This is a genomic window from Rhizobium sp. UGM030330-04, from assembly GCF_003208455.1.
Lineage (GTDB): Bacteria > Pseudomonadota > Alphaproteobacteria > Rhizobiales > Rhizobiaceae > Agrobacterium > Agrobacterium rhizogenes_A.
The window spans coordinates 288,358-346,028 of sequence record NZ_QKML01000003.1 but is presented as its reverse complement, the minus strand read 5'-3'; the positions used below and the strand labels follow the sequence as shown (position 1 = coordinate 346,028).

At 59.0% G+C, this 57,671-nt stretch carries 48 protein-coding genes (2 of these 48 only partly in view); 25 read left to right on the top strand and 23 right to left on the bottom strand.

The annotated features are described in order from the left end of the window. The 4 genes from N434_RS06765 to N434_RS06750 all read left to right on the top strand — a co-directional run. On the top strand, nt 1–1,127 hold the 3' portion of the coding sequence (locus N434_RS06765; RefSeq protein WP_065114217.1) for an ABC transporter ATP-binding protein. 1,591 nt of this gene lie to the left of the window's left edge; only the last 1,127 of its 2,718 coding nucleotides appear in the window; the start codon falls outside the window, past its left edge; the stop codon is at nt 1,125–1,127. A 43-nt stretch (nt 1,128–1,170) separates the two neighbouring features. Then, entirely contained in the window at nt 1,171–1,626 is a 456-nt protein-coding gene (locus N434_RS06760; protein WP_065114218.1) for a cyclic nucleotide-binding domain-containing protein, read from the top strand. 190 nt (nt 1,627–1,816) lie between these two features. Then, nucleotides 1,817–2,677 carry an MBL fold metallo-hydrolase gene (locus N434_RS06755; RefSeq protein WP_081284466.1) on the top strand — a complete coding sequence of 287 codons (861 nt, stop codon included), beginning with the start codon at nt 1,817–1,819 and terminating at the stop codon, nt 2,675–2,677. A gap of 202 nt (nt 2,678–2,879) precedes the next feature. Continuing rightward, nucleotides 2,880–4,574, top strand: a complete 1,695-nt coding sequence (locus N434_RS06750; protein ID WP_110756791.1) for an adenylate/guanylate cyclase domain-containing protein — start codon at nt 2,880–2,882, stop codon at nt 4,572–4,574. A gap of 37 nt (nt 4,575–4,611) precedes the next feature. Here N434_RS06750 and N434_RS06745 read toward each other — a convergent pair whose 3' ends face one another. After that, a complete protein-coding gene (locus tag N434_RS06745; protein WP_110756789.1) occupies nt 4,612–5,094 on the bottom strand; it encodes a class I SAM-dependent methyltransferase in 483 nt (160 codons plus the stop codon). 12 nt (nt 5,095–5,106) lie between these two features. Further along, nucleotides 5,107–6,447, bottom strand: coding sequence for a nucleotide sugar dehydrogenase (locus N434_RS06740; protein WP_161991769.1), 1,341 nt, complete (start codon nt 6,445–6,447; stop codon nt 5,107–5,109). A gap of 127 nt (nt 6,448–6,574) precedes the next feature. Between N434_RS06740 and N434_RS06735 the strand changes: the two genes are divergently transcribed. Both N434_RS06735 and N434_RS06730 read left to right on the top strand, forming a co-directional pair. Beyond that, nucleotides 6,575–7,672: a glycosyltransferase family 4 protein gene (locus N434_RS06735; RefSeq protein WP_110756787.1), complete on the top strand. Its 1,098-nt coding sequence runs from the start codon at nt 6,575–6,577 to the stop codon at nt 7,670–7,672. Then, nucleotides 7,669–8,412, top strand: coding sequence for a polysaccharide deacetylase family protein (locus N434_RS06730; protein WP_110756786.1), 744 nt, complete (start codon nt 7,669–7,671; stop codon nt 8,410–8,412). Before N434_RS06735 ends, N434_RS06730 begins: the two co-directional genes overlap by 4 nt. Here the strand turns inward: N434_RS06730 and N434_RS06725 are convergent. Next, complete coding sequence (locus tag N434_RS06725; RefSeq protein ID WP_181423899.1) at nt 8,404–9,366, bottom strand: glycosyltransferase family 32 protein; 963 nt, start codon at nt 9,364–9,366, stop codon at nt 8,404–8,406. The two genes, N434_RS06730 and N434_RS06725, sit on opposite strands and share 9 nt — an antisense overlap. Before the next feature lie 210 nt (nt 9,367–9,576). On the opposite strand from N434_RS06725, the gene N434_RS06720 reads away from it, so the two are divergent. The 7 genes from N434_RS06720 (at nt 9,577) to N434_RS06690 (ending at nt 19,259) form a co-directional block, all read left to right on the top strand. Further along, the gene (locus tag N434_RS06720) at nt 9,577–11,469 is read left to right on the top strand and encodes an ABC transporter ATP-binding protein (protein ID WP_110756784.1); all 1,893 of its coding nucleotides are present in this window, start codon (nt 9,577–9,579) and stop codon (nt 11,467–11,469) included. Beyond that, on the top strand, nt 11,466–13,367 hold the full coding sequence (locus tag N434_RS06715; RefSeq protein ID WP_110756782.1) for an ABC transporter substrate-binding protein: 1,902 nt from the start codon (nt 11,466–11,468) through the stop codon (nt 13,365–13,367). Before N434_RS06720 ends, N434_RS06715 begins: the two co-directional genes overlap by 4 nt. Nucleotide 13,368: 1 nt before the next feature. Further along, the gene (locus N434_RS06710) at nt 13,369–14,367 is read left to right on the top strand and encodes an ABC transporter permease (RefSeq protein WP_003521288.1); all 999 of its coding nucleotides are present in this window, start codon (nt 13,369–13,371) and stop codon (nt 14,365–14,367) included. Then, nucleotides 14,364–15,539 carry an ABC transporter permease gene (locus N434_RS06705; protein WP_065114228.1) on the top strand — a complete coding sequence of 392 codons (1,176 nt, stop codon included), beginning with the start codon at nt 14,364–14,366 and terminating at the stop codon, nt 15,537–15,539. Before N434_RS06710 ends, N434_RS06705 begins: the two co-directional genes overlap by 4 nt. Before the next feature lie 72 nt (nt 15,540–15,611). After that, entirely contained in the window at nt 15,612–16,820 is a 1,209-nt protein-coding gene (locus tag N434_RS06700; RefSeq protein ID WP_065114229.1) for a glycosyltransferase family protein, read from the top strand. Between the two features lie 43 nt (nt 16,821–16,863). Beyond that, complete coding sequence (locus tag N434_RS06695) at nt 16,864–18,111, top strand: glycosyltransferase (protein ID WP_181423898.1); 1,248 nt, start codon at nt 16,864–16,866, stop codon at nt 18,109–18,111. Next, complete coding sequence (locus N434_RS06690; RefSeq protein WP_065114231.1) at nt 18,108–19,259, top strand: glycosyltransferase family protein; 1,152 nt, start codon at nt 18,108–18,110, stop codon at nt 19,257–19,259. The genes N434_RS06695 and N434_RS06690 overlap by 4 nt, the downstream gene beginning before the upstream one ends. Here N434_RS06690 and N434_RS06685 read toward each other — a convergent pair. From N434_RS06685 to N434_RS06660, 6 genes are all read right to left on the bottom strand, one after another. Then, nucleotides 19,225–19,965, bottom strand: coding sequence for a copper homeostasis protein CutC (locus N434_RS06685; RefSeq protein WP_110756876.1), 741 nt, complete (start codon nt 19,963–19,965; stop codon nt 19,225–19,227). The two genes, N434_RS06690 and N434_RS06685, sit on opposite strands and share 35 nt — an antisense overlap. 79 nt (nt 19,966–20,044) lie before the next feature. Continuing rightward, nucleotides 20,045–21,250 carry an MFS transporter gene (locus N434_RS06680; protein WP_110756780.1) on the bottom strand — a complete coding sequence of 402 codons (1,206 nt, stop codon included), beginning with the start codon at nt 21,248–21,250 and terminating at the stop codon, nt 20,045–20,047. 62 nt (nt 21,251–21,312) lie between these two features. Beyond that, complete coding sequence (locus tag N434_RS06675) at nt 21,313–22,746, bottom strand: M81 family metallopeptidase (RefSeq protein ID WP_110756778.1); 1,434 nt, start codon at nt 22,744–22,746, stop codon at nt 21,313–21,315. Between the two features lie 13 nt (nt 22,747–22,759). Further along, on the bottom strand, nt 22,760–24,679 hold the full coding sequence (locus tag N434_RS06670; RefSeq protein ID WP_110756776.1) for a beta-N-acetylhexosaminidase: 1,920 nt from the start codon (nt 24,677–24,679) through the stop codon (nt 22,760–22,762). Between the two features lie 44 nt (nt 24,680–24,723). Further along, nucleotides 24,724–25,506: an SDR family oxidoreductase gene (locus tag N434_RS06665; RefSeq protein WP_110756775.1), complete on the bottom strand. Its 783-nt coding sequence runs from the start codon at nt 25,504–25,506 to the stop codon at nt 24,724–24,726. Between the two features lie 83 nt (nt 25,507–25,589). Beyond that, entirely contained in the window at nt 25,590–26,453 is an 864-nt protein-coding gene (locus tag N434_RS06660; protein ID WP_110756773.1) for a MurR/RpiR family transcriptional regulator, read from the bottom strand. Nucleotides 26,454–26,696: 243 nt separating this feature from the next. Between N434_RS06660 and N434_RS06655 the strand changes: the two genes are divergently transcribed. Then, nucleotides 26,697–27,182, top strand: a complete 486-nt coding sequence (locus N434_RS06655; RefSeq protein ID WP_110756771.1) for a hypothetical protein — start codon at nt 26,697–26,699, stop codon at nt 27,180–27,182. Between the two features lie 152 nt (nt 27,183–27,334). Here the strand turns inward: N434_RS06655 and N434_RS06650 are convergent, their stop codons facing one another. From N434_RS06650 to N434_RS06630, 5 genes are all read right to left on the bottom strand, one after another. After that, entirely contained in the window at nt 27,335–28,447 is a 1,113-nt protein-coding gene (locus tag N434_RS06650) for an ABC transporter ATP-binding protein (RefSeq protein WP_110756769.1), read from the bottom strand. A gap of 188 nt (nt 28,448–28,635) precedes the next feature. Then, on the bottom strand, nt 28,636–29,868 hold the full coding sequence (locus tag N434_RS06645) for an ABC transporter substrate-binding protein (RefSeq protein ID WP_065114240.1): 1,233 nt from the start codon (nt 29,866–29,868) through the stop codon (nt 28,636–28,638). 38 nt (nt 29,869–29,906) lie between these two features. Then, nucleotides 29,907–30,764, bottom strand: a complete 858-nt coding sequence (locus N434_RS06640) for a carbohydrate ABC transporter permease (RefSeq protein ID WP_065114241.1) — start codon at nt 30,762–30,764, stop codon at nt 29,907–29,909. Further along, the gene (locus tag N434_RS06635; RefSeq protein ID WP_110756767.1) at nt 30,761–31,645 is read right to left on the bottom strand and encodes a carbohydrate ABC transporter permease; all 885 of its coding nucleotides are present in this window, start codon (nt 31,643–31,645) and stop codon (nt 30,761–30,763) included. Before N434_RS06635 ends, N434_RS06640 begins: the two co-directional genes overlap by 4 nt. A gap of 12 nt (nt 31,646–31,657) precedes the next feature. After that, complete coding sequence (locus N434_RS06630; protein ID WP_110756765.1) at nt 31,658–32,839, bottom strand: Gfo/Idh/MocA family protein; 1,182 nt, start codon at nt 32,837–32,839, stop codon at nt 31,658–31,660. 41 nt (nt 32,840–32,880) lie between these two features. Here N434_RS06630 and N434_RS25735 point away from each other — a divergent pair, with 41 nt between their 5' ends. The 5 genes from N434_RS25735 to N434_RS06605 are packed head-to-tail and all read left to right on the top strand — an operon-like array spanning nt 32,881 to nt 37,176. Further along, nucleotides 32,881–33,282, top strand: a complete 402-nt coding sequence (locus N434_RS25735) for a hypothetical protein (protein WP_181423896.1) — start codon at nt 32,881–32,883, stop codon at nt 33,280–33,282. Further along, nucleotides 33,279–34,034, top strand: coding sequence for a GntR family transcriptional regulator (locus tag N434_RS06620; protein ID WP_065114245.1), 756 nt, complete (start codon nt 33,279–33,281; stop codon nt 34,032–34,034). Before N434_RS25735 ends, N434_RS06620 begins: the two co-directional genes overlap by 4 nt. 26 nt (nt 34,035–34,060) lie before the next feature. Next, nucleotides 34,061–35,083: an SIS domain-containing protein gene (locus N434_RS06615; RefSeq protein WP_110756873.1), complete on the top strand. Its 1,023-nt coding sequence runs from the start codon at nt 34,061–34,063 to the stop codon at nt 35,081–35,083. Beyond that, nucleotides 35,080–36,246 carry an N-acetylglucosamine-6-phosphate deacetylase gene (nagA, locus tag N434_RS06610; RefSeq protein WP_110756762.1) on the top strand — a complete coding sequence of 389 codons (1,167 nt, stop codon included), beginning with the start codon at nt 35,080–35,082 and terminating at the stop codon, nt 36,244–36,246. Before N434_RS06615 ends, nagA begins: the two co-directional genes overlap by 4 nt. A 3-nt stretch (nt 36,247–36,249) precedes the next feature. Further along, nucleotides 36,250–37,176, top strand: a complete 927-nt coding sequence (locus N434_RS06605; protein WP_110756760.1) for an ROK family protein — start codon at nt 36,250–36,252, stop codon at nt 37,174–37,176. Nucleotides 37,177–37,182: 6 nt separating this feature from the next. Here N434_RS06605 and N434_RS06600 read toward each other — a convergent pair whose 3' ends face one another. Continuing rightward, complete coding sequence (locus N434_RS06600; protein WP_110756758.1) at nt 37,183–38,436, bottom strand: FAD-dependent oxidoreductase; 1,254 nt, start codon at nt 38,434–38,436, stop codon at nt 37,183–37,185. 32 nt (nt 38,437–38,468) lie between these two features. Next, a complete protein-coding gene (locus N434_RS06595) occupies nt 38,469–39,170 on the bottom strand; it encodes a phosphatase PAP2 family protein (RefSeq protein ID WP_181423895.1) in 702 nt (233 codons plus the stop codon). Nucleotides 39,171–39,357: 187 nt separating this feature from the next. On the opposite strand from N434_RS06595, the gene dxr reads away from it, so the two are divergent. Further along, nucleotides 39,358–40,551, top strand: coding sequence for a 1-deoxy-D-xylulose-5-phosphate reductoisomerase (gene dxr / locus N434_RS06590; RefSeq protein WP_110756754.1), 1,194 nt, complete (start codon nt 39,358–39,360; stop codon nt 40,549–40,551). A gap of 35 nt (nt 40,552–40,586) precedes the next feature. Here the strand turns inward: dxr and hemA are convergent, their stop codons facing one another. Continuing rightward, on the bottom strand, nt 40,587–41,804 hold the full coding sequence (hemA, locus tag N434_RS06585; protein WP_065114252.1) for a 5-aminolevulinate synthase: 1,218 nt from the start codon (nt 41,802–41,804) through the stop codon (nt 40,587–40,589). Nucleotides 41,805–42,175: 371 nt separating this feature from the next. On the opposite strand from hemA, the gene N434_RS06580 reads away from it, so the two are divergent. From N434_RS06580 to N434_RS06560, 5 genes are all read left to right on the top strand, one after another. Further along, a complete protein-coding gene (locus N434_RS06580; RefSeq protein ID WP_003492347.1) occupies nt 42,176–42,427 on the top strand; it encodes a YMGG-like glycine zipper-containing protein in 252 nt (83 codons plus the stop codon). 175 nt (nt 42,428–42,602) lie between these two features. Continuing rightward, complete coding sequence (locus N434_RS06575; RefSeq protein WP_110756752.1) at nt 42,603–44,528, top strand: autotransporter assembly complex protein TamA; 1,926 nt, start codon at nt 42,603–42,605, stop codon at nt 44,526–44,528. 45 nt (nt 44,529–44,573) lie between these two features. Next, a complete protein-coding gene (locus tag N434_RS06570; RefSeq protein ID WP_110756750.1) occupies nt 44,574–48,734 on the top strand; it encodes a translocation/assembly module TamB domain-containing protein in 4,161 nt (1,386 codons plus the stop codon). A 167-nt stretch (nt 48,735–48,901) separates the two neighbouring features. Further along, nucleotides 48,902–49,378: a chemotaxis protein CheW gene (locus tag N434_RS06565; protein WP_003504949.1), complete on the top strand. Its 477-nt coding sequence runs from the start codon at nt 48,902–48,904 to the stop codon at nt 49,376–49,378. Nucleotides 49,379–49,748: 370 nt separating this feature from the next. Next, nucleotides 49,749–51,485 carry a methyl-accepting chemotaxis protein gene (locus N434_RS06560; protein WP_181423894.1) on the top strand — a complete coding sequence of 579 codons (1,737 nt, stop codon included), beginning with the start codon at nt 49,749–49,751 and terminating at the stop codon, nt 51,483–51,485. 43 nt (nt 51,486–51,528) lie between these two features. Here N434_RS06560 and fdhD read toward each other — a convergent pair whose 3' ends face one another. From fdhD to N434_RS06530, 6 genes are all read right to left on the bottom strand, one after another. Further along, a complete protein-coding gene (gene fdhD / locus N434_RS06555; RefSeq protein WP_110756746.1) occupies nt 51,529–52,335 on the bottom strand; it encodes a formate dehydrogenase accessory sulfurtransferase FdhD in 807 nt (268 codons plus the stop codon). 355 nt (nt 52,336–52,690) lie between these two features. Beyond that, nucleotides 52,691–53,101, bottom strand: coding sequence for a F0F1 ATP synthase subunit epsilon (locus N434_RS06550; protein ID WP_003492358.1), 411 nt, complete (start codon nt 53,099–53,101; stop codon nt 52,691–52,693). A 127-nt stretch (nt 53,102–53,228) separates the two neighbouring features. Then, on the bottom strand, nt 53,229–54,683 hold the full coding sequence (atpD, locus tag N434_RS06545; protein ID WP_065114256.1) for a F0F1 ATP synthase subunit beta: 1,455 nt from the start codon (nt 54,681–54,683) through the stop codon (nt 53,229–53,231). Nucleotides 54,684–54,706: 23 nt separating this feature from the next. Then, on the bottom strand, nt 54,707–55,585 hold the full coding sequence (locus tag N434_RS06540) for a F0F1 ATP synthase subunit gamma (protein ID WP_065114257.1): 879 nt from the start codon (nt 55,583–55,585) through the stop codon (nt 54,707–54,709). A 30-nt stretch (nt 55,586–55,615) separates the two neighbouring features. Continuing rightward, the gene (gene atpA / locus N434_RS06535) at nt 55,616–57,145 is read right to left on the bottom strand and encodes a F0F1 ATP synthase subunit alpha (RefSeq protein WP_046799528.1); all 1,530 of its coding nucleotides are present in this window, start codon (nt 57,143–57,145) and stop codon (nt 55,616–55,618) included. After that, on the bottom strand, nt 57,145–57,671 hold the 3' portion of the coding sequence (locus N434_RS06530; protein ID WP_174030529.1) for a F0F1 ATP synthase subunit delta. Its footprint extends 40 nt past the window's final position; the window shows 527 of its 567 coding nt (coding positions 41–567); its start codon lies off the right edge, out of view — the gene reads right to left on this strand; it ends in the stop codon at nt 57,145–57,147. Before N434_RS06530 ends, atpA begins: the two co-directional genes overlap by 1 nt.

Below are 57,671 nucleotides of genomic sequence, written 5' to 3'. Positions count from 1 at the left end.
GCGTGGAACTGTCACAGGACATTCTGGAATTTGCGCTGCGCTCATCGATCGATCCTCTGACCGACCTGCATCTTGCGGCCCGTATCGTGGAACTGCGGCATGTGTTGCGCGCCGAGCTGGAAAAGGAAAATCTGAGCGGCCTCATCGCGCCCTTCGAGCTTGAAAGCTACAACAGCGAGGCGACGGTCGGCGAAAACCTGCTGTTCGGTACCATGCGGGACCCCTCCCAGACGATCCGGACCATCATCGAAAGCGACTATTTCCGCTCCCTGATGCGCGAAACCGGCCTCGTCAAGACCCTGTTCGAGATGGGATACACGATCGCCGAAAACATCGTCGAAATCTTCGCCGATCTGCCGGGCGACCACCCTTTCTTCCAGCAGCTGACATTCATGACGCCCGATGACATCCCGGTCTATCAGCAAATGCTGCAGCGCCTGCAGGGACGCGGTTTCGATGATGCCAATGAAAGCGAAAAGCGCGCGATGCTGCGGCTGAGCTTCTTCTACATCGAGCCCCGGCAGCGTTTCGGTCTGCTGTCACCGGAAATTATGAACAGGATCGTCGAAGTCCGGCACATGTTCCATGAAAACCTGCCCGACAGTCTGAAGAACGTGATCGAGATCTACGATCCGACGAAATACATGAGCGCCACCAGCCTTCTGGACAATATTCTCTTCGGCAAGGTCAGCCATCGTTATACCGATGCCTCACGGCGCATTACCCGCATCGTGGCGGATGTGATGCGCAAACAGGGCGTATACGAGCGTGTTCTGGCGGTCGGCCTGGATTTCAATCTCGGCGCCGGCGGCAAGCGGCTCGGCCCGCTCCAGCGCCAGAAGCTCAATCTCGCGCGGGCGCTCATCCGCAAATCCGACTATTATGTCTTTAATCGCCCCCTTCCCGGCCTTGATCCACGACAACAGGAGGAAATTGTCGAACGGGTCATCACACTCCTGAAACAGAACAACAATAACCCGTCAATCATATGGGTTCTGTCGAACGCAAGCCTTTCGCGCATGTTCGGCCGGGTCATCGTCGTCCACCAGGGACTGGTTACCGCCGACGGAAGTTACGAGACTCTCGCCGAGGAAAACGGTACATTCAAGGACATGGTCGCAACATAAGTCCAAGAACGCGGCCGAGGTGGAACAAGAATAGGGTAAGGCAATGCTGTTTAAAGACGAAATTCAAATGCTGAAACGCGTCCCGTTTTTTTCGGAAATGGAACCGTCGAAACTTAAACTGCTCGCTTTCGCATCCGACCGCGTGTCCTATCACACCGGCGACGTGTTGTTCCGGCAGGGGGATGTCGGTGATGCGGCCTATGTCCTTCTGACCGGCAAGGTGGATGTTCTGGTCGATTCACCATCGGGCACATTGAAAGTGGCAGAGATGACCGGCAACGCCATCGTCGGTGAAATCGCCATCCTCTGCGACAGCGTCAGAACCGCCACCGTGCGCGCCTCCACCAATGTGGAAGCCCTGCGCATCGGCAAGGAGCAGTTCTTCAAGCTGATGTCCGATTTCCCCGATATTACCATCAAAGTCATGCGCGTCCTCGCCGAACGCCTGACACAGACGACGGCGGAACTCAGCAAAGCGCGCGCAAGCGCCAGAACATGAGCTGCAATTCCTTGCTACCCTGAAGGGCGATATTGGAAAAATAAATGTCGCACCATTGCAATATAAATGAAATGCTGACTGAATAAGGGGTAAAGGCATCCGCCAAAAAACGGCGGATATAAGAATCTATAGAGACAACGGGCTTCATGGGAGGAAAGCGTGCAAGATTCCGTTGTTATTGGGGTGTGTCATGGCGTTCGATTCCGACACAGCAAGTCGGGAAAGTAATAGAAATTTTCGGGTAAAGATCTGGGGCGCGCGGGGAACGCTTCCTGTTTCAGGTGAAAACTTCCGAAAATATGGCGGAAATACCATCTGCATCGAGGTAAGATGCGGAGATCACGTTCTTTTGTTCGATGCAGGTTCAGGCCTTCATCCCGCCGGTCTGGCGTTACGGGCGGAAGGCATCACGGATGTCGACCTCTTCTTCTCGCATTGCCATTACGACCATATTGTCGGATTTCCCTACTTCAAGCCATTCTATAACAGCTGCAACGACGTCGCCATCTGGTCGGGCCATCTTGCCGGCACGATGACAACGCGGGAAATGCTCAAGGACTTCATGAGCCCGCCCTGGTTTCCCGTGCCGCTGGAGATTTGCTGCGCGAAGATCGCCACCCGGGACTTCATGCCCGGCGACACGCTCACCCCACGCCCTGGCCTTTCAATCAGGACCGGTATGCTCAATCATCCCGGCAATGCCGTCGGATACAGGCTGGACTGGGAAGGAAAATCCCTCGCCATCATCACCGATACCGAACACGAGCCGGGTAGCATTGACGAAACCGTGCTCGATCTGATCCGGGATGTCGATCTTTTCCTCTATGATGCCATGTTCACCGATGATGAAATGGGCCTTTATCGCGGTTATGGCCATTCATCATGGCAACAGGCACTCCGTCTCGCCAAACTGGCCGACGCCAAAAATGTCGGCTTCATCCACCACGCCCCAAGCCGCAGCGACGAGGAACTGGACAGTATCGAGAAACAGGCGAAGGCCCTTTTCGACGGCGCCTTCGCGGCGATGGACGGTCAGGTCATCCAGATCTGACCGCGACAGCCTCCTGGCGCTTGCGAATATTTGACGGTACTCGCATGCCGAATCTGACAATTCCGGCTCGCACGGACATTCGAACACGCACAATTGACCATAGCGGATCGCGTTGCTCCACGATATTGCCATGAGATGCAACGCACTAAGACGTCACACCAGATGATGATTCTGTACCGAATGGCCACATGATGGGATTTGCATGATCCGTTTCTTTTCGGAGACCAATTTGAGACGCACCCGGATTTTATCCGGCCTCATCATATTTGCTTTCGTATTTTCCCATCTTTTCAATCACTCTCTTGCCCTCATCTCCATCGACACCGCCGAACGGGCGCGAAAATGGTTCAGCCTGATCTGGCTCAACCCCGTCAGCAGCCTGCTTTTTTATGGTTCGGTTCTGGTGCATGTCTGCCTTGTTCTGCGCTCGCTTTATCTGCGCAGAACGCTGCGAATGCCGCTCCGCGAAGCGCTTCAGGTCATATTCGGCCTGGCTATCCCGTTTCTGATCATCGGCCACGCCGTCAATATCCGCGTGTCGCATATGCTCTATGGCATTGATGTCGGTTATTATTCGGTCATCCGCAGGCTGTGGATCAACAACCCGATACAAGGTGCCTGGCAAAGCCTCGCCTTGATCGTGATCTGGGTCCACGGATGTATCGGCCTTTATTTCTGGCTGCGTTACCGGGACTGGTATCCGCGCATAGCCGGGCTCTTCATGACGGTGGCGGTAATGTTGCCGCTTCTGGCACTGCTGGGCTTCAGCGATGCGGGCCGGTGGCTGGCGGAGATCGACGAAAAATACGCGCTTCCTCCCGGTTTGGTCGACAATACCATTCAAAAAGACGAATTACCGCTACAACGGGAAATGGAGACGCAGATCAGGTTCGTCACCGGAACGGTGGAGGCATTGTTTGCCGGCGCGGTAATGCTGGTCTTCGCCCTTCGCGGCGTGCGCAGCTGGCGGCAGCGGCTGACGGCAATCGAAATCCGCTATGAACATGGTGCGCAGGCGCGTGTGCCAGCCGGGCTCAGCATTCTGGAAGCCAGCCGGCTTGCGGGCATACCGCACTACTCCGTCTGCGGCGGCAAGGGACGCTGCTCAACCTGTCGGGTCAAGATACTGGACAGCAAGGGCCCGCTTCCACCGCCCGGCGACATCGAACAAACCACATTGAGGCGCATCCACGCCGATTCGGACGTGCGGCTCGGCTGTCAGCTGCGCCCCACGAGCGATCTCGGCGTCGCACTTCTCGTTTCGCCGCCCCAGCAGAGCGACCTGCCAGCCGACGCGCAGCCGGCCCGCCCCGGCCGGGAAGAGGAAATCGCCATCCTCTTCTGCGATCTGCGCAACTTCACCACGCTGTCCGAAGCGAAACTGCCCTATGACGTCGTCTTCCTTCTGAACCGTTATTTCACCATCGTCGGCCAGGCCGTCGAGCAGGCGGGTGGCCATCTCGACAAATTCATCGGCGATGGCGCCATGGCCCTTTTCGGGCTTGGCGAAGACGCGGAACATGCCTGTCGCAACGCCATGAAAGCGGCGGCGGTGATATTGCGGGATATCGCAATCCTGAATGAGGGACTGGAGAAACAGTTCACCGTCCGTCTGGAGGTCGTCGTCGGAATTCATTCCGGTCCGAGCATCGTAGGCGTTATGGGATACGGCGCCGCAAAAACCCTGACGGCCATAGGCGACACCGTCAATGTCGCAAGCAGGCTCGAATCCAAGGCCAAGGAATTCGGTGCCGCCATCGTCGTCTCCGAACCGGCCATCATTCAGGCGGGTCAGGATATTGACGATCTCAGAAGCGAACAGATCTCCATTCGCGGGCGTAACTCGCAGATGAAGGTTTTCCTGCTCTCAAGAGCAGAAAGCGAACGTTATCTCTGAACCACCCCGGCGTTTCCGCTGCCGGGGCTGTATGACGTCAAATCTTGCGATAGAGAAAATATCGGTCCGTCGGCACGCTTTCCGGCACCGGCAAAGGCTTCAGCATGGGATGATCGAGAGGCAGACCGCTGACGGCAACGCCACCTTTCGCCAGCATGCCCGCGGCAAGCTCGGGCAGCCATGTCAGGGTAACCGCATCCTTTTCCGGATAACCCGTGCCGATATCGGCATGGACCATCGCCGCATCCACGCCAATGAAAGCAGGAGCGGTTTCCGATATCTCGCCGATCACAAGATCCTCCTGCGCCGGAACGGACGAGGCATGCGCACCCATGGCCCTGTCGAAGGCAATGATGCGACGGTCGGGAAACAGTTCCCGCAGATGATTGAAAGTCCGCCCGTTTCCGAGACCGATTTCCATGAGCACCCCCTCATTTGGCAATTCGAGATCGGCCGCGAGGTGATTGAGAATATCCCGCTGCGCGGTCAACCGGCGAATGAAACTGTCTAGTCTGCTCATGATCCGTCCGTATCAGGCCTTGATAATGTGTTTTGCGGCAATATCCCGCCGCGCGAAAACATTTCGTGTGTCGATGATCAGCGGCGACCATTCGCAAAGAGCGGCATAATCGACATTGTCATGATCAGTCGCGACGAGAATGGCGTCGAAGGCGCCGATGGTCTGTCTGTCCCATGACACGGATTTCATGCCCATCAGATGGCTGTATTCGCGGGTTTTCGGGATTTCTGCCACATGCGGATCATAATAGGCCGCTTCGCCACCCCGCTCCTGGATAAGTTCGATGAGCTTCAGCGAGGGGCTTTCGCGAATATCGGGCACGTTCTTCTTGTAGGCGAGGCCGACGACCAGAACCTTCGAACGGCTGAGCGCCTTGCCGGAATGGATATCGAGCGCTTCCGCAACCCGCCCGATAACATGGCGCGGCATGCCGGTGTTGATTTCACCGGCAAGTTCGATGAACCGCGTCGGCAATTCATATTCCCGTGATTTCCAGGTGAGGTAGAACGGATCGATCGGTATGCAGTGGCCGCCGAGACCCGGGCCTGGATAAAACGGCATGAAACCGAACGGCTTGGTTTTCGCCGCGTCGATGACTTCCCATATGTCGATACCCATGGCCTCGTAAACGACCTTGAGTTCGTTGACGAGCGCGATATTGACGGCACGGAAGACGTTTTCGGTGATTTTCACCGCCTCGGCCGTGGCATTTGTCGAAACGGGCACGATCTTCCTGACCACCGAACCGTAGAAGGCGGTCATCAGTTTTCCGGCCGCCTCGCCGTCGCCGGCAACGACCTTCGGAATGGTCGAGGTCTCGAAATCGCGATTGCCGGGATCTTCCCGTTCCGGCGAAAAGCCGATGAAAAAATCGACGCCGGAGGCCAGTCCGCTGCTTTCCAGAATGGTCTTCACCACCCCGTCGGTCGTACCGGGATAGGTGGTCGATTCCAGAACCACGAGCTGCCCCTTGCGCAGATAGGCGGCAATCTCCCGGCAGGTTTTTTCGACATAGGACAGGTCCGGCTCGCGATATTTCGTCAGCGGCGTCGGCACACAGATCGCGATCACGTCACATTCGGCCAGTCTGGCAAAATCGGAGGTGGCGACGAAACGGTCATCCTGCCTCACACTTGCCAGCACCTCGTCAGATACCGCTTCGATATAGCTGCGGCCCGCGTCGATCGCGGTAATTTTACCGGGGTCGATATCGAAGCCAACGACCTTGAAACCGGCTTTCGCCACCGTCATGGCCAGCGGCAGGCCGACATAACCAAGGCCGATCACACCCGCCCTGGCGCTTTTGTTTTCGATGCTGGAAAGCAGGTTCCGGAAGATATCTGGGGAAGTCAAAGCGTGTCACGCTCCGCGCATGTGCAAAAGATGCCTTTCAGTTGGGCAAGAATGGCCGGGCTGTCAAGGCTCGGCCCTTTCAAATTCCGGTTGACGCCGATGCTACGGCCAACGCACAACCTTCGGCATGAAGATCGCCTTTTATTCGCCGCTCAAATCGCCCAACCATCCCGTTCCCTCCGGAGACCGGTTGATGGCCCGCCTGCTGATGCGGGCAATGACGATGGGCGGTCACGAGGTCTTCGTCGCCTCCGAACTGCGCAGCTTTCTGAAACAGGCGGACGACCCCACACGGCGCTCGCTCACCAGCAGCGCCGAACTTGAAATCGAAACGATCACCGATCGCTGGCGGCGGGATGGGCCACCGGAGCTCTGGTTCTGTTACCATCCCTATTACAAGGCCCCGGATTTGCTCGGGCCGGAACTCGCCAGACGGTTCGGTATTCCCTACGTCACCGCCGAGGCCTCCTATTCGCCGAAGCGCAATGCCATGGGCTGGCAGGCGATACAGGACGGATTGCTAGCCGCATTGAATGCAGCAGCCGTCAATATCTGCCTCACCGAGCGGGATCGTGAAGGACTTTTGCGCGCTCAACCGGCACTGCACTGGGCTATGTTGTCACCCTTCATCGATGCCGGAAATTTTACTGAAATTGTTCCACATCCGACACCGGCAAAACTCGTCACCATCGCCATGATGCGAACGGGCGACAAGCTGGACAGCTATCGCGCACTTTCCGAAGCGCTCGCCCTGTTGCCGCACGACCTCGACTGGACACTGGATGTTATCGGTGACGGGCCGGAACGCGCAGCTGTAGAGGCCATGTTCAGCGCGTTTCCCGATAAGCGCCTCGTCTGGCACGGAGAAAAAACCGCACCCGAAATCGCCACGCTTCTGTCAAAAGCATCCCTATATGTCTGGCCAGGCCACGGCGAGGCCTATGGTCTTGCCTATCTTGAGGCGCAGGCCGCCGGTCTGCCGGTGGTGGCCGAAAAAGTGGCCGGCGTTCCCGAAGTGGTAAAATCCGGTATCACAGGATTACTGACACCGGGAAATGATAAAGCCGCCTATGCCGACGCGATCAGAACCCTGCTCGGCAATGACAGGCAGCGCGAGGAACTGGCAAAAGCGGCCCGCCGGTTCGTCGTCAATGAACGATCTCTGGAAAACGCCGCGACAACGCTGAACCATATCCTGCTGCAAGCAAAGGCGCGAAGATCATGAGTCTGGAAAAACTCGTTGCGGCACTGGACGAATGCGATCGACGCGGCATAAAGGCCGATCTCTGGCTTCGGGACGACGATGCGGTGGAACCAACATCCGCACTCGATACGCTGCTTGATCTTTGCCGCGGCTTTTCCGTTCCGGTCACCCTCGCGGTCATTCCCGAAATAACGACGAACAGGCTCGCCCAGCATCTCGACGCATCGGATATCGCCCATGTCGCCGTGCACGGCTGGTCGCACACGAATTATGCCGGGAGCGGCGAAAAGAAACAGGAACTCGGAACGCACCGCGAGCTTTCCCTCGTTCTTGACGAATTGCAATCCGGGCTGGACAAGCTGCACGACCTGCATGGCGGGCGTTTCGTGCCGATGCTCGTGCCACCGTGGAACCGCGTGGATGCCAGTATCATCGAGGGATTGGCGGGTCTCGGCTATCGCGCCCTGTCCGTTTTCGGCCCGGAGAAGGCCACCCTCCCGCCCTGCCTGAACACCCATGTCGATGTGATCGACTGGCACGGCAGCCGTGGCGGTCGCGACGACGATATCCTTTTCGCCGAAACCGCCGCACGCATCATACACACCGTTGAAAACGGCGGTACAACGGGCATCCTTACCCATCATCTCGTGCATGATGACGCCGTATGGGGCTTTCTGAGGCGGCTTTTCGAAGTAACCAACCGGCACCCCGCCGCCCTGTGGCGTTCCTCGAAAGACCTCGTCGACGAAATCTCACCATGACTTCCAGGCGATCAGCAACCCGCTCGCCTCAGTGGCGAGTTCCCGCCTGACCGCTTCCACGTCCTCGAACGGCGCGCGGTCGGCAAGGGACGCGGCGACAAATCCCGCCGGCGCAAGGCTGATGCTTCCCGCCCGGGCAATAACGGTGAAGATCAACGGCCCGGTCGACCACCAGGCAGGCGCACGCGGCATGTCTTCGAGGATGCCGGGAAAGGCCTCCAGCATCCTGCGGAAAACGGGATGTCCGGCCGGGGCGGCGATGAAGGAATTGGCAAGCAGCATGCTGCCCTGCCCCGTATCACGCGGCGTTTTTTCATCGAATGCCGTCAACCCCGCCAGAGGCAGGAATGCGTCGAAACTCACATCGTCCCGCGCCGGATACCAGTCGCAATCGAGATAGATGCCGCCAAACCGCTCCAGCACGATATAACGGGCCACATCCACCGCACCCGGATAGTCCCCCTGATCCAGCATGGCCTTGAAGACAGCGTTGGAAAACACGCCTTCGCGCTCAAGATCCGCCTCCCGCCAGAGGTGATGGTCATATCCATGCCTTGCGGCATGGGCAGCCCAGGCCTCCACGGATATCGGCGGGGCCTTTTCGCCGATCCATATCTGGTGAATGAGCCGCGGCACATCCTCTCTGCTTTTAAGGCCGATCGTGCGGCACTCCTGTGGGGAAAACCGTGCATATTTCGCCAGCAGCTGCGGCGGCGGCACCAGCGTATATTGATAGCCGATTTTGGCGACCATATCGCCTTCAGCCTTGGCAAGACGCAGCCGCGCCGCGTGCAGCCTGCGCGGCAGGCCAAGCACCGTCCGTTCGCCCATCAGATATCCGTCCTTTGCCGCAACCAAAGATAGAAGAAGCGCATGCGCCTCCGCATACTGGCCGTCATTTTGCAACTGACGGGCTATTTGCAGCTGGGCATCGTAATATTTCTTGTCGGACATGAATCCTCGTTCAAAAGCGCCCGTTAACATATCACGAAACGGGAGCCGTCAGGCAAGCCACTCTATTTCGGAAGCCGGCTTTGAATTTGCTAAACAATTCGATGTTTCAGAAGCATAGACAGACAACAAACCCTGCGATAACGTTGCTTTAAGCCCTCCTGAGCAATTGTCACAAGGCAACGATAAAGAGACGGCAAGGAACCCTTTGGCATGAGCGCAGGCGCAGATTTGCTCCGTATTGAAAATCTGCGGGTCTCGTTTTCTCTTATGGGTGGCACGATTGATGCCGTCAGGGGCGCCAGCCTCCGTATTCTTCCGGGAAAAGTAACAGCACTGGTCGGAGAGTCTGGCTCCGGAAAATCCGTCATCGGCCAGACGATCATGGGCATCCATCCCAAGACCGCACGTGTCAACGGTCGCGTGCTGTTCACCGATCCGGAAAATACCACCGCCGGTGCCGTCGATCTGCTGCAACTGCCGAAGGACGGCCGGGAAATCCGCTCCATACGCGGCAACCGCGTCGGGCTGATTTTTCAGGAGCCCATGACCTCCTTTTCGCCGCTGCACACCATCGGCAACCAGATCGATGAGGCGCTCAGAATCCACAGCATCCTGTCGCCGGCAGAGCGCGCCGAAAAAATGTATGAAACGCTCGATCTCGTAGGGTTTTCCAAGCCCAAGAAGGTCGTGAACATGTATCCCTTCGAATTGTCCGGCGGCATGCGCCAGCGCGCCATGATCGCCATGGCATTAATCTGTCGCCCTGCCCTGTTGATCGCCGACGAGCCGACGACGGCGCTGGACGTGACCATCCAGGCCCAAATCCTCAAGCTGCTGCGTGATCTGCAAAGCCGGCTGAATATGAGCATGTTGCTCATCACCCATGATCTCGGCGTCGTCGCGAATATCGCCGACGAGGTCGCCGTAATCTATCAGGGCGAGATCATGGAAGCCGGCACGGTCGATGACATATTCAAGGCGCCGAGCCATCCCTATCTCAAGGGCCTGATGGCCGCTGTACCGCATTTCGACATGAAGCCCGGCGAGAGACTGAAGGCACTGCGTGAAATCAAGGTCGATCATGAAAGCCTTGTCGGCAAGAAAACCGCGGCGGTGAACAAGACACCCGGCCCGCTTCTGACCGTCGACAATATCAGCAAGACCTTCACGACCCGCAAATCCAGCTGGTTTCGCAAAGGCGACGCCAACGCCACCAAGGCGGTCAACAGCGTCAGTTTTGAAATCCGCCGGGGGGAATGCCTTGGGCTGGTCGGTGAAAGCGGCAGCGGCAAGACCACCGTCAGCAAGATCCTCATGCGCGCCGTTCGCCCGGATGAAGGTGCCGTCACCTTCCACCGCCCGCAGGGCAATATCGACGTGCTCAATGCGAGAGACGGCGATCTCAAGGAACTGCGCTCGAAGATACAGATGGTCTTTCAGGACCCGATCTCCTCGCTGTCTCCGCGCATGACCGTAGGCAACATCCTGAGCGAACCGATGGAAATCCATGGGCGGGGCGATGCGAAATACCGGGCGGAGAAGGTCCGCAACCTCGTCAGGGCCATCGGTCTTGGCGAAAGCGCGCTGAACCGCTATCCGCACAGTTTCTCAGGCGGCCAGCGGCAACGTATCGGCATCGCAAGAGCGCTGGCGCTCGGTCCCGAGCTTCTCATTTGTGACGAGCCGGTTTCCGCTCTCGATGTCTCGGTACAGGCGCAAATTCTCAACCTGCTGAAGGATCTTCAGCAGGATCTCGGCCTCACCTATCTCTTCATCTCGCATAATCTGGCCGTGGTGGACTATATGGCCGACCGCGTGGCCGTGATGTGCGAAGGCCGCATCGTCGAACTTGCGCCGCGGGAACTCCTGATGCGCTCCCCGGTTCACCCCTATACGAAATCCCTGCTGGCAGCCGTGCCATTCCCCGATCTCGACCGTCCCCTCGATTTCCGCACCATCGGCAAGATCAGTGCGACCGGCAAGTTCGACTGGGGCAAGCAGTTCCGCGACGAGGGTGACGGCGAGATGATTTCCGCCGATCTCGGCGACGGCCATTTCGTCCTTGCCAACGGCAATGCCGACATCCGGGAGCTTCGCCCTTGATCACGCGCCGCACCACTCTTGCCCTGCTGGCCTCCGTCTTCCTGCCGGCCTATGCGCGGGCCGCCTATACCGATCCGGCCTATTTCAAGGAAAAGCGGGAAAAGGGCGAACTGCCGGATGTTGCAGAACGCCTGCCGAAAAATCCGCGCGTCATCGACATGAAATCGCTTGGCCGGGAGCCGGGAAAACACGGCGGCTCGGTACGCATGCTGATCGGCGGTCAGCGCGACATCCGGCTCATGCCGATCAGCAACTATGCCCGCCTTGTCGGTTATGACGAGAAATTCGAACTTCACCCGGACATTCTGCAAAGCTACGACATCCAGGAAGAACGCATCTTCACCTTCAAGCTGCGCGAAGGCCACAAATGGTCCGACGGCAGCGATTTCACGTCAGAGGATTTCCGTTATTTCTGGGAGGATGTCGCTCTCAACAGGGAAATCCACAAGGGTGGCCCCCCCATCGAACTGCTGGTCAATGACAAGCCGCCCCTGATCGAAGTCATCGACCGGCTGACCGTGCGTTACAGCTGGGACAGTCCGAACCCGGATTTTCTGGCGAAGCTTGCAGCAGCCTCCCCGGCGAGGCTGTTTTTACCCGCCGCCTATATGAAACAGTTCCACGTCAAATATCAGACGGCGGAAAACCTCGCCAAGCTCATCAAGAAAAACAAGACGGATGACTGGAGCGGGCTGCATATCAAGATGTCACGGCAGGTCCGCCCGGAAAACCCCGACCTGCCGACGCTGGATGCCTGGCGCAACACCACTGCACCACCGGCCGAACAGTTCGTCTTCGAACGCAATCCCTATTACCATCGTGTCGACGAAAACGGTCTTCAGCTGCCCTATCTCGACCGTTTCCTGCTCAACGTCACGTCCTCCGATATCATTTCGGCCAAGACGGCATCCGGCGACAGCGACCTGCAATATTTCGGCCTCGATTTTGCCGATTACACCTTCCTGAAGGATGCCGAAAAGCGTTTCCCGCTGAAGGTCAATCTATACAAGCGCTCTCAGGGGTCGCGTATCGCGCTTCTGCCCAATCTCAATTGCGCCGACCCGGTATGGCGAGGCTGTTTCCAGGATGTGCGCGTGCGCCGCGCGCTGTCGCTCGCGATAAACAGGCATGAGATCAACATGGTCTGCTTTTACGGGCTGGCGAAGGAGAGCGCCGATACCGTTCTGCCGGAAAGTCCGCTTTACCGGCAGGAATTTGCGGACGCCTGGAGCGCCTTCGACCGGGCGACGGCCAACCGGCTGCTGGATGAGGCCGGTCTCGACAAACGCGACAATGCCGGCATCCGGCTTCTGCCGGACGGACGGCCGGTCTATATCATTGTCGAGACGACAGGCGAAAGCACGCTCGAAACCGATGTGATGGAACTGGTGACGGATCACTGGCGGCATATCGGCGTGGCGGTTTCAGTGCGCCCCACCCAGCGCGATGTCTTCCGCAAGCGCGCCATGGGCGGCGAAGTGCTGATGTCGGTATGGATGGGCATGGACAACGGCGTGCCCACACCGGACATGCTGCCTTCGGGCCTTGCCCCCACCGGCGACGACCAGCTGCAATGGCCCGTCTGGGGCGTGCATTATCTTTCCGGCGGCCGCGAAGGCAAGGAGCCGGACTTGGCCGAAGCAGCGCATCTGCTCGATCTCCTCAAAAAATGGCGCAGAAGCGTCACCGAGGAGGAGCGCGAGGCGATCTGGCTGGAAATGCTTGGGATCTATACGCAGCAGGTGTTTTCCATCGGCATCGTCAACGGCGCGCTGCAACCCGTCGTCCACGTAAAACGCATGCGAAACGTGCCGGACAAGGCACTCTTCGGTTACGAACCCACATCCTATCTCGGCGTCTATATGCCGGATGCCTTCTGGTACGACGGAGACGCCTGATATGCTGCGGTATATTTTAAAGCGCATCCTCGTCATGATCCCCACGCTGATCCTGATCTCGATGCTGGTCTTCACCATCATCGAATTGCCGCCGGGCGATTATTTCGAAAGTTATGTCGCCGAACTGCGCGCCATGGGCGAAACGGCAAACCTCGCCGAAATCGAGGAACTGCGCGTCCGCTATGGCTTCGATCAACCGGCGCCGATCCGTTATTTCCGCTGGGCCACCGGCATGCTGGTCGGTGATTTCGGTTATTCCTTCGAATATCAGCTGCCGGTCAGTGACGTGGTCGGAGATCGCCTCTGGCTGACAGTTCTGGTCTCCTTCGTCACCATTATCGTTACCTGGCTTATCGCCTTCCCGATCGGCATCTATTCCGCCACGCATAAATACAGCTGGGGAGATTACGGGCTCACCTTCCTTGGTCTGCTCGGCATCGCCATTCCCAACTTCATGCTGGCGCTGATCCTGATGTATTTCGCCAATATCTGGTTCGGCATATCCATCGGCCATCTGATGGATCGGGAATATCTCAACCAGGCGATGAGCTGGGCGAAGTTCAAGTCGATCCTTGAACATATCTGGATACCCGTCCTCATCATCGGAACGGCCGGCACCGCCGGCATGATCCGCCGCCTGCGCGCCAACCTGCTCGATGAATTGCAGAAGCAATATGTCGTCACCGCCCGTGCCAAGGGGCTGCACCCCTTCAAGGTGCTGACCAAATATCCGCTGCGCATGGCGCTGAATTTCTTCATCTCGGATATTGGCTCGATCCTGCCCGCGATCATATCGGGCGCGGAAATCACCGCTGTCGTCCTGTCGCTCGAAACCACCGGCCCGATGCTCATCCGGGCGTTGCAGAGCCAGGACATGTATCTGGCCGGTTCGTTCCTGATGTTCCTCGCTTTCCTGACGGTGATCGGCGTTCTGGTATCGGATATCGCCCTTGCCATACTCGACCCGCGAATCCGCTTCGGAGGTGGTAACGTCAAATGACTTCATCCATCCCGAAACCGGGCGAAGCGCTGCCCCATTACGTATCGACCGCGCCTTTCGATCCATCGTTGATCGAGCCCAATACCTCTGGAATGGCGGCCTTCAGCAAGGCGTCGCAACTGCGACTCATGTGGTGGCAGTTCCGCCAGCACAAGATCGCGGTTTGGTCCGGCGCCTTTCTGCTGGTGCTTTATCTCTCGATCCTGATCTGCGAATTCCTCGCGCCCTATAATCTCCACACCCGCAATATCGAACATATCTACGCCCCGCCTCAGGCCATTCATTTCTTCAACGACGGCAAATTTGTCGGCCCCTTTGTTTACGGCCGGGAAATGACGCTCGATATGGACAATCTGAAACGCGTCTACCGGGATGTGCCGACGGATATCCAGCCGCTGCGTTTCTTCTGCAAGGGCGATACCTATCGTTTCTGGGGCATGTTCGAGGGCAGGACCCATTTCGTCTGCCCCGCAGAAGGCGGTGAAATGTTCCTGTTCGGCACGGATCGCCTCGGACGCGACGTGCTGTCCCGCATCATTTACGGCGCCCGCATTTCGCTCACCATCGGCCTCCTCGGCGTCGCCATGAGCTTCGTTCTCGGCATTGTGATCGGCGGTCTGGCAGGGTATCGCGGTGGCACCTTCGATCTGATTGTCCAGCGCATCATCGAGGTCCTGCAATCCATTCCAAGCATTCCGCTGTGGCTGGCGCTTGCGGCGATCATGCCTGTGACCTGGAGCCCGATCCTCGTCTATCTCGGCATCACCATCATTCTCGGCATGCTGGACTGGACGGGGCTGGCGCGCGCCGTGCGCTCGAAACTGCTGGCACTTCGCGAGGAAGACTATGTTTTGGCTGCACAATTGATGGGTGCTGGCACACCGCGCATCATCGGCAGGCATCTTATTCCCGGCTTCATGTCGCATCTCATCGCCTCGGCCACATTGACGATACCGGGCATGATTCTCGGCGAAACCGCCCTGAGCTTTCTCGGCCTCGGTCTTCGCCCGCCGATCACAAGTTGGGGAATTCTGCTCACGGAGGCGCGCAGCGTCAGCGTCATTGCGCTATATCCATGGCTTCTCATACCGACGATCCCGGTCGTCCTCGTCATTCTGGCCTTTAATTTCTTCGGTGACGGACTACGTGATGCTGCGGACCCCTTCAGATAAAATGGAATACGCCTTGATGAACTGCCCTTCCGCCATCGCCTTTACCGTGAAAGGCAACAAGAGGTGTGGCCCATGACCTCCCGTTTAAACGACGCGCGCATTCTCATGTACAGCCACGATTCCTTCGGGCTCGGGCATCTGCGGCGGTGTCGCACGATTGCGCATGCGCTGGTGGAGGATTATCGCGGCCTCAACGTCCTCATCATTTCAGGCGCGACGATTGCCGGCGCCTTCGATTATCGCGCCCGCGTCGACTTCGTGAAAATCCCGAGCGTCATCAAGCTGCGCAACGGCGAATATACCTCGATGGACAGGCATATCGATCTTCAGGAAACCCTGAAGATGCGCCGCTCCATCATCTATCACACCGCCGAAAGCTTTAAGCCTGACATCTTCATCGTCGACAAGGAGCCCATGGGCCTGCGCGGCGAGGTGGAGGAAACGCTCGCCTATCTCAAGGGGCAGGGAACAAAGCTCGTCATCGGCCTGCGCGATGTCATGGATGCGCCGCAACTGCTCGAGGCGGAGTGGAAGCGCAACAACGTCATGACCAAGATCGGCCAGTTCTATGACCATGTCTGGGTCTACGGCCCACCGGATTTCCACGACCCGCTGACGGGCCTTGATGTTCCTGAGACCGTTCGCGACAAGATGGATTTCGTCGGCTTCCTGCAGCGCTCCAAAACGCAGGCCGAAACCGTGTCACATCGACCGGAAGGTGACTACCTTCTCGTCACCACCGGCGGCGGCGGCGATGGCAGCGAATTGATCGACGATGTCATCAACGCCTATCGCCATGACAAGGAACTGACGCACAAGGCGCTGGTGGTTCTCGGCCCCTATATGCCGGCCGATCAGCGTCAGCGTTTCATGAGCAGCGTCGCCGATATTCCGCATATAGAGATCATCGAATTCGACAACCGCATGGAAGATCTCGTCGCCGGCGCCCAGGCCGTCGTGTCGATGGGCGGCTACAACACCGTCTGCGAAATATTGTCCTTCGACAAGCCCGCCCTCGTCGTGCCGCGCACGGTGCCGCGGGAAGAGCAGCTTATCCGCGCCAGCCGCGCATCGGAGCTTGGTCTTTTCGACATGCTTCTGCCGGAAGACGCCGAAAATCCCGCCAAGATGGCCGCGGCTCTGAAAGCGCTGCCGAACCGCGCGCCGCCTTCCGTCAATTCACGGAATCTCAAGCTCGACGGTCTGGAAAACATATCGCGCCGGATCGCCGAATGGCTGCCGCCCGAGGGCGAAAAGGCGCCGATCACGCTGACCGCGTGACCGGCTCCCCGACCAACACCGCTTCAAAAGAGACACGCGCAACGTGACAGATACAAAAAAAATCGTGGTGCTCCTCAAGGGCTATCCGCGCCTGTCCGAGACTTTCATAGCACAGGAACTTCTGGGGCTTGAAAAGGCCGGGCTGAAACTTGAACTCATGTCCATGCGCCGGCCGACGGATAAAAAACGCCACCCCGTCCATGATGAAATCCGTGCACCCGTCACCTATCTGCCGGAATATCTGCATGAAGAACCCTTGCGGGTTTTAAAGGCGCTATGGGCCTGCCGCAAGAAACCGGGCTTCACCAGCGCGCTTCGCCGCTTCTTCAGCGATCTGCCACATGATCTCAGCCGCAACCGTTTCCGCCGTTTCGGGCAGGCCGCCGTGCTGGCGCATGAATGGCCTGTGGATGCCGAGTGGCTGCATGTCCACTTCATCCACACGCCCGCCTCGGTCGCCGCCTATACCCATCTCATCACCGGGACGCCCTGGACGATTTCCGCCCATGCCAAGGATATCTGGACCTCGAACGACCGCGACCTTGCCGCCAAGCTGCAAAGCGCCCGCTGGACCGTAACCTGCACCGCCGGTGGTTTTCAACACCTGCAAACCCTTTCCGGAGCAAAACGGAATGTTCATCTGAGCTATCATGGGCTCGATCTCACCCGTTTTCCCCATTTCGACACACCGCGTCCGGCACGAGACGGATCGGAGGCGGATGATCCGGTCCAGATTTTAAGTGTCGGCCGGGCAGTCAAGAAAAAGGGCATCGATATTCTGCTACAGGCGCTGGCGTCTCTTCCGCAGCATATCCATTGGCGCTTCACCCATATCGGCGGCGGCGATGAACTGGCCGCGCTGAAGAAACTCGCCGACGAACTCGGCATCGCCGACAGGATCGTCTGGACCGGCGCCATGGACCAAAAGCAGGTGCTGGAGAACTACCGTGAAGCCGATCTCTTCGCGCTGGCCTGCCGCATCACCAGCGATGGCGACCGAGACGGCCTTCCCAATGTGTTGGTCGAGGCGGCCAGTCAGGCGCTGACCTGCATTTCCACCAATATTTCGGGCATTCCGGAGTTTTTCGTCTCTGGTGAAAACGGACTGCTGACGGAGCCGGAAAACCCCGCAGCCTTCGCAGAGGCTCTGCGCAGCGCGATCACCGATCCGCAATTGCGCCAGCGTCTGGGCGCTGCCGCCGAAAACCGCGTTCGAACCGCCTTCGATCACCGCACCAGCATTACCGAACTGAAGGCCCTGTTCGAGACCGAGTGGGAAAAGACGCCATGAATGACACGGAAAAGCGCCCCTCCGTCTTCTTTTATGTCCAGCATCTTCTGGGCATCGGCCATATCGCCCGCGCCAGCCGCATTGCCAATGCCCTGCAGGCGAATGGTTTCGATGTCGTTCTGGTGACAGGCGGCACCCCGGTTCCGGGCTTTCCGGGCGAAGGCATCCGCCATGTCGAATTGCCGCCGATCGCGGTCAGCGACGGCAACTTCTCCGGTCTTGTCGACAGTTCCGGCAAGCCGGTGGACGATACCTTCAGGAAACTCAGAACCGACATGCTGATCGGCGCCTATCACGGTGCGAAACCCGATATCGTCATCATCGAGGCTTTCCCCTTCGGCCGCAGGCAGGTGCGTTTCGAATTGCTGCCACTTCTGGACGAGATCGAGGACAGCGAACCGCGCCCGCTGGTCATGACATCGCTGCGCGACATCCTGCAGGAAAAAACCAAGCCGGGCCGGGACGAAGAAACCGTGTCGCTGGTGAAAAAACATTTCGATGCGGTGCTGGTGCATGGCGACCCCGGCTTCGCCCGGCTGGAGGACACCTTCCCCCTTGCCGGCGAAATCAGCCAACGCATCGTCTATACCGGCCTTGTTGCCCCGTTGCCACCGTCGCAACCGGCGGAGAAATTCGATATCGTGGTCTCCGCAGGCGGTGGCGCGGTTGGTGCAGCACTTGTCCGGGCCGCCCTTGAGGCCGCGCCGCTGCTGGACGCTATCAAAAGCTGGTGCCTCATCACCGGCCCCAACATGCCACAAGCGGATTTCGATGCCATCTCGGCTGAGGCGCCGGACAATGTCTCCGTCTTCCGTTTCCGCAAGGATTTCGCGAGTCTGCTCGCCGGCGCGCGACTTTCGGTTTCACAGGCGGGTTACAACACCGTCTGCGATATTCTTCAGGCCAAATGCCGCTCGCTCCTCATCCCCTTCGCGGTGGGGGGCGAAACCGAACAGAGCGCCCGTGCCGAACGGCTGGCACGGCTGGGGCTCGCGCATGTGCTGGAGGAGAAAGATATCTCCGCGCAATCCATGGCCGAAGCCATCACGGCGGCGTTGGCTCTACCCGGACCGGACACGATCCACCTCGATCTCGATGGCGCGGCCGGTACGGCTAGAGTTCTGCGCCGCCTTTATGATGAGCGGTGAGGATCGCCTTTAATTCGCGAACCGCCGCCTCATCCGTGCCCTTGCGGCCATCGCCGGTGAAACCGAGCTTTGCCACCCGGCTTTCCGGGTCATAAGGCGGGACGGCGGAACAGGATGCGTGAATCTCGGTAATCGGAAAGCGATCCAGCAATGCCTGCACGCTCTGCGGACGCACGCCAGCACCCGGCATGATGACGACCCGACCGGCCGCTCTCTCGGATAGACGCGCCAGCGCCTCAATCCCTTCAAGCGCCGAACGCGCGCCGCCGGAGGTCAGAATTCTCGGGAAACCGAGCGCAATGGCCGCCTCCAGCGCTTCATCCATATCTGGAACGACATCGAAAGCGCGGTGCAGAGTCATATCCAGCCCGTCTGCGTGGCCGCGCAATTCTTCAAGCAAGGCAATATCAAGCGAGCCGTCGCCACGCGATGCGCCGAGCACCAGGCCGGAAAGGCCTGCAGCGCGTGCCGCGTCGATATCGCGTTTCATCACATTCGCTTCATCACGCGTGAACACGAAGTCACCGGCACGTGGCCTGATCATCACGCTGACAGGCACTCCACAGGACGCCGCCCGCTGCATGAAGCCGGCGGACGGCGTCACGCCGCCACCGGATAGCGCAGCACAAAGCTCGATCCGATCGGCCCCACCCCGGACCGCCGCTTCCAGACCGGCCACATCGTCCACGCAGATTTCGAGAATCATCGTAACCTCTTTCATTTGAATGTGTCCCGTTTTCGCGCCGGACCATCCGAAAACCGTCCACACTTTTCGGTCCGACGCTCTACCTGCGGCGACCCGTCCCATCAAGCGCATAGAGCATATAAACACCACCAAGACCCACGATGGCCCCCAATATGGAGGTTCCCGAATAGGTGGAGACCATTGTCCCGACGGCAAAGATCAGTGCACCAAGACCCGCTCCGAGGAAGATATTGACCGCAATCAGCGAGCTTCCGAGCCCCGGCCGGTCCGCAATCAACTCCTGCAGATAGGTGATGGGGATGCTGATGATGGCAGCGGCCCCCAGCGCGCTGATGACGGTCTGCGCATAGATATGCCAGGGAGCCGTCGCAAGCCCCTGCAGAATGAGGTAGACCGCATAAAGCACCGCTCCCGCCGCCAGCGTCAGCGTTTGCGGCACCTTCTTCTCGATCCAGCCCCACAAGAGAATGAAAACGATTTCCAGCGCGGCAACGATGCCCGCCACGATGCCGATATCCGCGACCGTGCCCTTTGCCTGACCGGTTATGATGAGCGAACGTATGGAATCATTGAGATGCAGCATCGAGCAGATGAGCGCAATGGCGATGATCCGCAACAACACCCGTCGCGATCCGATTTCCGCAAGCGAGGCGCGCAGGCCGAAACGCGCTTCGGTATTCGCCACCGCCGGCGTGGCGGCCCGAGGCAGGCAAAAGGCCACGAGCAGAAAACAGACAAGCGCGCAAAGGCCGGAGAACAGGAAGGCCGTCAGCATATTGCCGGAACTGATGAGAAAAATGCCGACGATGCCCGGCACCAGCACCCATGACAGCGAGATTGTCGCCCGCATGATTGAGTTCACAGCAATCATGTCGCCCGTAGAAAGGTTGCGGGCATCGGCGCGCACATGCGCGAAGATCAGCGAGTTCATCGCCCCGAAAATCGGCAGGAGAATGAGCTTCGCGCTGACAAAGGCCGTGGCATTCCCTGCCAGATAAACCAGCATATAACCGCTGACACCGAACAGCGCGATGAACAGCATGGGTTTGCGATATTCGCCCAGCCTGTCGGCGACGATGCCCATCAGCACGCTGGCGCTGACATTGATGATGGCGGCAAACAGCATCAGCAGGGAATAAACGGTGTTGCTGAGCCCTATTTCGCGAATGCCGATGACCGCCTGATAAGGTGCGGTCGCCGCATTCGAGAATCCGAAAAACAGGATGGCAAGCGCCCCGATGCGGATCGACGGATTATTGATGACGATGGAAAGAGCCGACGGCATGGATATTCGCCTGAGATGATCCGGCCCCGCCGGATCGCTGGATAAAAGCTACCGGACCGCTGTCATCGCCAGCGGGCCGAAAGGATGGGCTTGGGGATATAGTCGAAATGCTGCTTCCAGGGGTAAAAATCCCCGTCCCGGCGGCGGTTGGGAAGGTTTTCGATATCCTGATTGATGACCCCTTCCGTCAGCGCCATCAGGTTGGGATTGGCGATCGGCGCAAGCTCCGGGGAAAGATAACCCGATTTGACGACCAGCAGCTTCACCGCCTTCGGATCAAAACCGAGACGCGTGAAATCCGAAATCATGTGATAGGGCCTGCGTCGCGCCGCCAGAATGACGGTTATACCGCCGATACCTACCACCGCCTGCCGCTGATCCGCAGCGCTGGAATCATCCAATTTCAGGACCTTGGCTTCGACAGTGACCGAAGGGCTTTGCGGATCGAGACTGCCGCCGATCTTCAGGGAAAGGCCCGCACCCTCGTCTGCCGCAAAGCAGGCTTCGACCGCCGGTCGGTCGGTGATGCCACCGAGGAGTGCACCCTGCCAGTTGCGCGCAATCAGCGCCGCCAGAACATCGGCACGATCGCCGACCCCGCCACCGGTTGGATTGTCGCCGGAGTCAGCGAGAATGATCGGGCCGGTAACCATCTTTTCCGCAATATCCAGAATGGCCTCAAGCGGCTCGGTCACAGGACCGAAACGAAAATCCTGCCGGGCGTCCCAGTAAGATTGCGCGATTTCGGCCGCAACGGCCTGTGCGGCCTCTCGGTCCGATCCCGTCACCACCGCGCAGGCCGTCGCGCGTGGCTCATCAGCCCAGACGTAACCGATCATGAAATTCGCGTCCCAAATGCCGGGCCGGGTGTCATAGCCCGGCAGAACCGCATAAAGGCTTTTGGCCGGTTCATCTTCGGTGGACGTCTTTTCACCGGGCAGGAGCACGGGAATTTTCGCCCAAGCCACACCGGGCTTTTCACCCGTTTTCAGGGCCTTGAGCAACATCGTCCAAGCCCGCACCATCGTCTCGCGCACGTCGATATGTGGCGCAGTTCGGTAGCCGGCAAATATATCCAGCTGATCGATGATCGTCTGGCTGACATTGCCATGCAGGTCGTAGCTCGTAGAAATGATCACATCCGGGCCAACGACAGCACGGGCGCTGGAAATCCAGTCCCCTTCCGCATCATCCATGCCTTCGACATTCATCGCGCCATGCATGGCGAGATAAAGCCCGTCGAGCGGCGGGCAAGCCTTGAGACGGTCAAGAAACTCCGCCTTGAATGCATCATAAGCCACCCGCGACACCGGGCCGCCGGGCACCGCTCGAGCGTGCAGAAGCGGCAGCACGTCCGCCCCGCCTTCATCGAGAAAATTGAAGTATTCGGCCTCCAGAAGCTCCGCGCCGCGAAAGACGCGAAAATCCTGCTCGCCCATCAGCACCGGCGAATAGGTGCTGCATTCGGTATGGATTCCACCAACGGCAATACGCATGGCGCCTTCCCCCTTAATAAACCGGGCTCAAGGGAACGATGGCGGAGAACCGCAGCCAGTCCTTCTGCGCCTTCGGCGTCCATGCCGCCTCGGCAATGGCCGGCAGCCTCGGGAAAACCAGATGGTTGAAATAGGCGCGGTTGAGGAAATGTTCGGACCAGATGCAGGCCTGAACGCCCTTCATCCGCTCCTTTAATTCCTCGGGAAATTCGCCGACGGCCTCATAGGCATAGGTATGCGAAGGCGGAACTGTGCCGGCCCAGCTTGCACCCGGCTCCTGCCAGGCTTCATCCTGCACCATGTCGAGATAATAGGCCTGACCCGGCGTCATCACCACATCATAACCCTGTTTTGCAAGCTCAAGACCGACTTCCGGCTTCTGCCATGCCATCAGCAATGTTCCAGCCGGATCGACACCGCCGCCGTGGGAAACCTCGTCCCAGCCGGCAAGCTGGCGGCCACGCTCATGCAGCATCCCCTGAATGCGCTTCATGAAATAGGACTGGATGCCGAAGGTGCCATCCAGCCCCTCCTTTTCCATCAGCGCCTTCGCAAGCGGCGAGGCCAGCCATGAACCATCCGCAACCTCATCGCCACCAATATGGATCAGCCGCGACGGGAACAGCTCCACCATCTCGTCGAATATCTTGCCAAGGAACTCATAGGTCGGCTCGATGGCCGGATTGAGCGCATTGTTCGGATATCCCTGCACCGAGCGATAGCTGTCGGGCGCTTCCTGCCCATCCGTCAATTCCGGATAGGCGACAAGAGCCGCCGTGCTGTGGCCGGGAATATCGACTTCCGGCACGATTTCGACATTCAACGCGGCCGCATGGGCAACGACCCTGCGCACGTCGTCCTGGGTGTAATAGCCCGAAACCGGTTCGGCCCCGTTGCCAAGCTGCGGCAGAAGCGGTGCATCCGGACCACGGGTCGCACCCACGGTGGTCAGCAGCGGATAGGCCTTGATTTCCAGACGCCATGCCTCGTCATCCGTCAGGTGCCAATGGAACCGGTTCATGCGCAGCCATGCGAGAATATCGATGAGCCGCACGACATCGCCGGTCGGATAAAATTGCCGCGAGACATCCAGATGGCAGCCGCGCCAGCTGTAACGCGGCGCATCGCTGATGCTGCCGGACGCCGGAAACCGGAATTTGGGATCGACGCGTGCGCCATGCAGCAGTTGCGCCAGAACCGTCAGGCCATATTGCAGACCGGCAGCGGCCGAATATTCCACAACAACCGCTTCTCCGGAAAAGGTGAGACGATAACCTTCGGCTTCCAGCCCGCTATGCTGTTTGAAATGAAGCGGCTTTCCCTCATGAACCGGCGCAAGGCTGAAGGGCACGTGTCCCACGGCAAAAAGCCTGCGGAACAGGGAAAGCACGGTTTCCACTGCAAGAACCTCTTCCGTGCTTGCGTCTTCCGTCGGGAAAAGCGCGACAGGAAAGCCCTCACCCGGTTCGGCATTGATTTCAGCAGGCCATGGCTGGATGGCGAAAGGCAGGTCGAGCTTTCCTTCCGGGAGCAGCACCGGAGCCGGCTCGCTGTGATGCCCATCCAGCATCAAATCGCCGACATCAACGGCGCGATGTGTGCCATCGGCAAGGCTGACATAGGCGGATTTCGCCCCGTCGGTGCGATGCCGCGCGGGCCTCAGGAGGCCATCAACGGTAAAGCGCCAGGATTTCCCCGCTTCGAGCACGAAACCGGCTGGCGGCGCAAATTCATGGAAATTGGCATTGCGGCGCAGATAAACGGCATTGCCGCAAACCGGCTTGTCCACCGTCCGCGTCAGCGACGTATAGACGATGCGAAAATCCTTCAGCGGCTCACGCGAAAGATTGACGAGCGTGAACGTAAAGCCGCCGGATGCGGACTCTGCTAGCGGATGCCATGAATTTTCGAGACGATAATTTGCGAGCGCCATGATGCTCCCCTCCATTGCGTATTGAGCCCCTGAGAGGGCTTCGATCAGTAGTGTTCGGATTGCGAAAAAGTCCGGGCCAGCGGCGCCTGCCCCGCCGTCAGCCCGCAATCGACCGGCAGGCACACGCCGCTGATGGCCTGTGCCTGCGGACCGGCCAGAAATGCGACGGCGCTGGCCACATCTTCGGGCCGCACGATCCGTTGCAGCGGATACCAGTGCTTCGCCTCCTCGAAGACCTGCGGATTGCTGGCCGCCCGTGCTTCCCATGCCTGCGTGCGCACGGTTCCGGGCGCCACGGCGTTAGCGCGAATGCCGAATTTTCCGTATTCGACGGCGATCAGCTTCGTCAGATGGATCAGCCCGGCCTTGGCCGCGCTATAGGCCGGATGGCCGAACACCGCCATACCGTTAACGGAGGTGATATTGACCACAGACCCCCGCGTCCGCTTCAGCGCATCCTCGAAAGCCCTGAAGCAGAGAAACGGCGCTTCCAGATTAAGGGCATTATCCCTGCGCCATATGTCGGCGGTCGTGTCATGCAGGCTGACGGCCCTTGCTGCACCCGCATTGTTAACGAGGGTCGCGACATCGCCCAGTTCCGAAACCTCGGCGGCCAGCCGCGCAAGGTCCTGCGGATCGGTGACATCGCAGGTCTTCGCAACGAAGCCGGGACCGGAAAGCTGGGAAAGCGCATTGGACAAGGCGTCGGCATCGATATCGACGAGCACCACCTTCGCATGGCTTTCAGAAAGTGCTGCCGCAATCGCCCGCCCAATATCACCTGCCGCACCGGTCACGATGGCGAGCTGGTCTTTCCTGTCCTGCATCTCCTACAACTCCCTTGAAGCTTTCCAATCCACCGCGGGGCGGGGTCTCAGGCAAAACGGCCCGTGTTTTTCATCGTCCGCACTCAGTCACCGAGCAATTGCTTGTCATCCGAATCGCGATGCTCCACGAGCTGCTGCTTGATGTGGCGCAATGTCACCATCGACCTCTGCCGATGGTGATAGGCGGCAAGCGTCGCCAGAATATCGACGGCCGCCAGATAGGCGTAACGCGATGAGGTCGGGCGGAAGATGTTGTTTCCCTCGGGCACATTGACGGCAACGACGATATCCGCAGCCACGGCAAGCGGCGTGTCACTCTGGGTCAGCGCGATGGTGGTCACCCCCATCTCCCGCGCCAGCCTGAAACACTTCACCAGCTCCATGTTGCGGCCGGAAAAGGACGAACCGATAATCACGTCTTCCTTGCGCGCAGCGGCCGTCATCATCAGCTGCATGCTGTGATCGGCGCTGGTGGAGACACGCAGGCCAAGGCGGAACAGCCGGTTCTGGATTTCCGAGGCGATCATCGAGGAATTGCCGCCGGCACCGAAGGCGTAGATCATGCCGCCATTGGCGATCTTGATCGCCGCCTTTTCGGCAAGGGCGGGATCGAGCGTCCTGTGCAGCAGGAAAAGCGCTTCCTGCGCCTTGGCAAGCACCTCTTCGGCAACATCCGACGGTCCCGTGCTCGATGGTTCCGAAGTCAGGTAACGAATACCGACATAAGCGGTCTTGGCGAGGCTGACCTTGAAATCCGAAAAACTCTGGCAACCAAGCCTGCGGCAGAACCGCGTGACTGTCGGCGGGGAAACCTCGGCGCGCGCGGCAAGCTCGATGATCGAGGCATTAACGGCGAATTCGAAGTCCGAAACCAGAATATCGGCGATCCGCCGTTCCGATTGCGAGAACTGTCCCCTGTCTTCCTGTATTCTTGCGAAAATATCCATGCTCACCGGTCTCCGTTCCGCCAAAACTCAAGCCTTGGCCCCGTTACCGATGCACCCTAATCCAGGACGCCCGTCAACCGTACACACCCATGAATCGACCGCCTTCCATCCCGATGACGACACGCTGCATATCCTTGATTTGAAAATTATTTTCTCTGTTGATTGCGAGATGAGCATATGCCAACAATATTCGCCAGAGAAATCTCCAAATCCTGAAAATAATTTCAACAACGGACACAAATCATGCGCGACCCCTTCAAAAACCCCTTTCCCGAAACAGACATTGCCCGTCATTCCATCTGGGAGATGCTGGTGACGCGGGACATCGACGCTTTCCTCACCGCGGACTGGTCCAAGGTCGCGGATGATTTCGTCGAGGACGGTTTTCTCGGCATCAATGCCAATCGGGATGCGAACCCGGACAATTGGCGTCTGTCCTTCCCTTCGCTCACCGCCTATCGCGACGAGTGGCTGAGACAGGCGAAGGATTTTCAGACCCAGCAATTCGCCGAAGATCCGCGCAATGCGATCTTCACGACCACAACGCTCGAAGAGATCGAAGTGGAAGGCGAGACCGCGCTGGTTCGCAAGAAGTTCGACGGAGGACTTCGCAAGGCTGACGGCAGCTTCGACGTCATGAAATGGCAGACGCTCTATTATTGCCGGCTGCACGAAGGACGCTGGAAGATCAGCGGTTTCACCGGTTACATGCCCAATCCCATGCCCTGACAGAGCAGACATACGGGAACGTTGCGAACGCCGGGCCGAAAGCCCGGCGTTGTTTTTGCGTCTGGCGGAGACGGATGAAAACCGTCGAAAACGCATCGCATCAGAAAAAGCCGGGCACGGAAAAACGGATGTCATGGCCCGGCTCCTGCCCTTTATTGGATCAGCTTGAGGACGGAAAGGTCGACACGCCGTTCGAGCGCAATGCCGCTTTCATCGAAAAGATGGCAATCCGCCGCCTTGATGCCGGTGACGATCGGTTCATCAACGACGACAGGCGCGGAACCGGAAAGCAACGCGCAATAGTTCTCGCCCGTAGGGGCGACGCCATAAGCGATCGTGTTCACCCCCAGCCGCTCGATGACGCTGGGCGCAACCTTCACGTTCAGGTCAGCCGTTTCCAGACCGGTATGTTCCGGGCGAATGCCAAGCGTCAGTTGCCTGCCTTCAAGGCCGGCGCGAGGCTCCACCGGTACCGTTACCGTCTGGCCCTCATATTCCACAGTCACGCCCTCGGCGCTGACGGACTCGCAGGTGACCTTCAGGAAATTCATTTTCGGATTGCCGATGAAACCGGCCACGAACAGGTTTGCCGGTTTGTGATAAAGCTCGAGCGGCGCACCGACCTGGGCGATTTCGCCGGCGTTCAGCACCACGATGCGGTCAGCCATGGTCATGGCTTCCACCTGATCGTGGGTGACATAGATCATCGTCGCCTGCAGCGTCCGGTGAAGATTGGTAAGTTCGATGCGCATGTCGGCGCGAAGTGCCGCATCGAGGTTGGACAGCGGCTCGTCGAACAGGAATATCTTCGGCTCGCGAACGATGGCGCGGCCGATCGCGACGCGCTGGCGCTGACCGCCGGACAACATGCCGGGACGCTGCTGCAGGCGCTGGTCGAGTTGCAGGATCTTGGCAACCCCCTCGACCTTTTCCTTGATCTTGCTCTCTTCCATCTTTTCGACGCGCAGCGGAAAAGCGATGTTTTCGAAAACAGTCATATGCGGATAGAGCGCATAGGACTGGAAGACCATGGCGATGCCGCGTTTGACCGGCGGCAATTCATTGACCTTCACGCCGTTAATGACGACGTCGCCCGCGGTAATATCCTCAAGGCCGGCGATCATGCGCAGCAATGTGGATTTGCCGCATCCCGAAGGGCCGACAAAAACGACGAACTCGCCATCCCTGATGTCGAGCTGAACGCCCTTGATGACTTCGAAATGTCCATAGTTCTTGCGGACGTTGTTGAGATAAAGCTGACCCAAAACTTGCCTCTCCCGTCACCAGCCGACATCAGGCTGCGTTCAGAGACGTTCCGAAACACGGGGGAAAACCGTGTCGGATCGGAACCGTTGAAAAAACACGAGAGGACGCGTCCATGAAGGCGGCGATCATTCTCGCGGCGAAATAGCCGGTTGCGGACGACACGCGCCCGCAACCATGCCGATGCGGATTATTTATACTGCTCGAGAGCGGAGGAAGCCTTCTTCGCGGCATCTTCCGGTGTTGCCTTGCCGGTGACGACAGACTGCACCATCTCGATCATCACGTCCTGGAAGCCCTTGTAGTCGGTGAAGAGCGGCTCGGGACCACCATAGGCGATACCGTCGATCAGCGGCTTCCAGAAGGGGTCCTTGGCGACGAATTCATCAACCTTGGCCGACGGACGCAGCGGGGTGAGACCAGCGCCGCCCTGCAACTCGTACTCGCCCTGCGGACCGGGTGAGGTGATGAACTTGGCGAATTCGGTCGCCTTTTCTTCGACACCGGTTCCCTTGAAGATCGCAAGGCTGTCGGTGATGAGCAGCGTGCCGGGACCCTTGGCTTCGGGGCCGAGCGGCAGCGTGGCGATGCCCCAGTTGATCTTGGTTTCCTGCAGGCGGGTTGCGGCACCCGATCCGGCCTGGATCATGCCAACCTTGCCATCAAGGAAGATGGCGCGGATTTCGTTCTGCTCGTAGGCCGTGGGACCTTCGACGGAATAAGGCGTGATGTCCTTGTAAGCCGTGAGCGCTGCAACAACCTGCGGGCTGTCGACGGTGATCTTGTCGCCATCGATGACCTTGCCGTTATTGGTATAAACCCAGTGCATGAACTGGTGCATGGTGTTGTCGAAAGTCTTGGCGGGCAAGCCATAGCCGGCAATGCCGGTCTTTTCCTTGATCTGCTTGGCGAAGGCGATTTCTTCAGCCCAGGTCTTCGGCGGCACTTCCGGGTCGAGACCGGCCTGCTTGAACAGGTCCTTGTTCCAGTAGAGCGCCTTGGTCGAGAACGCGACCGGCACGCCCCACTGCGTATCCTCGAAGGTGACCGTGTCGACGATGTTAGGGTAGTAGCTCTTCTTTTCATCTTCCGTCATCGGCACCGGAACGATGAGATCGTTCTGCGCGAACTGCTTCAGCGTGCGCGAGCCGACATAGGCCATGGCGACCGGGGTGCCGGCGGCGGCAAGCGTGGTGGCCTTGTCCTGGCACTGCTCCCAGCCGACGACTTCGGGCACGACCTTCCAGCCCTCGTTCTTGCCTTCCCATTCCTTGATGTATTTTTCATGGATGGGATCCATCTTATCGCCGCAATAGATCCAGCTGATCTCCTTGTCAGCGGCATGCGCCGTCACCGTGCCAAGGGCGGTGGAACCGGCAAGTGCGAAAGCGCAAAGCGCCAATCCGTAATGTTTCAGTGCCATAGTAGTCTCCCGTTTTTGGTAGTCGTTCCGGTTGTTGGTTATTTCACCGCGCCTGCGGTTAGCCCGCCGACGAGATATCGTTGCATCAGGAAAATCGCGATCATCGCTGGGGCGATACCGACGAAGCTCGCTGCCATAAGTTCGTTCCAGACGACCTCCTGCCGGCCGAAATAGGCAAACAGACCCACTGGCAGCGGCATATATTCGGTCTTGGAATTGAACGTCAGCGCGTAGATGAATTGCTGCGCATAGGCCTCGATAAACGATGAGATTGCGACGACCGCTATGCCGGGCGTTGCTATGGGCAAGACAACCCGACGCAGGGTGTAGAGCCTGCTTGCGCCATCGACATAAGCCGCCTCCTCCAACTCTCGGGGTATGCGGCGCATATAGGTCACGAGAAGCAGGATACCCGTCGGAATTATGAAAGCGACTCCGGGAATGATCATCGCGAAGTAGGTATTCAATACACCAATGGAGCGCATGAGGCGAAACAATGGAATAAGGAGCACGGCGCCCGAAAACATCTTCACGGCAAGGAATATTCCCAGCAGCAGACCCGCGCCTTTGAAGTTAAAGCGGGCAAACGCGTATGAAGCGGGTATCACGAGTACCAGAACGATGAGCGTAATGCTCCCCGCGATGAAAAAGGAGTTGAAAATATAAAGCGCAAAACCCGGCACGCTGACCCACATCGTCCGGTAGGCCTCGAAGGAGCCATTCTCGGGCCAAAACTTGTAAGGGGACGAAAACAGCAGGCTGAGCGGTTTCAGCGAAACCAGAAACCCTTCCACGAAGGGTGCCAGCACGAAGGTGAGGAACACAGCGACGCCGCAATAGATCCCGACAACTTCATACCACCTGTAGCGGTTGATCATCGCATTTTTGTCGGTCATCGGCTGGCCTCCTGCGAGAAACGGCTGGTGATGCGGAAATAAAAGAAGGTGAAGATCGACAGGAAGATGCAGATCAGCACGGCGCGCGCGGCACCTTCACCATATTTGTAAGCTCCGATCGCCGTCTTGTAGGTATCGATGATCATGGTTGTGGTTTCGCCGTTCGGACCGCCACGCGTGAGAATCCAGATGATATCGAAGGAATTGAAGGTCGAAATCAGTGACAGGACCGACATGGTGATCATGGCGGGCAACATCAGCGGCAGCGTGATCCGGCGGAAGCGATAGGCGCGGCTTGCCCCGTCCGTCCACGCCGCTTCGTAAAGGTCCTGCGGAATGGACTGGATGGCGGCCAGCAGATAGAGCGTCACCATCGGCACGCCGATCCACACATCGGTGATGATCGTTGCCCAGAAGGCCGTATTGCCATAGGCAAGGAACGCGACCGGGCCGTTTACCAGACCGAGATTCTGCAGCACGCCGGAAATCATGCCGAACTGGCCGTTATACATCCAGCCCCACATGAAGATGCCGATAGCCATCGGCACGATCCATGGCGGCATTGTCAGGATACGAAACAGTGCCCGGCCAGGTACCGCCGAATTCAGAAGCACTGCACCAAATGTGCCGATGATCATCTTTATCGAGACGGAAAAGAACGTCCAGATAAAGGTCCGCGTGATGACATCGGCAAACGTCGCGTTGAAGATCTTCTCGTAATTGATGAAGCCGACCCAATTCGTCACTTTTTTAAGCGACGCATCGGTGAACGACAGGATGAACGTATCCACGAGCGGATAGGCGACGATTAGAGCGATATATAGAAGCGCCGGCAGAAGAAGAAACCAGGCGAAGACGACTGCGCTGCGTTTTGCATCCATAGCGCAGCCCCCTCAAGCCGACTTCGCGGCGGAGGATTTCGGCCGCCCATGGAGCGCCAGGTCATATTCATCCCACACAGGCTGGAGGTCGACCACCTTGCGGCCGTGACGCGCCTCGTCCATGGCGAGCGCCAGAATACCGGCCTCGATCGCATCGAGCGCGGAAACCGGCAGGGGGGCACCCTTGACGATATGGGCGACGACGTCCTCGGCCATCTGTTCGTCGGCACCATAATGCTGCGAAAGCGTGGTTGCCGCCGAATAGGTCTTTGCCACGGTCTTCTCGTTGGTCCGGGCATTGTGCACGTTGAGGAAGCCGCGCACGAAGTCGCCCTCCGCCATGCCCTTGGCGCCGATCACGCAGAAACGGCGGAAATCGTCGGGAACGTTGAGATTGGTATGGAAGGCAAGCGACGCGCCATTTTCATATTCAACGATCGCCGTCTGGTAATCGATGATGTCGCCGTCGCTGTCGAAGACCTTTTCGGAACCCATCCAGCCGCTCGGCTTGCGATGGTAGACCTCCATGTCGTTGATACCGTCATTTTGCGGGGCATTGGCAGGCGTGAAGCTCTTGCGCCCGCCAAAGCTCGATACGAACCGCGGCCTTGCACCGACGACACCATTATAAAGATCGAGATCGTGGCAGCATTTTTCCAGCATGAAGGAGCCGGAATAATGCTCGTAACGCCGCCAGTCGCGCATGAAGAACGCGCCGTGATAGGGCGGAATATGTTCCGAGGCCTCGATGGAAACGACATCGCCGAGCTTGCCTTCGGCCTGCGCGGCGCGCAGATCGCGGTAAAGCGGCGAATAACGCAGGACAAGGCCGACCAGCAGCCGCTCGTGGCCATGCTTGTTGAGCAACCGGGCAAGCTCAAGGCTCTCCTCGATGCTGACGACGATCGGTTTTTCGCTGAAGATGGTGCAACCGGCCTCAAGCCCGATGCGGATATGTTCCAGATGCATATGGTTCGGTGAGCCGATCATCAGAAGATCGAATTTTTCGTTGGCGATCAGCGCCTCGGGACTGTCATACGCCTTGCCGACCGAAATGCCCTTTTCCTGCAGGCCCGGCAGACCGGCCGGAGCGGGATCGACATAACCGACGATCTCGAAATCCTTGTCGATTTCATGAAAAACGTAGCCCAGATAACCGAGACGGAATCCGAGTCCGATAATTCCCACCTTCATGAACTTTGTTCCCTGTTCATTCGTAATTCATTTTCGCAGAAGTGACCATTTCTACGCCGGCCATTCAGTTATCTGCGATAATTTCCCGTCACGATGAAATTAATTTTCAAGACGGTCAAGCTAAATTCGATTTCATGCGCCCGACTGAGAATCGGAAGCCGATTTTTTCCGGCAACGCGGATGCCCAACAGAGCGCCGATCGCCACCGATACAAAAACAATACCAAAAAAATGCCAATCGTCTATAGCAATATCCACAACTGGAAAATTTTTTTGGCTAATGCGAAAATATCAAGCATGAAGCCTGATTATTCGGCAAACGACCGAATAAAACACCGATTAATCGTACAAATTTGGCAATGGTTCTATTTTGGTATTGCCGATTGCGGCCCGTATGATATAGCCAGACATGGCCAGATCGATTGTGACAGAGGTTATGGATGAACGGGGCAGTGCTTAATCTGGACGACCTGCAATCGGGAGGCGGCGGCCCGCTTTACCTGAAACTGCGTCAGACGATTGAAGACGCCATCAATGGCGGCCGCCTGAAGCACGGTGACGCCCTGCCGCCGGAGCGTGATATTGCAGAAAGCGCCTGCGTCAGCCGCGTCACGGTGCGCAAGGCGGTGGATGATCTCGTGCGTGATGGTCTTCTGGTTCGCAGGCACGGCTCCGGCACCTTCGTCGTCAAGCCCATCACCCGCATGCAGCAGCCGCTGACCAAGCTCACCTCGTTTACGGAAGACATGCGCCGGCGGGGAATGACGGCAAGCACCCGCTGGCTGGACCGGGGATTGTTTTACCCGACCGGCGACGAGATGATGACGCTCGGCCTTTCACAATCGGCCATGGTGGCGCGGCTTACCCGCCTGCGCCTTGCCAATGATCAGCCGATTGCGCTCGAAGTGACGAGCCTGCCCGGCGATCTTCTGCCCGACCCGCAGCTGGTCGAAAACTCGCTTTATCTCGAGCTTGAAAAAAACGGCATCCGCCCCGTTCGCGCCATTCAACGCATCTCCGCCCGCAATCTGACGGATGAGGAAACGCTGCTGCTCGGCGTTCCGCCAGGCTCCGCCGCACTATCCGTGCAGCGCATGGCCTATCTGGAAAGCGGGCGCCTCATGGAAATATCGCGCGCCCTCTACCGCAGCGACGCCTATGACCTCGTCGCCGAACTGACGATGACCTCCGAGTGAAACACACCGACCAAGGACACAAAACGATGACAACCCTGATGCGCCAGGAAATCAACGAGATTCCCGATGCCGTCGCCCGTCTGCTGGACAATGCGAAAAATGATTTTCAGGAAGCCGGCAGCCAGCTGAAGGCCCGCGATCCAGCTGTTATCGTCACAATTGCGCGGGGTTCCTCCGACCACGCCGCACATTTCCTGAAATATGCGATCGAATTGCAGACCGGGCTGCCGGTGGCGTCGCTCGGGCCCTCGCTCGCCTCCATCTACCAGACGAAACTGCGGCTGGAACGGGCGGCGGCCTTCGCCGTGTCTCAGTCCGGCAAAAGCCCTGATATCGTTGCGCTGGCGGAAAGTGCCCGCAAGGGCGGTGCATTCACCGTCTCTCTCGTCAACACCCTGCCCTCTCCGCTTGGCAATGCAGCCAATCAGGCCATCGACATCCAGGCAGGACCGGAAAAAGCGGTCGCCGCCACCAAATCCTTCGTCAACTCCATCGTTGCTGGCCTCGCAATCCTTGCCGAATGGACGGAAGACAACCTGCTCGCCAAGGCCGTCAGCGCCCTGCCGCAGAATTTCGCAAGAGCCGTTGCCCTCGACTGGAGCCAGATTGCCGAGGCGGTGAAAGGCGAAGAATCGCTTTATATGCTGGGCCGTGGCCCCGCCCTTGCCATTGCCGCAGAAGCCGCGCTGAAATGCAAGGAAACCTGCGAACTGCATGCGGAAGCCTACTCCTCGGCGGAAGTCATGCATGGCCCGGTCTCGCTGGTCGCGCCGAAGTTCCCCGTCATCGCCTTTGCCGCACGCGACCGCGCGGAGGCTTCCGTGACGGACATTGCCGCGGGTCTTGCCCACAAAGGCGCAAATGTTTTCGTCACATCTGCAAAAGGCAGCCCGGCCAAGCCCCTGCCCTTCGTCGAGACCAACCACCCGCTGACCGATGCCCTGTTGCTGATCGCGCCGTTTTACGGCTTCATCGAGCAATTGTCGCGCGCGCGCGGCTTCAACCCGGATGCGCCGGCGGCATTGAAGAAGGTAACGGAAACCCAATGAGCGGCATAAAGGCATTTGTCGGCGCCCGCATTTTCGATGGCGCCGTATGGCATGATGGCAAGGTACTGCTGACCAGTGACGGACATGTCACCGACATCTCAGACAAGGTGCCCGCCGAAGCCGAAGTGATTGACGCGAACGGGTTGCTGATCGCGCCGGGCTTCATAGACCTTCAGGTCAATGGCGGCGGCGGGGTCATGTTCAACAACCAGCCGGATGTGGATGGCATCGCCCGGATCTGCGCCGCCCACGCAAAATTCGGCACCACGGCGCTGATGGTCACGCTCATCACCGACCGGCCGGATGTGACCTCCAAAGCAGCACAGGCGGGTATCGCCGCCGGCAAAGCAAATATGCCGGGTTTCCTCGGCCTGCATTTCGAGGGTCCGCATCTTTCGGTCGCACGCAAGGGCACCCATGATCCGGCGCTGATCCGAAAGATGGAAGCAGCCGATCTTGAGGTTCTGACCCGTTGCAAGGCGGAACTTGCCTTCGTGCTGACCACCATTGCCCCTGAAAACGTGACCAGGGAGCAGGTTACAGCGCTCCGAAAAGCCGGCATCGTCGTCAGCCTTGGCCACACCGACACAGGCCTCGACGTGGCGATGGCCTATGCTGATGCCGGCGCTTCCATGGTGACCCATCTCTTCAACGCCATGAGCCCGCTTGGCCATCGTGAACCGGGGCTGGTGGGAGCCGCACTTTCGAACGGAAAACTGGATTGCGGGCTGATCGCCGATGGTTTCCATGTCGATCCAGCCGCGATCGGCATTGCGCTGCGCGCCAAGAACGGCCCGGCCCGCATCTTCCTCGTCACCGATGCCATGTCCACCATCGGCACGGATGATGACGGCTTCGAACTGAACGGCCGGCGCGTCTATCGCAATGGCGGACGCCTGACGCTTGCCGATGGCACGCTCGCGGGGGCTGATATCGACATGCTGTCCTGCATCCGCTTCATGCATGAGAAAATGAACACGCCGCTGGAGGAGGCCTTGAGAATGGCCTCCGCTTATCCAGCAGAAGCCATCGGTGCTACGGCCAAGGGGAAACTCCTGCCCGGTTCCGATGCGGATTTCGTCGTGCTGACACCTGATCTTAAAATGCATTCCACATGGATCGGCGGAGAAAAAATCCACGATGCCGCCCGTTCCGGAGCCTGAACAATGATCGTTTGTTTCGATATTGGCGGAACGACCATCAAGGGGGCCATTGCTTATGCCCCGGATGATATTCGCCCCGTGCCGCGCATACCGACACCGAAAACCAGTTTCGAGGACTTCGCGGCCGGCCTCAAATCCGTCATCGACAATAGCGGCGGCACACCCGCCTGCGTGTCGCTGTCGATTGCCGGCGTCATCGATCCCGAAACCGGCAAGGCCACCGTTGCCAATATTCAGAGCATCCATGGCAGGGTGCTAAAAGACGAGTTGGAAAAGGCGCTCAACCTTCCCGTCATCGTTTCAAACGATGCCGATTGTTTCGTGATAGCCGAATCGGAAATCGGCTCCGGACAGGGCCATCGCGTCGTCTTCGGCGTCATCCTGGGGACGGGTGTCGGCGGCGGGCTGGTCATCGATGGCAGGCTCATCAACAGCGATGGCGGCTTCGCCGGCGAATGGGGCCACGGGCCGGTGGCCGCAACCCTGGCCGGCAATCCGCCGGTAGCGCTGCCGCGTTTTGAATGCGGCTGCGGCCTCACCGGTTGCGTTGATGCCATCGGCAGCGCCCGTGGCATGGAAAAGCTGCATCTGCATCTTCACCAGCGGGAGATGACCAGCGAGGACATCATCTCCGCCTGGCAGGCGGGCGATGCACAAGCCGCAAGAACCATCGATATTCTCGTTGATATTCTCGCCTCGCCACTCGCGATGGTGATCAACGTCACCGGGGCAACCATCGTGCCTGTTGGCGGCGGGCTTTCGAATTCAAGAGAGCTTCTGGCCGCTCTGGACGAAGCGGTCAGAAGCCGCGTTCTCCGGCGTTTCAACCGCCCGCTGGTCGTGCCTGCCATTTGCCGGATCGAGCCGGGGCTGATCGGTTCCGCCGTCATCGGACTGAAATACGAGAAGGAAATCGCCGTCCCTGCCTGAGCGGCCTTACGTCTCGATTTTTTCCCGGCGAAAGCCCAGCCCGACCAGCCGCCCGGTCAAATGGGCAAGAAGCGGAAATCGCATGAGCGCCAGCACAAGCGCCGGCGGACCTTTCGGCTTTTCCGCCTCCTCCACCTGCCCCTTCTTGCGGCCGATGCGCATCATTCGCTGCAGAAATTGCGTGGCCTTGGTCGGGAAGGATCGTCGCTTCTCGATTGCGGCGAGATCATCATCACCAACGGGCCGGCCGGATAAAAATACCGGCACCAACACATTGGCCGCAGCAACGGCATCCTGAACGGCCAGGTTGACGCCGACACCGCCAACCGGCGACATGGCATGGGCCGCGTCCCCAATGCAGATCAGGCCGGGTTTCCACCAGCGCTTCAGCCGGTCGATGCGAACGGTCAGGAGATGCACGTCGTCCCAGCTGGTAAGTTCGTCAAGCCTCTCGCGCGGGAAAGGGCAGATTTCCGCCACCCTGTCCCTGAACGCCTCAAGTCCCTGCAGCTTTATGTCCGCGAAAAAGCCCTTGCGCACCACATAACCGCATTGCCAGTAATCGCCCCGGTTGATCATCACGAAACCCTGTCGCGAGCCGACATGACCCATGGTTTCGGTCGAATCGCCCGGCTGTTTTGAAAGCCGCATCCACAGCACCTCGGTCGGAACACCGAACCGCTGGATTTCCAGCCCCGCCGCCTCCCGGACGATGGAAGTACGGCCATCCGCACCCACCACCAGATCGGCGGCAATCTCGATCACCCCATCCGCTGTATTGACGATGAGACCGCCGACACGCCCGTCGCGCTCGATAAGGCCGGTGACCGGCGCATTCATCAGCAGCCGGAAGTTCTCATATTGCCCGGTCTTGCCGACGATGAAATTGAGAAAATCCCATTGCGGCATGAAGGCGATGAAACGATGACGGACCGGCAGCCGGGAAAAATCCGCGATCGTGATACGCTCGCCGCCGATAACCGCGCTCAGCCGCGGCGCGCGCGTATGCGGCAGGCTGAGGAACTCGTCGATGAAACCCAGCTGCTCCATCAATTCAAGCGTGGAGGGGTGGATGGTATCACCGCGAAAATCGCGCAGGAAATCCCCGTGTTTCTCGACCACCGTCACATCGATACCGCTGCGGGCAAGCAGCAGGCCAAGCATCACACCCGCCGGCCCACCACCGGCAACGGCAACGGAGGTGCGGATGTGCTGAACCGCCTTACCGTCATTTTCCGGCGCGACTTTCGCTTCTTCCATCACATCTCTCCGTTTCCGCCCCGTTCAACATTCTATCGTGGATCCGTCACCGGAAGATTTGCATTTTTTGGCTGCGGCCAGCCATAGGCATCGAACCGAAACAGCATTTCGGACCGGGCAAAGATAAAAGCGAAGGCCATGGCCGTCCACATGCCGAGCAGCAGCCCGGCGGCGACATCACTTGGATAATGCGCGCCAACGATGACACGCGAAACGCCGATGACGAGGGCGAGCAAAAAAAACGCCCAGCGGAAGCGCGGCACCAGCATGGCCAGAACACCGAAAAAGGCACCGGCGGCCGTCGAATGCCCCGAAGGGAAGCTTTCATAGAGATTGTCACCGGTAAACGGCGTGAGACTATACGCGCCCATTTCCAGAAAAAGCTCCGGTCGCGCCCGCCCGATCAGGAATTTCAGCGTATGGACGAGAATGCTCGCCGTGCCGATCGTCAGAAAGAAATAGGCAAGAAGCCGCCACGCCGTTCTCAACCGCCCGGCATAGGTCTGGGCCTGCAAGACGCGCGCGGCGACATAGGCGAGAATGGCCAGGGCACCGGTTGAATAAAGCATCCAGCTGAAGGTTCCGAAATCGGTGATGGCACGGTTGAAGGAGACAACACCGCCCGGCAGAGCCTGCGCACCTTCGGAAAGACGCGGATCAAAAGGAATAAAGACCAGCACCAGCACAAGGCTTGCCGCAAAAATCCACCCGCTGGAAACTAGAAATCGTCGCATCAAGGTCCTCTCATCGTTTTCTTGCATATGGCTTTGCCATCCGCAAAAACAATAGCCCGGCGTTTGTCCTTGTTATGGCTGGTTTTCGCGAGTAGAGGCTAATGCATGTAGCCCGAAAAAGTGCAGCGGTTTCGCAAGAATGCCATGCTCTAAAAGGTGCAAACCGCACGATACCAACGGACCGAAGATGACGAATACCAGTGAAATGCCACGCAAACTGACGATATTGGGTTCCACCGGTTCAATCGGCACCAATACGCTGGATGTCGTGCGTCAGCTGGGCGGCCGTGATCAGTTCGAGATCATGGCCCTGACCGGTGCGGGAAATATCGCGCTTCTGGCGGAAAAGGCGCGCGAGTTCGGTGCGAAGCTTGCGGTTACCGCCGAAGATGACAAATATGAAGAATTGAAATCCGCCCTTACCGGCACCGGCATAAAAGTCGCGGCCGGCAAATCCGGCCTTGAAGAAGCCGCTTCGATGGACGCCGGCTGGGTGATGGCAGCGATTGCCGGAACGCCAGGCCTTGACCCGACGCTGACAGCCGCCAGGCGCGGCGCGGATATCGCCCTTGCCAACAAGGAGTGTCTGGTCTCGGCGGGCGATGTTTTTCTGCGCACGGTCAAACAGGGCGGCGGCAGGCTGATCCCCGTCGACAGCGAACATAGCGCGATCTTCCAGTGCCTGACCGGCGATCACAAACAGGCGGTGGAGCGTATCGTGCTGACGGCCTCCGGCGGGCCATTCCGCACCTGGTCGCGCGACGAGATGGCCAATGTCACGGCCGATATTGCCCGCGCCCATCCCAACTGGTCGATGGGGCTGAAGGTCTCCATCGGCAGCGCCTCCATGTTCAACAAGGGGCTGGAAATGATCGAGGCGAAATACCTCTTCGATCTCAGACCCGATCAAGTGGAGGTGATCGTCCATCCGCAATCGATCGTGCACTCGATGGTCGGTTACAGCGACGGTTCCTATATCGCCCAGCTCGGCTCGCCCGATATGCGCACCGCCATTTCCTATGCCCTCACCTATCCCCGGCGCGGCAATCTCAACGTGGAACGACTGGATTTCGCGAAACTGGCACGGCTCGATTTCGAGGCGCCGGATGAGGCCCGCTTCCCCGCGCTGCGGCTCGCCCGCATGGCGCTGGAGCGTGGCGGTTTGCAGGGTGCCGCCCTGAACGCAGCCGAGGAAACCGCCTTTCACGCCTTCGTCGCAGGTGGTATCGGCTTCCTCGACATGGCCGAAATCGTCGAAACGGTCATGGACCGCCTGCATGACGGCCGCTCCGCCACCACGATTGAAGATGTCTTCGCGGCCGACGAAGAAGCCCGCCACCACGCCCGTGAATTGATCTCCACCAAAGAAAAGGCCGCGTAAACGCGGCCCGATCTGCTTTTATTTGAATTAAGGCCTTACGCCACCGCGCGCGCCAGTGCGCAATGCGACCAGAGCTGATGCAGCGCACCGACCAGCTGCTCGATATCGGCATCGGTATGCAGCGGCGTCGGGGTAATGCGCAGGCGCTCTGTCTTGCGCGGCACGGTCGGGTAATTGATCGGCTGCACATAGACACCGTGATTGTCGAGCAGGATATCCGAAATCCACTTGCACTTGGCGGCATCGCCCACCATGACAGGCACGATGTGGCTTGGATTGTCCATATGCGGAATGCCGCGCGCGTCGAGAAGGCCACGCAGCTTGCGCACCCGGTCCTGATGGCGGGCGCGCTCGAACGGGCTTGCCTTCAGATGCTGGATCGAGGCAATGGCACCGGCGGCGAGCGACGGCGGCAGGGCCGTCGTGAAGATGAAGCCGGAGGCGAAAGAGCGGATGAAATCGCAGACCGCCGTAGAACCGGTAATATAGCCGCCCATGACGCCGAAGGCCTTGCCAAGCGTTCCCTCGATGATCGTCAGGCGATCCATCAGACCTTCGCGCTCGGCAATGCCGCCACCGCGCGGACCATACATGCCAACGGCGTGAACCTCATCGAGATAGGTCATGGCGCCATAACGGTCGGCCAGATCGCAGATTTCCTTGATCGGCGCGATATCGCCATCCATCGAATAGACGGATTCAAAGGCGATGAGCTTCGGCGCGTTCGGATCGGCAGCCTTGAGCTTTGCCTCGAGATCTTCAAGATCATTGTGTTTCCAGATCACCCGTTCGCAACGGCCGTAACGGATACCCTCGATCATCGATGCGTGGTTGAGCGCATCGGAGAAGATGATGAGGCCCGGAATTTTCTGGCCAAGCGTACCGAGGGTCGCCCAGTTGGACACATAACCCGAGGTGAAGATCAGCGCCGCTTCCTTGCCATGCAGGTCGGCGAGTTCCTGTTCAAGCAGGACGTGGTAGTGGTTGGTGCCAGAAATATTCCGGGTGCCTCCCGCACCCGCGCCACAGTGATCAATGGCGGCTTTCATGGCTTCGATGACTTTCGGATTCTGGCCCATGCCGAGATAGTCGTTGGAGCACCAGACCGTGACGTCCCTGCGCTCGCCATTGGCGTTATAGCGTGTCGCGCGGGGAAAATTACCCTGCTGGCGTTCGATATCCGCAAAAACGCGATAACGTCCCTCAGAATGCAGGCTTTGCAGTTCCGTCGTGAAAAATGCCTCGAAGTCCATGCCATGCTCCAGAATTGACCAGACCGTTTTCCGCTCCGACACCCGGACCGTCAACCCTTTCGGGCCACTTTAACCGCGTCTGCGTCAATTCGCCGTTGTTTTGAACCATTCCAATAAACCGTTTATAGCCGCCGATGAAAAGTACAAAATTGATTCACATCAAAAAACCACGAATTTTGGAACCTTTTTCGCCTAGTCCCGTTGTCTGGCACGCAATCGATTTACGCGCGGAGGAATCCCCGAAACATGAGGCTTCCCTTAACGGCATCGAATTGTTAGTTATCTGTGGCGGTCGGAGGTAGCAGTCGCCGCAGATAAATATGGGACGCCTACCGAGCCGAAGAGCTCATTGTAACGTTGGAGAGAGTTTCATGAAGAAGGCAATCATATTTGCGCTGGTCGGCCTGTCGCTCGCAAGCTGCACGCAGACCGAAAAGGGTGCTTCGATCGGTGCCGTTTCCGGTGCGGTCCTCGGCGGCGCTATCACGGGTAACGTTCGTGGCGCGGCTGTTGGTGCGGCAATCGGCGGTGTAGGCGGCGCTCTGATCGGCAACGCTTCCGAGCCGGGCTATTGCTATTATCGCGACCAGTACGGTCAGCGTTACACGGCACGTTGCCGCTAATCGCTGCGCGAAATACCGTTGCACAGAAGCCCCGGTCATCCGGGGCTTTTTGCGTTTAGGGCGGCAAAACGCCAGTCGAAGGGTCCTCAAAGCCGTTTATTTATGATTAAATTGCAATGTTAACGGACAGGAAACGGGTTAGAGCGACAATAAATGCTCAACCATAAAGCAGCATATGCGAAGAACACGAACTAACCCGAAGACAGGTATTGCGTATCGGAAGGCTGGCACCGCACTTGCGGTTGCTTTCACGTTCGCCCTGTATCCAGCGTTTACCCGTGACGCCTTTGCCTTCAAACTGTTCGGTATGCGCCTCTGGGGTTCGGAAGAACCGGAGGTGGAGGTTATCAACCCCGTCAAATACGCCGTCACGCTCGACGCGGGTGAAGCCGACAAGGCGCTGAAAGGCAGCCTCGAAAACAGCTCGCTTCTTCTCGCCGACAAGGACAAGCCCGCCTCCGGCGACCTTGGTCTTCTCATAAAGGCCAGGGACGACCGCGACAGGCTGATCGCGGCACTTTATGAAAACGCCCGGTATGGCGGTATCGTCAAGGTCACCGTCGCCGGCAGGGACGTGGATGCTCTGCCGCCCAATCCGGTCTTCGATCACAGCGCACCCGTACCGGTCGTCATAACGGTAACGCCAGGTCCGAAGTTCACGCTCGGCAGCGTTCGCCTTGAAGGCGATGTGACGGGCCGCAACCTTGAAGAATACGGCCTCGTCACCGGCGGCGATGCCGGGTCTCTGGCGATCATCCGCGCCGGCAACAAGCTGATCGACGACCTGAAGGCGGAAGGCCGGCCACTCGCAAAGCTGACGAAGCGCGAAGCGGTCGCAAATCACGCGACGAATACGGTCGACATCACAATGGCGGCCGAAGGTGGGCCTGTTGCGCCGCTGGGCGAGGTCACCGTCACCGGCGAAAAAACCGTCGATGGCGACTTCATCCGCCGTTATTCGCGCCTCAATGGCGGCGAACCCTATTCACCGGAAAAACTGCGCAAGGCCGCGGACCGGCTACGCCAGCTGGGCGTCTTCTCCAGCCTGACAATCAAGGAAGCGGGGACGCTGGCGCGTGACGGCTCCATTCCGCTGACCATCGAAGTGTCCGAAGGCAAGCATCGCTATTTCGGCGTCGGCGCCCAATATTCCACCACCGAAGGCATCGGCCTCCAGGGTTACTGGGGTCACCGGAACCTGTTTGGAAAGGCGGAATCGCTGCGTATCGAAGGATCGGTCTCACGCATCGCCGAAGCGTCAAGCGTGGAAGGCATGGACTATTCGGCCGGCATCACCTTCACCAAGCCCGGCATGTTCAATCCGCGCACCACATTCAAGACGAGCCTGATCGCCAAGACCGAACACCCCGACACCTATGAAGCCAAGACGCTGACGGGCACGGCCGGTTTCGCCTATGAGCTGAACGACACCGACACCGCCGCAGCCGGCCTCGAGGTACAATGGGCCGACACCGAAGACGCCTTCGGCAAGAACGAATACCTGACCACCTCGATACCGCTGGAATTTGTTCGCGACACACGTGACGACAAGCTGAACCCCACCGAAGGTTTTCGCGCGTCGGTGGCTGCCAAGCCGAGCTATGAGGCACTGAACGGCACGTTCTTTTCTTCTTTCGAGGGCTCGATTACCGGCTACAAGGGGCTTGGTGCCGAAGACCGGCTGATCATGGCCGGAAAGCTCTCCGGCGGCGTACTGGTCGGCGGCAGCGACCTGCAGGACATACCCACCACCCGGCGCTTTTATGCTGGCGGCGGCGGTTCGGTGCGCGGCTACAGCTATCAGGAAATATCGCCCTATAATGCAGCAGGCGATGCGACCGGCGGCCGCTCCTATGTCGTGGGTTCCATCGAAGCGCGCATCAAGGTCACCGATACGATCGGCATCGTGCCTTTCATCGATGCCGGTGTGGTTTCGGAGGATGTGACCCCTGATTTTTCCGATATCCGGGCGGGTGCCGGTATCGGCCTGCGTTACGCGACGCCCTTCGGGCCTCTGCGTCTCGATGTCGCCACGCCGCTTAAAAAATATGATGGCGGTAACAGTTTCGGCATTTATGCTGGCATCGGCCAGTCTTTTTAAACGCCGCCATCGAACACCCTTGCAACAGAGTGTAGATTACCTTTGATGAAAACGTTGATTCGATTGCTGAAATGGCTGGGCTACGTTGCCTTGTGCGGCGTGGTGCTGGTGTTGCTTGCGGTTCTGTTCGTCGGTTTTACGCCGATGGGCGCAAGAATTGCCGCAAAGCAGATTTCATCGCTCGTATCGACGCCCGATCAGACGATCGAAATCTCTCCCCCCAGCGGTCTTCTGACCGGCCGCCTGCGGCTCGACAATGTCACCCTTTCGGATCGACAGGGACCCTATGCCCGCGTGAACCAGATCGCCGTCGACTGGTCGCCGCTCTCGCTTCTTGCGGGAACCTTTCATGCCGATCACGTGTCGGCCGGATCGATCGATGTCGAGCGCAAGCCCCTTGCCGCCGAAGAGACGACGACCAAAAGCTCTGGCAGTTCCTCGCTACCGATTGAAATCGGTATCGACAATTTCAGCTTCCCCGATATCAGCCTCGGGCAATCACTTCTCGGCACGCCTTTCGAACTGACGGCCGAAGGCAATCTCAAGGCCGCACGCGACGATATCCGGCTGTCGCTCACGGCGCATCGGGTGAATGCGGCGGATGCCGCCGTCAATGCCGACATCGCCTTTCTGCCGAATGAAAATGTCCTGAAGCTGAAAGCCGAGATGAAGGAGCCCGAAGGCGGTCTCCTTGCCACGCTGCTTTCGCTTCCCGGCACACCCGCAGTGGCAATCGACGTGAACGGCGAAGGGCCGCTTTCCAACTGGACCGGCACACTCCACGGCAATGTCTCCGGCAACCAGGTGATCAATCTCACCGGCCGCCACATCCTTGGAGATGACGGCACGCGCCGTATCGAAGTCGCGGGCGGCGGCCAGCCGGATCTGCTTCTTCCGCCCGCCTTCCGCCAGCTTTTTGCCGGTGAGACGAAGCTCGACGCAAATGCCACGCTCTCGCCGCAGGGCCGCATCGAAATCGGCAGCAGCACGCTGGAAACGGGCACCTTGTTGCTCACCGCTTCCGGCACCATCGATCCGAACGGCCAAAACGATCTTGCCACCAATCTCATCGGCACCGCGGGCCCCGTGGATTTCCGCTGGCCGCTGGAGAATGGCGAAGTCCAGGCTCTCATCAACGGTCTCGATCTGTCCCTGAAGGGTGGCGCAGACGCCGCACATCTCAAGACCACGGCATCATTGCGCAGCCTTGCCCTGCCACAGGGCCGGCTTGACGACGTCAAGCTGACGACCGAAAGCACCGATCTCAACATTGCCAGCCGCAGCGGCACCATCGCAACCGTCCTCTCCGTGGCGCAATCGTCCTTCGTCAGCCCGGATATCGACCGGCTGGTGCGGGCACCTCTCACCATCAAGGCGCCGCTCAGCCTCACCTCTCCCGCCATCGGCTTTGACGGCACGACGCTGGAAAGCGCCAGCGTCGGCGGAACGCTGAATGGAAGTTTCAACCTCGCCGGCAATCGGCTGACATCCAGCGTGCAGCTCTTCGCGCTGCCGGCCACCCTGCCTCCGACGCTGGCGGAAAAATTCGACACCACAATCGCCCTGCAGGGCGATATCGACCTGACCGTCGGCGGGCGCATCAGCGTGCAGAACCTCACCGTCAAATCCGGCACGATAGAGGCGGCAGGCGATGTCAGCCTCGAAAACGAGGCGTTGAACGCCAGCCTGACGGGCAAATTCCCCGCTCTCGAAAAGCTGACACCGCAGGCCAAGGGCATTGCCGATTTTGCAATCGAAGCCAGTGGCGCAGTCTCCGCACCGGATTTCAACGTCACCCTGAGTTCTGAAAGCGCGATCCTTGCCGGGCGGACCCTCGAAGCGCTGAAAGTCAGCGCCGCTGGCAAGGCTGATCCCAAGGCACCGCAGGCAAAACTCACCGCCAGCGGCAGCCTCGACCGGCAGAAGATCGACGCCAACGCCAATGTGGTGCAGACCGAAAACGGTACGGCTATCCCCGAACTGCATGTCGCAGTGGGTCGTAACCTGCTGAACGGGCAGTTGCAATTTTCGCAGCAATTCCTGCCGACAGGCAATCTCTCCTTCAATTTCCCGGACCTTGCGCTGCTGGCCGCACTTGCCGCGCAGCAGGCGGACGGGGATATTGCCGGCGATATCGCCTTGAGCAACGCCAATGGTCGGATCGCCGCGACGATAAAGGCGAATGGCGGCAGCATCCGCCAGGGAACCACGGTTATCTCGAAGCTGGCCGCCGATATTTCCATCGATGACCTGCAGGCGCTTGCCATCAACGGCAAGGTCAGTGCCGACAGCGTTAATGCCGGCGCAGCCTCGATTTCCGGCCTGAATGCCACTATCGGCCATTCCGGCACAACGACCGCATTCGACGTCAACGGCCGCTACGACAATGCGCCCTTGGTGGTGAAGGGCAGCGCCGACACTGGCGGCGCGCCGATGACGGTGAGGCTCGACGCCTTTTCCGCCGCGCCCAAGGGCATTGCGGTGCGGCTCGAAAAACCAAGCACCATTGCCATCCAGAACGGCACCGCCCGTATCTCCGACCTGACCATCATCACCGGCGACGGGCGTATTGAGGTCAACGGCACCGCCGGATCGTCACTCGATATCAACGCCGATATCCGTTCGCTTCCCGCCAGTCTCGCAAACGCCTTCGCCGCCGGGCTGGATGCGGCGGGCAGCATATCCGGCACCGTCAGCGCCAAAGGTGCCGCATCGGACCCGGCAGTCGATTATAATCTGAACTGGACGAATGCAGAGGTGTCGCAGACCCGCGCCGCGGGACTTGCCGCGCTCGGCATCAAGGCAAACGGCCGCTTTGCCGGCGGCACGCTGCAGATCGATACGAATGTGACTGGTCAGGGTGGCATGTCGCTTGCGGGCGGTGGCTCCCTTGGCATTGCCGGCAATCGCCCGCTTTCCATGGCCTTTACCGGCAGGCTGCCCTTCTCCGCCGTAGCCGCGCAGACTGCCGCCCAGGGCCTCGATGTGGACGGCACGGCCGCCATCGACGTGAAAATTTCCGGCAGCGCCACGGCACCGGTCGTGACCGGCAGCATCACCACTGACGGCACGCGCCTGACCGACGTGCGCCGAAACCTGACGATCAATGGACTGGGTGCAACTATCACCTTCGATCGCGATCGCGCTGTCATTTCCCGACTGGCGGGCAAACTGGCGGGCGGCGGCACAATCTCGGGAACCGGCAGCGTCGGCATAGCCGGTGGCGCGGGCTTCCCCGCAGACATTTCGATCACGCTGGATCGCGCCGGTTACAATGACGGAACGCTGGTGACCACGGTGGTAAGCGGTACGCTGACACTGAAAGGCCCGCTCTTGAATTCACCCGTGCTGGGCGGCAATCTGACGCTCGACAGAAGCGCCATCACCATTCCGGAGAAACTCCCCGCCTCATTGACGGAAATCGACGTCAAGCACAAGAACGCCCCGCCCAAGGTACGCGCGCAGGCGAAGGCGCTCGGCGGCGATCAGGGCGGCAGCGGCAGCTCGTCCACCATCAATCTCGATCTGCAGGTGAACGCGCCGAGCGGCATCTTCGTGCGCGGCCGTGGCATCGATGCGGAATTGACCGGCAATCTCACGATCCGCGGCACGGCTGCCGTTCCCGTCATCTCCGGCGGTTTTGAAATGCGCCGCGGCAGGCTCGAAATTCTCACCCGCCGTCTTGATTTCACCACCGGCAACATCAGCTTCGGTGGCGGCCTCATTCCGGTTCTCGATATGAAGGCGGACTCGACGGTTGGTTCAACCACCGTCACGGTTGCGGTTTCCGGCAATGCCAACGACCCGACATTCGCCTTCTCCTCGGCCCCTGCCCTGCCGCAGGATGAAGTCATGGCGCAGCTGATCTTTGGCCAGTCCATGTCGAAACTCTCCGCCCTGCAGATCGCCCGGCTGGCGGATGCCGCAGCCCAGCTGGCCGGCGGTCGCTCCACCTCGTTGTTCGACAAGCTCAGAAGCAATCTCGGTGTCGACGATCTCGATATCTCAACGGATTCCGAAGGCCAGGCCCGGGTTTCCGCCGGCAAATATCTCAACGAGAGAACCTATCTCGAGCTGCAGCAGAGCGGCGAATCCGGCGCGAAGGCGATCATCAACCTCGATGTCGGACGTGGCGTGAAATTGCGTGGCGAAGCGGGCGGCGATGGCGAAGGCGCAGCCGGCATATTTTACGAGAAGGAATATTGAGACCGGTCGCATTTAGGTTTGCGAAACCATCTCATGATACGACTCTTCCATTGAAGACGGAAATATTGTTTCCGGCTGTTCAGGCACCAGGCAGAACGCCAAACCCGCATATGCAAGTGTCGGTGCACTTGCGCCGGCCTCCACAGCGAGCATTGGGAAGAATTCTGATGGCAATGATAAACTCTACCAATTTTGGCGGTGAGACGCTCGAAATCATCGCATTCCGCCTGCATGATCAGGAATTCTGCGTGAAGACGACGACCATCCGCGAAATCCGCGGCTGGGCGCCTTCCACGCCCATTCCCCACGCGCCGAAAGACGTCATCGGCGTCATGAACCTGCGCGGCTCGGTCATTCCGATCATCGATCTGGCCCACAAGCTCGGCATGAAAAGCACCGTCGCCAACGAAAGAAGCGCCATCGTGGTGGCCGAAGTGCACAATATGGTCATCGGCATGCTGGTCGACCGCGTGTCCGATATCCTCACGATCCCGGCAAATCAGGTCCAGCCGGTTCCGGAAATCTCGGCCTCTTTCGACAAATCCTATTCCGAAGGCATCATTGCCAACGAACATGGCATGATCTGCTTCCTGAACCTTGCAAAGATGTTCAAGGGAACCGAAGCAGAAGATCTCGCGGCCTGAGCCCGCATATCGGGCGGCAACACCCGCTGGCCGCGATTATCGACAATTAGATCCAACCGCCGGAGCACCTCTCCGGCGGTTTTGTTTTTCCTTTTCTTTCGCTTAGTAAATAAGAACATTTTAATATTATAGATATCTAATATTAAAAGCCGAAGATCAGTGCCGCACCGGCACCCTATATCGCAGGTCCGGTACTGACCTAGGCCAGAAAACGAGAATTGCCTGCATTGCTGCCATCGGCGGCAAAACCTGTTCGTTGTTCAACATGAGACGGCGCGGACCGCATCCTCTGTGCGGCCAGCCGCGCCGTGGGCCGATATTCGGGGGACATCCAATGCTGGGGTTAGGGAAGAGTGCAGATAACCGGAACATGCTCGATGCGATATCCAGATCGCAGGCGGTCATAGAATTCGATCTCAAGGGAAATATTCTCACCGCCAACGGGAATTTCTGCACGGCGCTGGGTTACGACCTCGCCGAAATCATCGGCAAGCACCACCGCATGTTCTGCGACGCAGATTTCGTCGCCTCGCACGCCTATCAGGACTTCTGGGACGCTCTCACCCGCGGTGAATTTCAGGCCAAGGAATATCGCCGCATCCGCAAGGATGGATCGGTGATCTGGATAGAAGCCTCCTACAATCCGGTTTTCCGTTCCGGCAAACCTTATAAAGTGGTCAAGATCGCCACCGATATCACCGCCAAGAAAATCAGGGCCGTGGAAGATGCCGGCAAACTGGAGGCGCTTTCCCGCTCCCAGGCAACCATCGAATTTCTGCCCGACGGAACCATCATCACTGCAAATCCGAATTTCTGTGCCACCGTCGATTACGACCTCAAGGAGATCGAGGGCAGGCACCATCGCATGTTCTGCGATCCTGCCTATGCGGCGTCGCCGGCCTACGGCAATTTCTGGCCACGGCTGGCGGCGGGGGAATTCATCTCGGACGAATTTGTCCGGTATGGCAAGAACGGCAAGGAGGTATGGATTCAGGCTGCCTATAACCCTGTGCTGGATGACAAAGGCAAGGTGGTGAAAGTGGTGAAATTCGCCACTGACGTAACCCCGCGCATGAGCGCCATCGCCGTTCTTGCCGAAGCCTTGCGCGCGCTGGCCGAGGGCGATCTCATACAACGCCTCGATAATAGCTTCGTGCCCAGCATGGAGAAACTGCGCCAGGATTTTAACGAAGTGGTCGCCAAGCTTCAGGTCACCATGCAGACCATCGCCCATAATGCCTCTACCATTGCTTCCGGCTCGGGTGAAATTCGCATCGCCGCCGACCAGCTTTCACAGCGCACCGAACAGCAAGCCGCCTCACTGGAAGAGACGGCGGCGGCACTGGAGGAAATCACCACCACCGTTACCGACGCCAGCCAGCGTGCCGGAGAAGCCGGCAAGCTGGTGCTGCGGACGAAAGAGCATGCCGAACATTCCGGCGACATCGTCCAGCACGCAATTTCAGCCATGGACGCAATTTCCCGGTCCTCCGGGGAGATCACCAATATCATCGGCGTCATTGACGATATCGCCTTCCAGACCAATCTCCTGGCCCTCAATGCGGGGGTGGAAGCCGCCCGTGCGGGTGAGGCAGGCAAGGGTTTCGCCGTGGTCGCGCAGGAGGTTCGCGAGCTGGCGCAACGATCGGCGGTTGCGGCCAAGGAGATCAAATCCCTCATCAACACCTCTCGCGAACAGGTTGCCAATGGGGTGGACCTCGTCGGCAGGACCGGTGGCGCCCTCAGGGATATTCAGTCACAGATGGGGGAAATCGACGCCAATGTCTCCGCCATCGTAGAAGCCTCCCGGGAACAGGCAAACGGCCTCAGGGAAATCAATCAGGCCGTCAACGTCATGGATCAGGCCACCCAGAAAAACGCCGCCATGGTGGAGGAAACCACCGCCGCCAGCCACGGTCTCGCCAATGAAGCGGAAAATCTGCATGAATTGCTGCGGCAATTCAGAATATCGCACGAGACATCCGTATCATCCGCCCGGCCGGTCGACAGAAAACCGGCCGTGGTCACCAGACTGCCGACACCGCAGGCGCGATATGCCGCACCACGGTCTCATGGAAATGCCGCGGCCGAATGGGCGGAGTTCTAGCTCCCGGAAACCGGCAGGCCGCCGGGAAACGGCGGCGTGAACGCTAAAGGACGATGCGGTCCGCACGGGTGAAGATTTCAAAATCTTCACCCCGAACCAGAGCGACGAGGGTAACACCTGCGCGCTCGGCCGTTTCAATAGCAAGCGCCGTCGGTGCCGAGATGGCCGCCAGAACGGGACTACCGAGGATTGCCGTCTTCTGAACCATCTCCACCGACAGACGGCTTGTGACGGCCACAATGCCCGCAGGCGAAGATATTTCGGTGTTGATCACCGCGCCTGCCAGCTTGTCGAGCGCGTTGTGGCGGCCGACATCTTCGCGCACGGCAAGCAGCCCCTCCTGCGCGCTATAAAAACCAGCACCGTGAACGGCCCGCGTCTCACGATTGAGGCTTTGCGCCTCGCTCAACGTTTTCACCGCAGCAACAATATCATGGCCGTTGACGAAGAGTTCGACGCCGCTCAGATCGGGCACCGTGCGCACCGCCTGTTCGATGGATTCAATGCCGCACAGGCCGCAACCCACCGGGCCCGCCATATGTCGCCGTCTCGCCCGCAGGGCATCGGCTTCGGCATCCTGCAGGTCCACCTGAACATCATAGCCCTGCCCGGCCTCGACCACTTCAATGGAGCGAATTTCCGCGCGCGACGTTATGATGCCTTCCGTAAGGCTGAAGCCAACGGCGAAGTCGACCAGATCGGCAGGGCTCGCCATCATCACGGCATGCGTGCTGCCACCATAAGAAAAGGCCACCGGCACTTCCTCAGGCACCGCGCGTTCGCCCTCGGCTCTTGCCCCGTCGCGCAAAGCGGTTCTCGCGACCCTCCGGAAACTTGCCTCTGCCGACATGCCGATCCTCCCTCCATGACGAAACCAGCCGCTGCCCCGTTTGCGATCGGAGGGCAGGATTGCTTCCGACTTCACATCTAGCCCATTGTGCTGAAAATCGGAATCGGTTTCCCATCACGGGTGTTGAAACGGAAGGCTGGGATGCGCTCTGTATTTCCTCGCTGAGCGCCCTCCAGGCGTAAACCCCTCCCATTCAGCCGTTCTGCAAGCGAGCCGGCGCCATTCACAGGCTCCTGGCATGAGCAGGCGTGGGTCTCATTCAGTTGAGAACCAAAAACAAAAAAGCGACCGAAACGGCCGCTTTCTGCTTCAGGTTTTTTGTGGGCAGTCATTCTTTCGAACCCGCCCGGTGCTTTCAAGCAGCGACGAGAACCTCATGCAGGTTCGTCAGTTCATAAAGATGCTTTTCAAGCTTGGTCAGGTGCTCGTGGTGATGATTGCCCTCTTCGATTTCGGCCTTGGCCGCATCGATACGCTTCTGCAGCGTGTCGGGAGACATATCATCGGCCGAAACGGCGGATTCGGCGAGAAGCGTGCAGCCGGTCGGCAGAATATCTGCAAAACCGCCGAAGACGACATATTTGTGCGTCTCGCCGGAAGCGAACTTCACCGTTACCAGACCCGGCTTGATCGTGGTCATCGTCGGAGCATGATTGGCCAGAACGGTCATTTCACCCAGCGTAGCCGGGATGACGACTTCCGTAACCGTTTCGGAAACGAGCAGACGCTCCGGGGAAACGAGATCGAATTTGAAACTGTCAGCCATGGCTATTCACTTCTTTTCAATTACGCGGGCGTCACGGACTTGTCTTTTACAACGCAGGCGAAAGCCGTTCCGGTTTCACCATTGTCGGCAAGGCGCGTGGATGAACCGCGCGCCCGCCAATTCATGATCAGGCAGCCTCGGCAGCCAGCTTCTTCGCCTTTTCGATGGCTTCTTCCATCGAACCGACCATGTAGAAGGCAGCTTCCGGCAGGTTGTCGTATTCGCCGTTGACCAGGCCCTTGAAGCCCTTGATCGTGTCTTCGAGCGCAACGAGCTTGCCCGGCGAACCGGTGAAGACTTCAGCAACGAAGAACGGCTGCGACAGGAAGCGCTCGATCTTGCGGGCGCGGGCAACCGTCAGCTTGTCTTCTTCCGACAGTTCGTCCATGCCGAGGATGGCGATGATGTCCTGGAGAGCCTTGTAGCGCTGCAGGGTCGACTGAACCTTACGAGCCACTTCGTAATGCTCTTCGCCGACGATCATCGGGTCCAGCATACGCGAGGTGGAGTCGAGCGGGTCAACAGCCGGGTAAATACCCTTTTCGGCGATCGAACGCGACAGAACCGTCGTTGCATCAAGGTGCGCGAACGAAGTGGCCGGCGCGGGGTCGGTCAAGTCGTCGGCGGGAACGTAAATCGCCTGAACCGAGGTGATCGAACCCTTGGTCGTGGTGGTGATGCGTTCCTGCATCTGGCCCATGTCGGTTGCCAGCGTCGGCTGATAGCCCACGGCCGAAGGAATACGGCCGAGCAGAGCCGACACTTCCGAACCAGCCTGCGTGAAGCGGAAGATGTTGTCCACGAAGAACAGAACGTCCTGGCCTTCGTCACGGAAGTTCTCAGCGATCGTCAGACCGGTCAGAGCGACGCGGGCGCGTGCACCCGGCGGTTCGTTCATCTGGCCGTAAACGAGCGCGGCCTTGGAGCCTTCGCCGCCGCCAAGCTTGTTGACGTTCGATTCGATCATTTCGTGGTAGAGGTCGTTACCTTCACGGGTACGTTCACCCACGCCGGCGAATACCGAGTAACCGCCGTGTGCCTTGGCAACGTTGTTGATCAGTTCCATGATGAGAACGGTCTTGCCAACGCCGGCGCCGCCGAACAGGCCGATCTTGCCGCCCTTTGCGTAAGGTGCGAGAAGGTCGACGACCTTGATGCCGGTGACAAGGATCTGTGCTTCCGTCGACTGCTCGACATAGGAAGGGGCGTCCTGGTGGATCGCGCGCTTGGAAGCGGTGACAATCGGACCGGCTTCGTCAACCGGCTCGCCGATGACGTTCATGATACGGCCGAGCGTTTCCGGGCCAACCGGAACGGAGATCGGTGCACCGGTGTTGACGACGCCCTGACCGCGAACCAGACCTTCGGTCGAGTCCATGGCGATGGTGCGAACGACGTTTTCGCCGAGGTGCTGCGCGACTTCCAGAACGAGGCGGTTGCCGTTGTTCTCGGTTTCGAGCGCGTTCAGGATCGGAGGCAGTTCGCCTTCGAACGCCACGTCGACAACAGCGCCGATAACCTGGGTAACCTTGCCCGCGCCGTTCACCGCTGCGGTTTTCTTGGGGGTAGCTGCCTTAGCCATTATCCTTACCCTCTTTCCTTACCTCAGAGCGCTTCCGCGCCCGAAATGATTTCAATGAGTTCCTTGGTGATCTGAGCCTGACGCTGACGGTTGTAGGACAGCGTCAACTTGTTGATCATCTCACCGGCATTGCGCGTTGCATTGTCCATCGCGCTCATCTTGGCGCCCATTTCGCCGGCAACGTTTTCGAGCAGAGCCCGGAAAACCTGAACCGAAATGTTGCGCGGAATAAGGTCTTCCAGAATAGAAGCCGCATCCGGCTCATATTCGTAGACGGCGTTCTGCGTCGCCTCATCCTCTTCCACAACAGGCGTTGCGGCGGGAATGAGCTGCAGGCCGGTCGGGATCTGGCTGATGACGGACTTGAATTCCGAGTAGATCAGCGTGCAGACATCGAACTCACCCGCGTTGAAGAGCGAGATCACCTTCTTGGCGATCTGGTCGGCGTTTTCAAAACCGACCCTCTTCACGTCACGCAGCTCGATGCGCTCGATGATGTTGGCTGCGAATTCGCGGCGAAGGCTGTCGTAACCCTTCTTGCCAACCGTGATGATCTTGACCGTCTTGCCTTCGGAAATCAGCTTACGGGCGTGATCGCGGGCAAAACGGGAAATCTGCGAGTTGAAACCGCCGCAAAGACCACGTTCAGCCGTGCAGACGACGAGCAGATGCACGCCGTCCTTGCCGGTGCCGGTCATCAGCGCCGGAGCAACGTCCGCCTCAACCGCCGTAGCGATATTGGCAAGAACGGCGCTCATGCGCTGAGAATAAGGCCGGGCGGCCTCCGCAGCTTCCTGGGCGCGCCGAAGCTTCGCCGCGGCGACCATTTTCATCGCCTTGGTAATCTTCTGCGTCGCCTTTACCGAGGCAATGCGGTTTTTCAGATCCTTTAGTGAAGGCATCCGTTATCCGTCCGAGTAAAAGAGCCCTGATTACGAGAAAGACTTGGCGAAGTTATCAAGAGCGCCCTTGAGCTTGCCCTTGGTATCGTCGCTGATAGCCTTTTCCGTGCGGATGGTGTCGAGGATCGCCTTGCCTTCCGAGCGGAGGTAGGAGAGGAAACCCTGCTCGAACTTGCCGACCTGTGCGACCGGGATCTTGTCGAGGTAGCCGTTGACACCGGCGAAGATCACCGCGACCTGTTCTTCCGTCTTGAGCGGAGAGAACTGCGGCTGCTTCAGAAGCTCGGTCAGGCGGGCACCGCGGTTAAGCAGGCGCTGCGTGGAAGCATCAAGGTCCGAGCCGAACTGGGCAAAGGCGGCCATTTCGCGATACTGGGCGAGTTCACCCTTGATCGAACCGGCAACCTGCTTCATCGCCTTGATCTGAGCGGCAGAACCAACGCGCGAAACCGACAGACCGACGTTAACGGCCGGACGGATGCCCTGGTAGAACAGGTCGGTTTCAAGGAAGATCTGGCCGTCGGTGATCGAGATCACGTTGGTCGGAATAAAGGCCGAAACGTCGTTACCCTGGGTTTCGATGACCGGCAAAGCCGTCAGCGAACCGGCGCCCATTTCGTCGGAGAGCTTTGCAGCGCGCTCGAGAAGACGGGAGTGGAGGTAGAAGACGTCGCCCGGATAAGCTTCACGGCCCGGAGGACGGCGCAGCAGAAGCGACATCTGGCGATAGGCAACGGCCTGCTTGGAAAGGTCGTCGTAACCGATGAGAGCGTGCTTGCCGTTGTCACGGAAATATTCGCCCATGGCGCAACCGGCAAACGGAGCAAGGTACTGCATCGGCGCCGGATCGGAAGCGGTCGCAGCAACGATGATCGAGTACTGCAGCGCGCCGCGCTCTTCCAGAACCTTCACGAACTGGGCAACGGTCGAACGCTTCTGACCGATAGCGACGTAGACGCAATAAAGCTTGTCGCCGTCAGGACCATTGTCGTGAATGGCCTTCTGGTTCAGGATCGTGTCGAGAATGATCGCGGTTTTGCCGGTCTGGCGGTCGCCGATGACGAGTTCGCGCTGGCCACGGCCAACCGGGATGAGGGCGTCGATGGCCTTGAGGCCGGTCGACATCGGCTCATGAACCGACTTGCGCGGAATGATGCCGGGAGCCTTGACGTCCACGCGCGAACGCTTGGCGGCATTGATCGGGCCCTTGCCGTCGATCGGGTTGCCAAGCGCGTCAACGACGCGGCCGAGCAGTTCCGGACCAACGGGAACGTCAACGATAGCGCCAGTCCGCTTTACGGTGTCGCCTTCCTTGATGTCACGGTCCGAGCCGAAGATAACCACACCGACGTTGTCGGCTTCGAGGTTGAGCGCCATGCCGCGAATGCCGCCGGGGAACTCGACCATTTCGCCGGCCTGAACATTGTCGAGGCCATAGACGCGGGCGATACCGTCACCGACGGAAAGCACCTGACCGACTTCCGAGACTTCCGCCTCGTTGCCGAAATTTTTGATTTGATCTTTCAGAATTGCGGAAATTTCCGCGGCGCGGATATCCATCAGCCAACCTCTTTCAGTGCAAGCTTAAGGGTGGAAAGTTTGGTGCGAAGAGACGTATCGATCTGGCGAGAGCCGACCTTGACGATCAGGCCGCCGAGGATCGACGGATCGACGGTAACGGAAATCGTCACATCCTTGCCGGTAACGCTCTTCAGCGCCGCTTTCAGTTCAGTTTCCTGCGCCTCGTCGAGCGCATGTGCCGAGGTGACCTCGGCGGTGATTTCGCCGCGGTGGTCGGCGGCAATGGCACGGTAGGCGCGGATCATGCCGGGAACGGCAAAGAGACGGCGGTTATTCGCAACGACCTTGAGGAAATTAACAGCAAGACCGGCAATGCCGGCCTTCTCGCAGATCGCGGTGATTGCCTTGAACTGATCCTCGGCGGAAAACACCGGGCTCGCAACCAGACGCTTCAAATCGTCGCTTTCGTCGAGAAGTGCGCCGAACTTGTCCAGATCGGCCCCAACCGCTTCAACCGCACCCGCTTCCAAAGCAAGCTCGAAAAGCGACGACGCATACCTTTCCG

What these genes read in the sequence shown, in the direction of transcription:
- N434_RS06640 (WP_065114241.1), bottom strand. Translation starts at nt 30,764, where the DNA reads ATGACCGACAAAAATGCGATGATCAACCGCTACAGGTGGTATGAAGTT.
- N434_RS06730 (WP_110756786.1), top strand. Translation starts at nt 7,669, where the DNA reads ATGAGTCTGGAAAAACTCGTTGCGGCACTGGACGAATGCGATCGACGC.
- N434_RS06690 (WP_065114231.1), top strand. Translation starts at nt 18,108, where the DNA reads ATGAATGACACGGAAAAGCGCCCCTCCGTCTTCTTTTATGTCCAGCAT.
- atpD (WP_065114256.1), bottom strand. Translation starts at nt 54,683, where the DNA reads ATGGCTAAGGCAGCTACCCCCAAGAAAACCGCAGCGGTGAACGGCGCG.
- fdhD (WP_110756746.1), bottom strand. Translation starts at nt 52,335, where the DNA reads ATGTCGGCAGAGGCAAGTTTCCGGAGGGTCGCGAGAACCGCTTTGCGC.
- N434_RS06750 (WP_110756791.1), top strand. Translation starts at nt 2,880, where the DNA reads ATGATCCGTTTCTTTTCGGAGACCAATTTGAGACGCACCCGGATTTTA.
- N434_RS06615 (WP_110756873.1), top strand. Translation starts at nt 34,061, where the DNA reads ATGACAACCCTGATGCGCCAGGAAATCAACGAGATTCCCGATGCCGTC.
- atpA (WP_046799528.1), bottom strand. Translation starts at nt 57,145, where the DNA reads ATGGATATCCGCGCCGCGGAAATTTCCGCAATTCTGAAAGATCAAATC.
- hemA (WP_065114252.1), bottom strand. Translation starts at nt 41,804, where the DNA reads ATGGACTTCGAGGCATTTTTCACGACGGAACTGCAAAGCCTGCATTCT.
- N434_RS06735 (WP_110756787.1), top strand. Translation starts at nt 6,575, where the DNA reads ATGAAGATCGCCTTTTATTCGCCGCTCAAATCGCCCAACCATCCCGTT.
- N434_RS06760 (WP_065114218.1), top strand. Translation starts at nt 1,171, where the DNA reads ATGCTGTTTAAAGACGAAATTCAAATGCTGAAACGCGTCCCGTTTTTT.
- N434_RS06720 (WP_110756784.1), top strand. Translation starts at nt 9,577, where the DNA reads ATGAGCGCAGGCGCAGATTTGCTCCGTATTGAAAATCTGCGGGTCTCG.
- N434_RS06745 (WP_110756789.1), bottom strand. Translation starts at nt 5,094, where the DNA reads ATGAGCAGACTAGACAGTTTCATTCGCCGGTTGACCGCGCAGCGGGAT.
- N434_RS06550 (WP_003492358.1), bottom strand. Translation starts at nt 53,101, where the DNA reads ATGGCTGACAGTTTCAAATTCGATCTCGTTTCCCCGGAGCGTCTGCTC.
- N434_RS06680 (WP_110756780.1), bottom strand. Translation starts at nt 21,250, where the DNA reads ATGCCGTCGGCTCTTTCCATCGTCATCAATAATCCGTCGATCCGCATC.
- N434_RS06675 (WP_110756778.1), bottom strand. Translation starts at nt 22,746, where the DNA reads ATGCGTATTGCCGTTGGTGGAATCCATACCGAATGCAGCACCTATTCG.
- N434_RS06600 (WP_110756758.1), bottom strand. Translation starts at nt 38,436, where the DNA reads ATGGAAGAAGCGAAAGTCGCGCCGGAAAATGACGGTAAGGCGGTTCAG.
- N434_RS06560 (WP_181423894.1), top strand. Translation starts at nt 49,749, where the DNA reads ATGCTCGATGCGATATCCAGATCGCAGGCGGTCATAGAATTCGATCTC.
- N434_RS06575 (WP_110756752.1), top strand. Translation starts at nt 42,603, where the DNA reads ATGCGAAGAACACGAACTAACCCGAAGACAGGTATTGCGTATCGGAAG.
- N434_RS06685 (WP_110756876.1), bottom strand. Translation starts at nt 19,965, where the DNA reads ATGATTCTCGAAATCTGCGTGGACGATGTGGCCGGTCTGGAAGCGGCG.
- N434_RS06645 (WP_065114240.1), bottom strand. Translation starts at nt 29,868, where the DNA reads ATGGCACTGAAACATTACGGATTGGCGCTTTGCGCTTTCGCACTTGCC.
- N434_RS06670 (WP_110756776.1), bottom strand. Translation starts at nt 24,679, where the DNA reads ATGGCGCTCGCAAATTATCGTCTCGAAAATTCATGGCATCCGCTAGCA.
- N434_RS06635 (WP_110756767.1), bottom strand. Translation starts at nt 31,645, where the DNA reads ATGGATGCAAAACGCAGCGCAGTCGTCTTCGCCTGGTTTCTTCTTCTG.
- N434_RS06660 (WP_110756773.1), bottom strand. Translation starts at nt 26,453, where the DNA reads ATGGATATTTTCGCAAGAATACAGGAAGACAGGGGACAGTTCTCGCAA.
- N434_RS06580 (WP_003492347.1), top strand. Translation starts at nt 42,176, where the DNA reads ATGAAGAAGGCAATCATATTTGCGCTGGTCGGCCTGTCGCTCGCAAGC.
- nagA (WP_110756762.1), top strand. Translation starts at nt 35,080, where the DNA reads ATGAGCGGCATAAAGGCATTTGTCGGCGCCCGCATTTTCGATGGCGCC.
- N434_RS06595 (WP_181423895.1), bottom strand. Translation starts at nt 39,170, where the DNA reads ATGCGACGATTTCTAGTTTCCAGCGGGTGGATTTTTGCGGCAAGCCTT.
- N434_RS06710 (WP_003521288.1), top strand. Translation starts at nt 13,369, where the DNA reads ATGCTGCGGTATATTTTAAAGCGCATCCTCGTCATGATCCCCACGCTG.
- N434_RS06605 (WP_110756760.1), top strand. Translation starts at nt 36,250, where the DNA reads ATGATCGTTTGTTTCGATATTGGCGGAACGACCATCAAGGGGGCCATT.
- N434_RS06725 (WP_181423899.1), bottom strand. Translation starts at nt 9,366, where the DNA reads ATGTCCGACAAGAAATATTACGATGCCCAGCTGCAAATAGCCCGTCAG.
- dxr (WP_110756754.1), top strand. Translation starts at nt 39,358, where the DNA reads ATGACGAATACCAGTGAAATGCCACGCAAACTGACGATATTGGGTTCC.
- N434_RS06570 (WP_110756750.1), top strand. Translation starts at nt 44,574, where the DNA reads ATGAAAACGTTGATTCGATTGCTGAAATGGCTGGGCTACGTTGCCTTG.
- N434_RS06565 (WP_003504949.1), top strand. Translation starts at nt 48,902, where the DNA reads ATGGCAATGATAAACTCTACCAATTTTGGCGGTGAGACGCTCGAAATC.
- N434_RS06705 (WP_065114228.1), top strand. Translation starts at nt 14,364, where the DNA reads ATGACTTCATCCATCCCGAAACCGGGCGAAGCGCTGCCCCATTACGTA.
- N434_RS06700 (WP_065114229.1), top strand. Translation starts at nt 15,612, where the DNA reads ATGACCTCCCGTTTAAACGACGCGCGCATTCTCATGTACAGCCACGAT.
- N434_RS06620 (WP_065114245.1), top strand. Translation starts at nt 33,279, where the DNA reads ATGAACGGGGCAGTGCTTAATCTGGACGACCTGCAATCGGGAGGCGGC.
- N434_RS06630 (WP_110756765.1), bottom strand. Translation starts at nt 32,839, where the DNA reads ATGAAGGTGGGAATTATCGGACTCGGATTCCGTCTCGGTTATCTGGGC.
- N434_RS06665 (WP_110756775.1), bottom strand. Translation starts at nt 25,506, where the DNA reads ATGCAGGACAGGAAAGACCAGCTCGCCATCGTGACCGGTGCGGCAGGT.
- N434_RS06755 (WP_081284466.1), top strand. Translation starts at nt 1,817, where the DNA reads ATGGCGTTCGATTCCGACACAGCAAGTCGGGAAAGTAATAGAAATTTT.
- N434_RS06540 (WP_065114257.1), bottom strand. Translation starts at nt 55,585, where the DNA reads ATGCCTTCACTAAAGGATCTGAAAAACCGCATTGCCTCGGTAAAGGCG.
- N434_RS06655 (WP_110756771.1), top strand. Translation starts at nt 26,697, where the DNA reads ATGCGCGACCCCTTCAAAAACCCCTTTCCCGAAACAGACATTGCCCGT.